This is a genomic window from Aeromonas fluvialis (genome assembly GCF_000819885.1).
Taxonomy (GTDB): Bacteria; Pseudomonadota; Gammaproteobacteria; order Enterobacterales; family Aeromonadaceae; genus Aeromonas; species Aeromonas fluvialis.
This window is the reverse complement of the sequence record NZ_CDBO01000016.1, coordinates 1-48,738: the sequence shown is the minus strand read 5'-3', so window position 1 is coordinate 48,738 and position 48,738 is coordinate 1. Positions and strand designations below refer to the sequence as shown.

Here is a 48,738-nt window from a genome sequence, read left to right as displayed (position 1 = left end):
GGTCATGGGTAATCAGGAAGTGTTTTATGGTGCAATGCAGCGGCTTGGTCAGTGCGTTGTTCACCACTTAATTGGGCGTTAGTTTTTTTGCATAGGAGTTTAATTTGCCCCCCGTTTTTGCAGAGACAGCTTTATTTATAAAGCTTGGCGATAAAGGCCGTTGGGAAAAGCGATGTGTCGAAGACGGAACCTTGAGACTTGGTTATCATGATCTTGATCATAATGCATGCTTAGATTCTAACTTAGAAATAATGAGGAAGGCATATCCTGATGATTATGATCAAGGTGCTGCTACACGTCATATTGATCAAGTCCTTAAGTTTTATCATGAGCCTGTAACCACTTTGTGGATCACATTTCATTCTGATAGGCTTTGGTGGTGTTTTGCTCAGTGCGGTATAGAACAGCTAGATGATAGATCAAAAATTAGAACTACCATTTCAGGATGGTCTGATAAAGATTTAAAAGGGAGTCCGCTACATAAAAATAGGTTAAGTGGTAAATTATTATCAGTTCAAGGTTTTCAGGGTACTATTTGTAGTGTTAAAGAGAAGAACTACTTGTTACATAACATTAATGGTACAAATGAACCTCATGTTTTAGAAGCAGAAAACGCCGTATCTCATTTAGAAAGTGCTTTAATCCCAATCATTAGAAACTTGCACCCTAAAGATCTTGAAACACTAACAGACTTAATTTTCCGCCAATCAGGATGGCAAAGGTCAGGTGTTGCTGGTGAAGTAGAGAAAGACATTGATCTAGACTTAATTTCTCCAATTACTCAAGAAAGAGTCGCTGTTCAAGTAAAATCTAAAGCGAATTTGGCTACTTATAATAGCTATCGTACAAAGTTTTCAGATATGAGTGGCTTCAGGAAGTTTTATTTCGTCACCCATTCTCCGAATGCCAGTTTAAAATCGGCCATTGATAATTCAACAGATGCTGAGTTTATATTTTGGGGGGCAGAGGAGTTATCTAGGCAAGCTGTTAGAAATGGTTTGGTTGGTTGGTTAATTGATCGTGCGTCATAAAAAACTAACAAACGCTTCAACACAGGACGCAAAAATCTTGGCTTACGTCACTTCGTTCCTAATTTTAGCCAAGCTTTTTCGCGCCTGTTAAGCGGGCGTTACACGTACAGGGAGCATCGAGGTACACATCATGATCAAAACAACACATGTATCAATCCAATGTCCAGAATGTGGCCATACTGAATTTGAGCAACCAGATAATGTACAAGATGATGACTTCGTAAAGTGTCATGGTTGCGGGTACCAGATCATGCTGGCCGACTTAAAAGAAGTCGGTGTTGAGCAAGCAAAAGAAATTGTGATACCTGAAGCAAAGAAAGAAATTGAAAAAATGCTTAAAAAAGCATTCAAAGGCCGTTTGAAATGAGCAAGTACGAAATCCTAAGCCTATTGATCTCGATTTTAGCTGTCGTTGTTTCTGCTGTTTCTCTTGTCAGAACCAGAAAAATAGCCAAAGAACAGCTTGAACTTGAAAAGGTTACAGCTGAATTATCTCGCTTACAAATTGATTCTCTCAACGAAGAAAAGTCCAATAAAGACAAGCCGAGCTTCAATGTCACGCTGACTAAGCTAGGAAAATCATATAACTTCTATATTTCAAATACAGGTCAAGGTAGTGCGTATAACGTAAACTTCGAGTTAGTTGATTGCGAAGATAGCCCTCTTTGTGGTGACGTTACGGACAAGTTTCCACATCCTGAAATGAAGCCAAATTCACGAGTTAAACTCATTGCTGCAATACACATGGGTAGTCCTCTGAAATATCAGGCAAGGCTTTCTTGGCAAAATAAAGAAGGTGAAAACTTCAATGAAATCCATTGGGTAACCATGTAATGTACGTGTAACAAGTCATTCTAGGTGACGCCTACGGTGCACCTGAATGAGGCGTTAAGTTTCTAAGGAGAGGAGCCAAAATAGGACTCCCACCTTTCCAGCTATCACCATTACATTCACGCCAGTTGCAACCCTCTTACCGGCCACAGGGTGCTTGTCATATACTCTTGTGCTCTTATGACACGCCGGGGAGGCGTTGATATGCAATCACAGACTCGCACCTTTATCGTCAATGACAGCCCGCTGCCCTGCCTGCAGGTCGGTTCGGGCGAGCCGCTGTTGCTGATCCATGGCGCGCTGGCCAACCACACCCTCTGGCTCGAACATATCGAGCAGCTCTCACGTCACTACACCGTCTATGCTCCCACCCTGCGCCACTTTGGCGAGGCGGGCAAAAACGGTCCATTTGGTCTGGAGACTCACGCCAGCGATCTGCTTGCCCTGCTGGAACAAATGCCGTGCGGGCCAGTGCATCTGGCGGGCTGGTCATACGGGGCGGATGTTGCCCTGACCACTGCCCTGCTGGCTCCGGAGCAATTCATAAGCCTCTATCTGGTGGAGCCAGGCTGCCCGGGTGCCCTCGACGAACAGGGGATCGCTGCCTTTATGACCGATGCCGGAGCCATGTTTGGCCCCGTGTTTGGCCAGGTTGGGGAAGGCTTGCTGCAAGAGGCCGTGGCGACCCTGATCGATGGTTCGGGTGGTCATGCAGGCTATTTTGCTGCACAACCGCTCAAGTGGCAGCAGGCGCAGTTGGCAGAAGCCGATAGCCTGCCCAAACAATTGAGCCAGAGCGATCGGCCAGATTGGTCACCGGAGCGCCTTGCCATGCTCAACATACCCACCTGCATCGTGCAGGGCGCAGATACCAGAGCGCTGTTTGCGCTGGTCTGCGAGGCTATTGGCAACGCCATTCCCGTCTGCGAGCGCTTGCAGGTGCCAAACGCCGGACACCTCTACCCCATCGAGCAGCCCGCGCTGTTTGTGCAGCATCTGCAACGCTGGCTCGAACAGCAGGCATAAAAAAACCGGAACCCAAGGGTTCCGGTTTTTCTCACACCAGCCGAGGCTGGCGAGTCAGCTAATTACTGACCTTTAACTTCTTTCAGACCGCGGAACGGAGCTTTGGCACCCAGCGCTTCTTCGATACGGATCAGCTGGTTGTACTTGGCAACACGGTCAGAACGGCTCATGGAACCGGTCTTGATCTGGCCAGCAGCGGTACCAACAGCCAGGTCGGCGATGGTCGCGTCTTCGGTCTCACCGGAGCGGTGGGAGATGACAGCAGTGTAGCCAGCGTCTTTGGCCATCTTGATAGCAGCCAGAGTTTCGGTCAGGGAACCGATCTGGTTGAACTTGATCAGGATGGAGTTGGCGATGCCGTTGTCGATACCGCGCTTCAGGATCTTGGTGTTGGTTACGAACAGGTCGTCACCCACGATCTGGATTTTCTTGCCCAGTTCAGCAGTCTGGTAAGCAAAACCGTCCCAGTCAGATTCGTCCAGGCCATCTTCGATGGAGACGATCGGGAACTTGGTGGTCAGGTCAGCCAGGTAGTCAGAGAACTCGTTGGAGGTGAAGATACGACCTTCGCCTTTCAGGTTGTACTCTTTCTTCTCTGCGTCGTAGAACTCGGAAGCAGCGCAGTCCATAGCCAGGGTCACGTCGGTGCCCAGCTTGTAACCGGCAGCAGCAACGGCTTCAGCGATCACTTCCAGCGCTTCGGCGTTGGATTTCAGGTTCGGAGCGAAACCACCTTCGTCACCTACTGCAGTGTTGTAGCCCTTGGACTTAAGCACTTTAGCCAGGTTGTGGAACACTTCTGCGCCCATGCGAACGGCTTCTTTCAGGGTCTTGGCGCCAACTGGCTGGATCATGAACTCCTGGATGTCGACGTTGTTGTCGGCGTGCTCACCACCGTTGATGATGTTCATCATCGGCAGCGGCATGGAGTAGACACCCGGTGTGCCGTTCAGCTCGGCGATGTGGGCGTACAGCGGCATGCCTTTGGCAGCAGCGGCAGCTTTGGCGTTAGCCAGGGAAACAGCCAGGATGGCGTTAGCGCCAAACTTGGATTTGTTCTCGGTGCCGTCGAGGTCGATCATGATCTGGTCGATAGCGGCCTGGTCCTTGGCATCTTTACCCAGCAGAGCTTGAGCGATCGGGCCGTTTACGGCTTCGAGGGCTTTCAGCACGCCTTTACCCAGGAAACGGCTCTTGTCGCCGTCACGCAGTTCCAGCGCTTCGCGGGAACCGGTGGACGCGCCAGACGGAGCGGCTGCCATACCAACAAAACCACCTTCCAGGTGAACTTCGGCCTCAACAGTCGGGTTACCACGGGAGTCGATGATTTCACGACCGATCACTTTAACGATCTTGGACATGTGTATTTCCTCAGGTTTCGTAAAAAAACAACAAAAATATGCCAAAAAAAGCGGCTGTGGCACAGTGCCCCAACCGCATTTATTTTCAATTACTTCAAATTACGCTTCTGATACTCGCCTGCCGCCTTCACAAAACCGGCGAACAGAGCGTGGCCATCACGAGGAGTTGAGGTGAACTCCGGGTGGAACTGCGCGGCCACGAACCAGGGGTGATCCGGGATCTCGATGATTTCCACCAGCTTCTTGTCGGCAGAGAGACCGGTCACTTTCAGACCTGCCGCTTCAATCTGCGGCAGCAGCTTGTTGTTCACTTCGTAACGGTGACGGTGACGCTCGTAAATGGTCGGGCTGCCGTACATCTGACGCACCTTGGAATCTTCGACCAGGTGGCAGAGCTGGGAACCCAGACGCATGGTACCGCCCAGATCAGACTTCTCGGTACGGGTCTCGACGTTGCCCTCTTCATCCACCCACTCGGTGATGAGGCCGACGACCGGGTACGCGCAATCTTTCTTGAATTCGGAGGAGTGAGCCCCTTCCATACCCGCCACGTTGCGAGCGAATTCGATCATGGCAACCTGCATACCGAGGCAGATACCCAGGTAGGGGATCTTGTTCTCGCGGGCATACTGGGCAGCCAGAATTTTGCCTTCCACACCGCGCTCACCGAAACCACCCGGCACCAGGATCGCATCCAGACCTTCCAGCAGCTCGGCGCCACGGGTCTCGATGTCTTGGGAGTCGATGTACTTGATGGTGACGGAGAGACGGGTCTTCAGACCACCGTGCTTGAGCGCCTCGTTGACGGACTTGTAAGCATCCGGCAGGGAGACGTACTTGCCGACCATACCGATGGTCACTTCTGCAGTCGGGTTGGCCTCTTCGAAGACAACCTGCTCCCACTCGGACAAATCAGCTTCTTTGCACTCCAGACCGAAACGCTCGGTGAAGTAGGAGTCCAGGTTCTGGGATTTCAGCAGTGCCGGGATCTTGTAGATGGAGTCGACGTCTTTCATGGAGATGACGGCGCGCTCCGGCACGTTGCAGAACAGGGCGATCTTGGCGCGCTCGTTGGCCGGAATGGCACGGTCGGAGCGGCAGATCAGCACATCCGGCTGGATACCGATGGAGAGCAGCTCTTTGACGGAGTGCTGGGTCGGCTTGGTCTTCACTTCACCGGCAGCAGCCAGGTAAGGAACCAGCGTCAGGTGCATGAACATGGCGTTGTTGCGGCCCACTTCGGCGGCCAGTTGACGAATGGCTTCGAGGAACGGCAGGGACTCGATGTCACCCACGGTACCGCCCACTTCGACGATGGCAACCTGATGACCTTCGGCACCGGCAATCACCCGCTCTTTGATGGCGTTGGTGATGTGCGGGATAACCTGAATGGTTGCGCCCAGATAGTCACCACGACGCTCTTTACGCAGTACGTCGGCGTAGATACGGCCGGTGGTAAAGTTGTTGCGACGGGTCATCTTGGTACGGATGAAACGCTCGTAGTGGCCCAAATCCAGATCGGTTTCGGCCCCGTCCTCGGTTACGAACACTTCACCATGCTGGGTCGGGCTCATGGTGCCCGGATCCACATTGATATAGGGGTCCAGTTTCATGATGGTCACATCCAGACCACGGGCTTCCAGAATGGCTGCCAGAGAAGCTGCGGCAATGCCTTTGCCGAGGGATGAAACAACGCCACCAGTAACAAAAATATATTTGGTCGTCATGCTGAACCTGAAAGAAGTTTAGGGAATTTTAAGGGGTGCTTCGGGGATGAAGCAGGACGGGGAAACAGTATATCAAAAACCCCTCTCCCAAACAATGAACAAAAATCTATCAGGCTCATCGCCCCCCCGTCTTGCGCCAAATCAACTTTGTTCGGTTTCCTTCGCCTTATCCCAAGCAGCATCGAGCTTTTCGAGGGTGCAATCGGTCATTTTCAAGCCTTCTGCGGCGATAAACTGCTCAACCTGACGAAAGCGACGTTCAAACTTGGCATTGGCGCCCCGCAGTACCTGCTCAGGATCCTTGCCAAGATGACGCACCAGATTGACGGTGGCGAACAGCAGGTCGCCGAGCTCGTCGCTCACCCGCGCCTCGTCCACATCGGCCATCAGCGCCTCTTCCATCACCTCGTCAATCTCTTCGTGGATCTTGTCCACCACCGGCCCCAGCGTCTTCCAGTCAAAACCGACGGTGGCGCAGCGTTTCTGAATTTTGGCGGCACGGGTCAGGGCCGGCAGCGCCTGCGGGATATCGTCCAGCACGCTCTCTTTATCGAGTGCTGCGCGCTCTTTGGCTTTTTCCGCCTCCCAGTTCGCTTTTACTGCCTGCTCGTTGGCAAGGTCAGCATCGGAAAAAACATGGGGGTGACGTCGGATCAGCTTCTCGCTCACCGTATCGACGATATCGGCAAAGTCGAACAAGCCCCGCTCTTTACCCAGCTGGGCGTAGAACACCACCTGAAACAGCAGGTCACCCAGCTCCCCTTTCAGCCCCTGCCAATCTTCGGTCTCGATGGCATCGGCCACCTCGTAGGCCTCTTCCAGTGTGTGCGGCACTATAGTCTGGAAGTTCTGTTTCAGATCCCAGGGACAGCCATTGTGCGGGTCGCGCAGGCGGGACATGATATCGAGCAGTTGAGGCAGGTCGTAACGTTGAGACATGGGTTATTCGCTTGTTGATTCGTACCACAGGGGCAAAACAGTGACCGACCTGGCGGTCGGTCACAAGTTGGTTCTTGATGAAAATCAAAGCCGCTTGGCGCTGATCACGTCGTTGAGCTGACTGAGCTTGGCTAACGCCCGGTTGAAGGCGTTGATGTTGTAAATCTCCAGCTCCATGTCGATCTCGGCGGTCTGCTCGCGCACGTTGGATCGTGAGCGCACCCCCATTACGTTGATCTTCTCGTTGGCCAACACAGTCGTGATGTCGCGCAGCAGGCCGGATCTGTCGTTGGAAAGGATCCGGATGGTGAGACCGTAGCCGCCGGAGTAGTTTTCACCCCACACCGCATCGATCAACCGCTCAGGGTTGCGCCGTGACAGCTCCTTGAGCTGCTCACAATCCTCACGGTGGATAGAGATGCCACGGCCCATGGTGATGAAGCCCTGGACGACATCTCCGGGGATCGGCTGGCAACAGCGGGCGATATGGGTCATCAAGTTACCGACGCCTTCCACCACGATGTGATCCCTGGGCTTTTGTCGGAACGGCACATTGGCCTTTTGCTCCAGCTTCTCCAGCAGGCGGCGATCTTCCTCTTCCGCCGTCGGCTTGTTGTAGCAGGTGTCCAGGTAATTGATCACCTGATTGATGCGGATGTCGCCACTACCGATGCCAGCCAGCAGATCGTCGGTGCTCTCAAGGTTAAAGCGACGCAGCATGTTGCCCTTGTCGATCTTGGCGATGCTGAGGTTGTGGCGGTCCAGCTCCTTCTCGATCAGCTCGCGGCCTGCCACGATATTTTTGTCGCGATCCAGCTTTCTGAACCAGGTCGCCACCTTGGCCCGCGCCCGGCTTGAGCGCAGGAAGCCGGCGTTGGGGTTCATCCAGTCGCGGCTCGGATTCGGCTCCTTCTGGGTGATCACTTCCACCTGATCGCCAGTCTGCAGCGCATAGGTGAACGGTACGATGCGGCCGTCGATCTTGGCGCCGATGCAGCGGTGGCCGATCATGCTGTGGACGTGATAGGCAAAGTCGAGCGGGGTGGCGCCCGCCGGCAGGTCGATGACATCCCCTTTCGGAGTGAAAACATAGACCCTGTCCTCGAACACCTGACTGCGCAGGTCTTCCAGCAGGGAGCCGCTCTCGGAGAGATCCTCCTGCCAGGCGAGCAGCTTGCGCAGCCACTCAATCTTGTCCTCGAAGGTGTTGGCCTTGCCGCCAGCCTGTGGACCCTCCTTGTAGCGCCAGTGGGCAGCAACGCCAAGCTCGGCATCCTGGTGCATCTGGTCAGTACGGATCTGGATCTCGACGGTCTTGCCCTCCGGCCCCACCACGACGGTGTGGATCGACTGATAGCCGTTGGGTTTGGGGTTGGCGACATAGTCGTCAAACTCGCGGGGAATATGGTGGAAGTGGGTGTGGACGATGCCGAGCGCCGCATAGCAATCCTGCAGCCGCTTGGTCACTACCCGCACTGCGCGCACGTCGAACAACTCGTTGAATTCGAGGTGCTTCTTCTGCATCTTGCGCCAGATACTGTAGATGTGTTTTGGTCGACCGTAGACCTCGGCTTCCACTCCCGCCTCTTTCAGGGCATCGCGCAGGGACTGCACGAATTCGCGGATGTAGCGCTCGCGGTCGAGCCGCTTTTCGTCGAGCTGTTTGGCGATCTGCTTGTAGGTTTCCGGGTGCAGGTAACGGAAGGCGAGATCTTCCAGCTCCCACTTGAGCTGACCGATACCGAGCCGGTTGGCGAGCGGCGCATAGATGTTGGTGATCTCCTGGGCCATCAGCACCCGGGTCTCTTCATCCGCTTTCTTGGCCTCGCGCAGGCAGGCGATCCGCTCCGCCAGCTTGATCACCACGGCGCGTACATCCTCAACCATGGCGAGCAACATGCGACGCACGTTGTCGACCTGCTCCGGCGAGGTTTCACTGCGATGGAGGGTCTGCAGGGAGCGGATGGCCTCCATCTCCAGCACCCCTTCCACCAGCTTGGCGATCTTGGGGCCGAAGTCCTCGTCCATCCGCTCCTGGCTGATGAGACCGGCTTCGACGAAGGGGTAGATGATGGCCGCTTTGAGGGTGCCGAGATCCATGCTGAGCATCAGCAGGATGCCCACCATTTCGATGCCGCGCACCAGCAGCTTGCTGGTCAGCGCCTCGTCACCGAGCGTCAGACAATACTGGTAGACGGTTCGCAACTGATCCTTGTCACTGTCACTCAAGGAGAGCGAGCTGACCCACTCCTCCAGAGTGAAGTTGTCTTTCAAATGAATATCGCGAACCGCAACCATGGTATCAATCCTTTAAATTATCGGGCCGAAAGCTATCACTGTCTCCCAGCATTTGATTGTCTCAAATGGGGATTTTGAGCGCACTTTTCAAGGCATATTGTCAAGAAAGACAATAGAGCGCGCCCACAGGCCCTGCCGAACAACGAGGGTCTAGATTACCCCAATCATTTCTGCTCAAACAGCCGTGATGATGAGCAGGACTACCTCATTTACTCCCGCTCAAACAGCGCCATGGACTCCAGATGACCGGTGTGCGGGAACATGTCGAGCATGCCGAGGCGCACCAGACGGTAACCCCCTTTCACCAGTACCTGACTGTCCCGCGCCAGGGTGACCGGGTTACAGGAGACGTAGACCACCCGCTTGGGCGAAAGTTTCACGACATGTCCCATCACTTCCAGCGCACCGGGACGCGCCGGATCCAGCAGCACCAGATCAAACCCTTCCCGCGCCCAGGACATGCCGACGATGTCATCGCTCAGGTCGGCCTTGTAGAAACGGGCATTGCTGATACCGTTGCGACGGGCGTTCTCCTCGGCCCGCAGCACCATGGCCAGCTCACCCTCAACCCCCACCACTTCGCGGGCCTGGCGAGCCAGCGGCAGGGTGAAGTTGCCGATGCCGCAGAAGAGGTCGAGCACCTTGTCCTCTTTGCTCGCTCCGAGCCATGTCAGCGCCTGCTCAACCATGCTCTGGTTGATGGGGCCATTGACCTGAATGAAGTCGCCGGGAGCGAAAGCAAGAGACAGGCCATCCAGCGAGTAGGATGGAGAAAATTGTTGCTGCAGCGCGTCGATGCGCTCATCGGCAGCCTGCAGATAGAGGTCGATCCCCTGCGCTTTGGCAAACGCCACCAGCAGGGCGCGATCCGCCTCATTGGGGCGACCAGTGTGGCGCAGCAACATCATGATCCCCTGCTCGGCCTGGATAAGCTCGGCATGGCCCAGCTCGCGCTGGCTCTTGAGGCGGTTGAGGCATTCGCGCAGCGGGGCAATCAGCGCGGAGAGTGGCTCGGCCAGCACAGGGCAACCATCGATCTCCACCAAATCGTTGCTGTTGCGACGGCGGAAACCGACTCGGGTGCAGCGACCATTTTTGTCAAATTTGATGGCCAGGCGGCAGACCCGACGGTAGGCACGATCGTCACCGGTCAGTACCGGCGCCAGTGTTGGCGCCTTGATGCTGCCGAGGCGCTCGAACAGGCTGACCAGTCCGGCCGCCTTGGCGGCTTGCTGATCGGCGACCGACATGTGCTGGGCACTGCAACCGCCGCACTCGCGGTAGTGGCTGCAGAAGGGGGCGATGCGGTTGGCTGCCGGGGTCACCACCTGTTGCAAGGCGGCATGACCATACTGCTTCTTATCTTCGGTGATGCGCGCCTTGACGATCTCGCCGGGCAGTGCCCCTCCGATAAAGATCGCCTTGCCCTGATGACGACCGATGCCGACGCAGTGGTGATCGAGGGTGTCTACCGTAAATTCAATGCGTTGGAGCTGAGTGGACTTCTTTTGGGGCTTGAAAAACTGGGCCATAAAACTTGGTGCCTATAGGTGGCTATGTCATGATTGTGGAATCTGCAGCAGGCTATTGTCCCACAAGAATAATAGTATGACCAAACACGGTCTGCGGGCCCGCGCCGCCTTGCCCTTTACTCTATTGCCAACCCTGCACATCGGGGGATCAACCGCATGACCAAATACGGCCTTCGGGCGCGTGTACTCGCCTTTACCATCCTGCCGACCCTGATCATCGGTAGCCTGATGGCCGGTTACTTCACCTTCCATCGCTACCAGCAGTTGGAAAATAACTTGATCGACCAGGGGATCAACATCATAGAGCCGCTGGCGATCGCCAGTGAATATGGCATGACCCAGCACAGCCGCGAATCCCTCAAGCGGCTGATTGGCCTGACCCATCGTAAAAACTCTCCCTTCATCAAGTCCATCGCGGTTTTCACCCAAGACAACCAGCTGTTCGTCACCTCGAACTACCACCGGGATTTCACCCGACTCAGGCTGCCCGATGGCGAGCCTATTCCGGATTTGACCAGCGTGACGTTTCAGGGGGACGACATTATTTTGCGCACCCCGATCCAGGCCGAAACGAGTCTTGATGGCTTCCCGCTGCCCAGCGATGTAGAGCCACCGATGATCGGTTACATCTCGATGCAGATGGCGACCGATCGGGCCATGCTGCTGCAGTACCGCGACACCTTCTTTGCGGTGATCATGGTGCTCATCGGGGTCGCCTTCAGTACCCTGTTTGGCTTCCGTCTGGTCAAGAGCGTGACCCAGCCCATCACCAACATGGTGCAGGCGGTGCACAAGATCAGGGAAGGGCGGCTCGATACCCGGGTCAGCGGTCAGCTCACCGGCGAGCTGGATATGCTGAAAAACGGCATCAACGCCATGGCCAAGGCGCTCTCTGAATATCACGAAGAGATGCAGCAGAATATCGATCAGGCCACCTCTGACTTGCGCGAAACCCTGGAGCAGATCGAGATCCAGAACGTCGAACTCGACATGGCCAAGAAGCGGGCGCAAGAGGCGGCAAGGGTCAAATCCGAGTTTCTGGCCAACATGTCCCACGAGCTGCGCACCCCGCTCAACGGCGTCATCGGTTTTACCCGTCAACTGCTGAAAACCAGCCTGACCCCGAGCCAGACCGACTACATGCAGACCATCGAGAAGTCGGCGCGTAACCTGCTTGGCATCATCAACGACATCCTCGACTTCTCCAAGCTGGAAGCGGGTAAGCTACAGTTGGAGCATATCCCGTTCAGCCTGCGCGACACCCTCAACGAGACCATGCACCTGCTCGGTCCCAGCGCCCACGATAAGCAGCTGGAGCTCTCCCTGCGGGTCGATGCCGACGTACCGGACACCCTCACCGGCGACCCCATGCGTCTACAACAGGTGCTGACCAACCTCATCGGCAATGCCATCAAGTTCACCGAGCAGGGCAACGTGGATGTCCATATCGAACAGATCGGCAGCGGCAACCACAAGGTGAGGCTCAACGTCCAGATCCTCGATACCGGCATCGGCATCTCGGAGGAGCAGCAACGCCAGCTGTTTCAAGCCTTCAATCAGGCCGACTCCTCCATCTCCCGCCGTTATGGCGGCACGGGCCTGGGCCTGGTCATCACCCAGAAGCTGGTGCAGCAGATGGGCGGCCAGATCCGCTTTGAATCGGAACTCGGCAAGGGCTCGCTCTTCTCGTTCAGTCTGGATGTGGAGGTCTCGCCCCTGCCCCAGACCGATCAACTGCCGCTGGATCGGATCCGTGGCAAGCGGCTCTGGCTACTGGAGCCGGATCCCTTCGCCCAAGCCTCTCTGCTCGCCCTGCTGACAGAGTGGCAGCTCGACGTGCAGCCCCTGACCAGCGATACCCCCTGGCCCGAGATGAGCGAGCAGGAGATGGTGATCATCGGCAGCAGCACCCTGCATACGCCGCAGCAGGTGCTCGGCCGTCTCGACAGACTGAACGGCCAGCAGCAGAACACCATAGTGCTGCTCAGCAGCCACGAGCCGGCGCTCTATGAAGCGATGCTGGCCCATGGCGCCCAGCACTGTCTCTCCAAACCGGTCAACCACCGCAAGCTGCTGCACGCCCTGCTATCGCCGGAATCGAGCCGCCAGAAGCTGCCCGCCCAGCCTGCGCCGCGCCAGTTGCAGCCGATCAAGGTGCTGGCGGTGGACGACAACGCCGCCAACCTCAAGCTGATCGCCGCCATGCTCAAGGAGATGGTGAGTCAGGTGGTGGTGTGCAAAAACGGCAAGGAGGCGGTCAAGCAGGCACAGAGCCAGCCGTTCGACATCATCTTCATGGATATCCAGATGCCGATCATGGATGGTATCAGCGCCACCCAGGCGATCCGCAACCAGTCCCTCAACACCACCACCCCGATCGTGGCGGTGACCGCCCACGCCATTCCCGGCGAACGGGAGCGGCTGATCCGGCAGGGGATGGACGACTATCTGGCCAAGCCCATCGACGAAAGCATGCTGGCCCAGCTCATCACCGACTTTGCCCAACGCCGCCACCAGAATAACGGCGCCCAGCAGATCGACTGGGCCCTGGCGGTGCGTCAGGCGGCGGGCAAAGAGGATCTCGCCAAAGAGATGCTGACCATGCTGCTGGCCAGTTTCGACGAAGTGGAACCTGTGCTGGATAGCGCGCTGGCTGGCGAAATTGAAGATAGCGAAGTGCTGGCCCAGCTCCATCGCCTCAACGGTGGCTGTGCCTATTCCGGGGTGCCGGGACTGCAACGGCTGCTCTCCCAGCTGGAGCAACAGCTGCGTGACGGCGTGCCGGTGAGCGAGCTGGAACCCGAACTGCTGGAGCTGCAAGATGCGCTGGAACTGGTGCGCCAGGAGTCGCCCCGCTATCTCGGCAAGGCTTGATGAGCTTGGCCTGAACTGTACCGGCCCCCGCTTTTTCTGACGCGAGGGCCGCCAGATGGTAAAGTTGCGCCGTTTACACAGGAGTCAGCATGACCAACAACGATATTCTGCGCCGTCTGCGCTACGCCCTCACCATCAGCAACGATCAGATGGTCGAGATGTTTGCCAAGGGCAACCTGACGGTCACTCACGCCCAGCTGCACAGCTGGTTGATGAAAGAGGCGGCGGAAGGGGAAGAGCAAGAGGCAGGCTATGTGGCCTGTCCCGACTCGGCCCTGAGCCAGTTCCTCGACGGCTTCATCATCGCCCGCCGTGGCGTGCGCGAAGATGCTCCGGCCCAGGTGATCCCGAACCGGATCAACAACAACATGATCCTGCGCAAGCTGCGCATCGGCCTCAACTACAAGGAAGAGGATATGCTCGGCACCCTCAAGCTCGCCGACTTCAACCTCTCCAAGTCCGAGCTCAGTGCCCTGTTCCGTTCCAAGGATCACAAGCACTATCAGGATTGCGGGGATCAGATCCTGCGCAACTTCCTGATCGGCCTCACTGCCAAGTACCGCGACTGACCGAGCAGAGCCTTCGACATGTGCCAGCGACTCACTCCTTCCACGCTCAGCAGACTGGCTGTCGCAGGGGGATGGCGCTGGCGCTGTTTGCCTCCCCTCTTCGCCCTGCTGCTGGGCGGCTGCACCCCGGCCGAATACCAGCTCTCGACCCGCTATCACAGCGCCAGCCAGAACGAGCGGATCGCCTTTCTGATCCTCCACTACACAGATGAAGATGACGCCAACTCCCTGCGCCTGCTGACCGAGCCGGAGCACAAGGTGAGCGCCCACTACCTGCTCCCCCGCGATAGCCACGAGACACCGCTCACCGTCTATCAGCTGGTGCCGGACAGCGCGCGCGCCTGGCACGCGGGACGCAGCCGCTGGCACCAATATGCCGGGCTCAATGCCAGCTCGCTGGGCATCGAGATCGTCAACCTCGGCTATCCAGCGGAAGATGAGCCGCTGGCCCCCGATGCCCGCCGTTGGCAACCCTATACCCCGCAGCAGATTGCCGCCGTCGGCGCCCTCAGCCGGGAGCTGGTCGCCCGCTACCAGATTCCACCGACCCAGGTACTGGGCCACAGCGATGTCGCCCCCGAGCGCAAGCAGGATCCCGGCCCCCACTTCCCCTGGCGCCAACTCTATCTGACGTACGGGGTTGGCGCCTGGCCAGATGAAGATCGGGTAGCCGAGCTACTGGCCAGCCCCTTGCCAGACTGGGCTGCAGCCATCTGGCAGCAACAGCTGGCCCGCTATGGTTACGGTCTGCCCCAAACCGGCCAGTGGGATGAGCAGAGCCGCGCCGTGATGCGCGCCTTTCAGCTCCACTTTCGTGCCAGCAAGGTCGATGGCGAACCGGACCGCGAGTGTCAGGCCATCCTGATGGCGCTGCTCGAAAAATACTTCCCCTAATCCTCATCCATTGCCCCCGTTGCTTCGTACTGTTTGATGGCGCTTAGCTATCAAACAGTTAGGTACAAGCAATTGTCCCTGCATTTTGCAAAGCGTTACTCTGGCTGCGTTCCGAAAGAGAATTTCAAACCGATTTCCAAATCTGGAGGTGAATGATGAAAAGCCCGATTGGTCTTGATACTGCTCAATCACAAGCCCTGGCAGCCGAGTTGAACACATTGCTGGCCAGCTACCAGATCCTCTACATGAACGTGCGCGGCTTCCACTGGAATATCCGTGGCAATCAGTTCTTCGAACTGCACCTGAAATTTGAAGAGATTTACAACGACCTGCTGCTGAAAGTCGATGCGCTGGCCGAGCGGATCCTGACCCTGGACGGGGTGCCGATGCACAGCTTCAGCGACTACCTGAAAGTCTCTGCCATCCCCGAGCAGAAAGGTCTGCACGATGGCCGCACCTGTATCGAATCCCTGCTGGAGAGCTTCCGCGAACTGCTGGTCGCCCAGCGCCGCATTCTGGGCCAGGCCGCCGAAGCCGGTGATGAAGGCACCGCCTCCATCCTCTCCGATTATGTGCAGCAGCAGGAAAAACTGGTCTGGATGCTGCGCGCCTATCTGGCCTGACCCTCTGTAGACGCGAGTTTTGTGGCAAGCCCTTGTTTTGACACTTTGTAGTAACCCTTTGTAGTCAACCCTTGTTGTAAACCCAAGTTGTCTCTCCTTACTATCCCCCTCTTGCCGCCCTGTTTGGGCGGCTTTTTTGTTTTTGATCTACATCAAGAAAAACATAATTGGCAAATTGAATGTCTATTAAGTTTTTCGCGAGGGGAATAGAATCGCCACAAAACAGACAACTGAAATGTCCAATTGGGAGAGGCATGATGTTTTGTGTGCAATGTGAACAGACAATTCGTACCCCCGCAGGCAATGGCTGCGCCTATGCGCAAGGTATGTGCGGCAAGACGGCGGAAACCTCGGATCTGCAGGATGTGCTGATCTACACCCTGCAGGGGCTCAGCGCCTGGGCGCTGGCCGCCCGCGAGCAAGGCATCACCGACCGCGAGATCGATGCCTTCGTGCCCAAGGCCTTCTTCGCCACCCTCACCAACGTCAACTTCGACTCCGCCCGCATCGTGGCCTACGTCAACCAGGCCCTTGCCTATCGCCAGCAACTGGCCGACCGTCTGGCGGCCATGGCGGTACAGGTGAACGATTTGCCAGCATCCGCCAGCTTCGCGCCCGGTTCCGAGCTGCTGGAGCAGCTTGCCCATGCCACCCCGACCGCTCCCAATCGGGGCAAGAGTGAGGTGAACGAAGACATCATGGGGCTGCGCCTGCTCTGCCTCTATGGCCTCAAGGGTGCCGCCGCCTATATGGAGCACGCTCGGGTGCTGGATCAGCAGAGTGACGAGGTGGCCGCCGAATTCCACCGCATCATGAGCTGGCTCAGCACAGACCCGAGCGAAACGGATCGGCTGTTCAACTGCGCCATGGAGATCGGTCAGCTCAACTTCAAAATCATGGAGATGCTGGATCTGGGTGAAACCAGCGCCTTCGGCCATCCGGAACCGACCCAGGTGCGCGTCACCCCGATCCCGGGCAAGTGCATTCTGGTCTCCGGCCACGACATGGTGGATCTCAAGCTCATTCTGGAGCAGACCAAGGGGACAGGCATCAACGTCTACACCCATGGCGAGATGTTGCCCGCGTTGGCCTACCCCTTCTTCAAGCAGTACCCCCATCTGGTGGGCAACTATGGTTCTGCCTGGCAGAACCAGCAGAAGGAGTTTGCCAACTTCCCGGGCGCCGTAGTGATGACCTCCAACTGCATCATCGACCCCAATGTGGGCAACTACAGCGACCGCATCTTCACCCGCTCCATCGTCGGCTGGCCGGGCGTCACTCATCTGGAGGGGGATGATTTCTCCGCCGTGATCGCCAAGGCGCTGGCTCTCGATGGCTTCAAGCACACCGAGCTAGAACACTTCATCACCATCGGCTTTGCCCGCAACGCGCTGATGCAGGCGGCCCCGGCCGTGATTGAGAAGGTCAAAGCAGGGGAGATCAACCACTTCTTCCTGGTCGGCGGCTGTGATGGCGACAGGGCCGAACGCGCCTACTTCACCGAGTTCGCCAAAGCTGCCCCACAAGACAGCCTGCTGCTCACCCTGGGCTGCGGCAAGTACAAGTTTAACAAGCTCGACTTTGGCGACATCGGCGGCATTCCGCGCCTGCTGGACGTGGGTCAGTGCAACGATGCCTACTCCGCCATCCAGCTGGCACTGGCGCTCTCCGAGGCGTTCGAGTGCGGGGTCAACGATCTGCCGCTGACACTGGTACTCTCCTGGTTCGAGCAAAAAGCCATCGTCATTCTGCTCACCCTGCTCTCCCTCGGGGTGAAGGACATTCGTACCGGCCCGACCGCCCCCGCCTTCCTCACCCCGGCCTTGCTCAAGGTGCTGGAGGAGCAGTTTGGCCTGAAAGGGACCACCACGGCCGAGGCAGATCTGGCCGAGATCCTGGCGGCCTGATCGGCACTTCATGTTGTAAGCGTTTGGCGAGCCGCCCGGCTCGCCTTTTTTCTGGATCCGGCTTTTTCACCAGACGTTTTTCGAACCGTTTCAAACCTAAGGAGCCTTGTGATGACCTCTCTCACGCTCACCTGCATTGGCCGCCAACAGAACACCCAAGACGTAGTAAGCTGGCAGCTGGAGCCAGTTGCAGGCAGCCTCCCCCCCGTGCTGGCCGGCCAGTGCATCACCCTGCATACCGAGATCGACGGCCAGCCGGCGTGCCGCGCCTATACCCTCTCCTCCAGCCCGCAAGATGCGTGCTGGCAAGTCACCATCAAGGATGTCGGACTGGTCTCCCACCATCTGCACCAGACCTTGCAGGTGGGGGACGACATTCGGGCCGATGGCCCGTTCGGCGATTTCAATCTGACCGCCCTGCCCTGCCAGCGACCGTTATTGCTGAGCGCCGGATCCGGCATCACCCCCATGTGGGCAATGCTGCGGGACGAGCTCGCCAAGCGGCCAGATGCCGATATTCGCTTTATCCATAGCGCCCGATCGCCACAGGATCTGATCTTCGCAGACGAGCTGACGCAACTGGCCAAGAGCCATCCCGGCGTGCGTCATGCATTCGTCATGGAGCAAGGGCCTGCCACCCATCCCTGGCTGGGCCGCCTCAGCACCGCCATGCTGGCCGAACTGGCCCCAGATCTGCGCGAACGCCATGTCTATCTCTGCGGCCCCGCGCCCTATATGGCGGCGGTCAGCGCCATGCTGATGGATCTGGGCCTGCCCGTCAGTCAGCTCCATCAGGAGTCCTTTGGGCTGCCTGCGGGCGAACCTGAACCCACCAGTGGCGATCACTTCTGGCTGACCCTGAAAAAGAGCAGCAAAAAGGTGAAAATCCTGCCGGGTCAGACCCTGCTGGCGGCGTTGGAAGGGGCGGGTGAAACCATGATGGCCGCCTGCCGCGCCGGCGTGTGTGGTGCTTGTCGCTGCACCACAACGGGTGAGATCGAACGCCAGAGCGTCATGACCTTGAGTGCACAGGAGCTGGAGAACGGCGTGGCCCTGGCCTGCTCCTGCACCGCCAGGGGAGATATCAGTCTCGATTATTGAGGCATAGAAAAGGTTTCATTGGCATCTCAACCTTTTCCAGAGCGTGCAGGACGGGTAGACTCTGCCCCCAGTTTCACCAGAACACGGGATAGACAATGACAATACTGGTCACAGGGGGCGCCGGCTATATCGGCTCCCACACCCTGGTCGAGCTGCTTAGCGCCGGGCAGCAGGTCGTGGTGCTCGACAACCTCTCCAACGCCTCACCGGAGTCCCTCAAGCGGGTCGAGCAGATCACCGGCCAGCCGGTCACCTTCATCGAAGGGGATGTGTTGGACAGAGCCTGCCTGCAGCAGCTGTTTGCCAACCACCAGATCGAATCGGTCATTCACTTCGCCGGGCTCAAGGCGGTCGGGGAGTCGAGCCAGATCCCGCTCACCTACTACCAGAACAATATCAGCGGCACTCTGGTGCTGTGCGAAGAGATGGCCAAGGCCGGGGTCTTCCGCCTGGTATTCAGCTCCTCGGCCACCGTCTATGGCGATCCCGCTTCGGTGCCGCTGCGGGAAGATTTCCCCACCAGCGCCACCAACCCCTACGGCCGCTCCAAGCTGATGGTGGAGGAGATCCTCCGTGATCTCGCCAAATCCGATCCCCGCTGGGCCATCGTACTGCTGCGCTACTTCAACCCGGTCGGCGCCCACGAGAGCGGCCTGATTGGTGAAGATCCCAACGGCATCCCCAACAACCTGCTGCCCTATATCAGCCAGGTGGGTGTCGGCAAGCTCAAGGAGCTGGGGGTATTTGGCAACGACTACCCGACCCCGGATGGCACCGGCGTGCGCGACTACATCCATGTGGTGGATCTGGCCATCGGCCACCTGAAAGCACTGGCGCGTATCAAGAGCGACACCGGCATCTTCACCTACAACCTGGGCACAGGTCAGGGCTACTCGGTACTGGAGATGGTCAAGGCGTTTGAAGCGGCCAGCGGCCGACCCATTCCCTACCAGATCAAACCCCGTCGCCCGGGCGACATCGCCGAGTGCTGGGCAGAGCCGACGCTGGCCCGTGCCGAGCTGGGCTGGCAGGCAGAGCGCGGTCTGGAGCAGATGATGGTCGATACCTGGCGCTGGCAAAGCAACAACCCGAACGGCTATCAAGGCTGATGATCTAGCGGGTTGATAACAAAACGCCCCGACATTTTCATGTCGGGGCGTTTTATTTTGCGACGTTCAATCAGTGGGTCTGACTGCGCAGCAGCGGCACACGGGCCAATCGGGGGACGATGCGGTCTATCAGCCGATTCGCCAGCGGGGTCAGCAGCAACCATGGCAGACAGAGGGTCGCCAGCCCCAGCGCGCCGACATAGACATCGGTAAACCAGTGGGCACCAGCCAGAATGCGCGGCGCTGAAAAGATCGGCACCATCAGCAAGGCAGTGACACCCGCCCAGCGCGGCAGATAGCGCAGGGCAAAACCGGCGAAGATCATCAGGAACAGAGCGTGATCGCCGGGGAAGCTGTCACCGGAAGAGTCCTTGGTCGAAATACCGCTGATCTGGGTCACCCGCAGCGCATCAGCCACCATCAGGGTCGGGCTGGGTCGCGCCACCGGCAATCGGTGACCCAGCTGGTTGATCACCAGTGCACTTAGCAGCATCACTATGCCCATCGCCAAATAAAGCCCGCAAATCCATTCCAATCTCGCATACCCCAACAGCGCCAAGATTTCTGCTTCCGGTGCCGCATCTGTGAGCCTCTTGCCATGAGTGCGGCTTGTGCCACCACCACAACACCCCCTAGAATGCGCACTTCCCTTTACTGCGAAAGGAAGCGGTATGCATATTCACATCCTCGGGATCTGCGGCACCTTTATGGGTGGTCTGGCGGTGTTGGCAAAACAGCTCGGTTATCGCGTCACAGGCTCCGATGCCAATGTCTATCCCCCCATGAGTTCCCAGCTCGAGCAACAGGGCATCGAACTGATCGAAGGCTATGACCCCTCCCAACTCGATCCGGCGCCGGATCTGGTGGTGATCGGCAACGCCATGAGCCGCGGCAACCCCTGTGTTGAATATGTGCTGGACCGCAATCTGCCCTATATCTCCGGCCCCCAGTGGCTGCTGGAGCATGTGTTGCAGGATCGCTGGGTACTGGCCGTTGCTGGCACCCATGGCAAGACCACCACCGCCAGCATGCTTGCCTGGGTGCTGGAGTACGCCAAGCTGGAGCCCGGTTTCCTGATCGGCGGCGTGCCGGGCAACTTCCCGGTCTCGGCCCGCTTGGGCTCTGCCCCCTTCTTCGTCATCGAGGCGGACGAGTATGACTGCGCCTTCTTCGACAAACGCTCCAAGTTCGTTCACTACCATCCGCGCACCCTGGTGATGAACAACCTGGAGTTTGACCACGCGGATATCTTCCCCGATCTCGCCGCCATCCAACGCCAGTTCCACCACCTGATGCGCACCGTGCCGAGCAACGGGCGGGTGCTGTTCCCGCAGGCCGATGACAACCTCACCGCCGTGCGCAAGATGGGTTGCTGGAGCGAAGTGGAGCTGGTGGGTCAGGACGACGCCAAATGGAAGGCCGTCAAGCTGGCCGATGACGGCTCCGCCTTCGAGGTGTGGCTGGATGGCGAAAAACAGGGCGAGGTGCACTGGGAGTGCATCGGCGAGCACAACGTCAACAACGGCCTGATGGCCATCGCGGCCGCCCGCCATGCCGGTGTCATGGTGGAGCATGGCATCGCCGCCCTCTGCCAATTCAAATCCCCCAAGCGGCGGATGGAGCTCAAGGGCGAGGTGGCTGGCATCAGCGTCTATGACGACTTTGCCCACCACCCCACCGCCATCGAGACCACCCTCGGCGGCCTGCGCGCCAAGGTCGGCGGGTCACGCATCCTGGCGGTGCTGGAGCCCCGATCCAATACCATGAAGCTGGGGGTACACAAGGAGGAGCTGGCCGGCTGCTTCGATGGCGCCGACGAGGTGTTCTTCTTCCAACCCCCCAACATCGGCTGGGATCTCGGCGAGGTGACGGCCCATATGACCCGACCCGCCAAGGTGTTCAATGATCTGGAGACCCTGATCAACCGGCTGGTGGCCGAGAGTCGCGATGACGACCATATTCTGATCATGAGCAACGGCGGCTTCGGCGGCATTCATGACAAGCTGATCGCCCGCCTCAAGGATTATCACGGCGAACTATGAACAAAGCGATCACTTTGGCGCTGACCGGCGCCTCCGGCGCCCCCTATGCCCTGCGCCTGCTGGAATGCTTGGTGCAGGCGGACTATCGGGTCTACTTGCTCGCCTCCTCGGCAGCACGAGTGGTGCTCAAGACCGAGCAGCAGCAGGATTGGCCGGGCTCGCCAAAAGAGCTCTCTGCCTACCTCTGTCGCCAATATGGCGCCAAGGAGGGGCAGATCGTCGCCTGCGGCAAGGAGGAGTGGTTCTCCCCGGTGGCTTCGGGCTCGGCCGCGCCCAAACAGATGGTGGTCTGCCCCTGCTCCATGGGCACCGTCTCAGCCATTGCCAACGGCACCTCCGACAACCTGCTGGAGCGGGCGGCGGATGTGGTGATCAAGGAGCGTGGCCAGCTGATTCTGGTGCCCCGCGAAACCCCCTTCTCGGCGATCCATCTGGAAAACATGCTGAAACTGGCGCGGCTCGGGGTAACCATCATGCCTGCCGCCCCCGGTTTCTATCATGAGCCGAACAGCATCGCGGATCTGGTGGACTTTATGGTGGCCCGCATCCTCGATCATCTCGGTGTCGAACATGAACTGACCAGCCGCTGGGGCTATGGCCACGGCTGAGCTGACCACCATATCCGTCCATAAAAAAACGGCGCCACTCAATGAGTGACGCCGTTTTTCGTTAAGCCGTGTTAGCGAGCCTGAATTGGCGCCGTCACGTACTTGAACAGGAAATCAGTCACCTCTTCGCGCGCCGGGCGCTGGGGTTGATTGATCATCTGCATCATCACATAGCCAAAACCGGTCAAAGAGCGGGCCAGATCCTGTGCTGACAGCACGCTGCTGATCTCCCCTGCATCCATGGCGGTTTGCAGCTCGCTGGCGATCAGCTCAAGAGACTGATCGAGCAGCCGGGTATAGCGGGGCCATACCTCTTCCCGAACCGATGAACTCCACTCCAGCCAGATACCGGCATAATCCGGTTGATCGTAGGCGGCATCGACCGAGAGGCGTACATGACGCTGGATCTTGTCGAAAATGGAGCCCTGGTCACCGTATGCCTGCGACAGCATCTGGTTCACAACGCGTTCGATCTCGGCCAGTACCTCATCAACCAACTCCTCGCGGGTGTTGAAATAGTTGAAGACGGTAGCCACAGAGACCTTGGCCTGTTCGGCTATCTCGGCGTGACCGGCACGGCCAATGCCGCGGCGAGAGAACACCTCGATGGCACATTCCATCAATTGGGAGCGACGAGCTTCCGGCGACAGCCGGGTACGACGTCTTATTTCTGCGCGTGGTTCCATAGTTTTTATCAACTAATAGTTATTGATTATGGTGTTTATAGTATTTTAACTAATCATGCCTGAGTGCCTGCTAACTCTATCAATTAAAATAAGCCGATAAAAGCACCACGTATCTCTAGCACCCTTCGACATGAGTGGTAGAATCATCGGTTTTGATATTCATGAACGGCCAAATCCCCTTTGGCCTTATGGGAGTAAGTGATGAAACACACCGTCGAGGTGATGATCTCCGAGGCTGAAGTCGCCACCCGGATCGCCAAATTGGGTGAAGAGATCACCGCCCGCTATCAGGGTTCTGACGAAGTCGTGATGATTGCGCTGTTGCGCGGGTCCTGCATCTTCCTGGCCGACCTCTGCCGCCAGTGCCAGCTGCCCATCACCCTGGACTTCATGACCGCCTCCAGCTACGGCTCCGGCATGCACAGCACCCGTGACGTGCGCATCCTCAAAGACCTGGACGACGACATCAAGGGCAAGGATGTGGTGATCGTCGAAGACATCATCGACACCGGTTACACCCTCAACAAGGTGCGCGAGATCCTCTCCCTGCGCGAGCCGAAATCCCTGGCCATCTGCACCCTGCTGGACAAACCCTCCCGCCGCGAAGTGCAGGTGCCGGTTGACTGGATTGGCTTCGCCATCCCGGACGAATTCGTGGTCGGCTGTGGCATCGACTACGCCCAGAAGTACCGCAACCTGCCGTTTATCGGCAAAGTGGTACCCCAGGAGTAAGCCCGGTTCAGAAATACCACGGATGAAGTGGCCTGGTGCCCTTTACTCTGTGCAGGCGGCCTTGGCCGCCTTTTCTGTATCGAGCCGGATTCAACCACCACAGAGGTTGCAATGAACGCACTGGAAATCAGCGGCCTGAAAAAGACCTATCAGGGGGGCGTTGAAGCCCTTAAAGGCATCGATCTTACCGTCAGGCAGGGCGATTTCTTCGCCCTGCTCGGCCCGAACGGAGCCGGCAAATCCACTACCATCGGTGTCATCAGCTCGCTGGTGAACAAAAGCGCCGGCAAGGTGAAGGTGTTTGGCTACGACATCGACAGCGATCTGGAACAGGCCAAGGCCCAGCTCGGGCTGGTGCCGCAGGAGTTCAACTTCAGCCAGTTCGAGAAGGTGATCCAGATTGTCACCCATCAGGCCGGTTTCTACGGCGTGCCCAAGGCGGAAGCGAAAATCCGCGCCGAGAAGTACCTGCGCCAGCTCGATCTGTGGGAGAAGCGCGACATGCCTGCCCGCACCCTCTCCGGCGGCATGAAGCGCCGCCTGATGATCGCCCGCGCCCTGATGCACGAGCCCAAACTGCTGATCCTCGATGAACCGACCGCCGGGGTCGATATCGAGATCCGTCGCTCCATGTGGACCTTCCTCAAGGATCTCAACGAGCAGGGTGTCACCATTATTCTCACCACCCACTATCTGGAAGAGGCCGAGATGCTCTGCCGCAACATCGGCATCATCGATAAGGGTCGTCTGATCGAGAACACCAGCATGAAGAATCTGCTGGGCAAGCTGGGTCGCGAGACCTTCCTGCTCGACCTTGCGCCAGGTTCTGCCGTACCTGAGGTGCCAGAGTTCAACGGCCGCATGCAGGATGAACGTACCCTCGAGGTGGATCTCGACAAGAGTCAGTCACTCAACAGCCTGTTCGAACAGCTGTCGAACCAGCAGGTGCAGGTGCTAAGTATGCGCAACAAGGCCAACCGGCTGGAAGAGCTGTTCGTCAATCTGGTCGAAGAGGGGAGAAAAGCATGAATCTGGCCATCTATTACATTGCCTTCAAGAGCATTTTGGCCAAGGAGGTGAGCCGCTTCACCCGGATCTGGATCCAGACCCTGGTGCCACCGGCCATCACCATGAGCCTCTACTTCGTCATCTTCGGCAACCTGATCGGTTCGCGCATCGGTGACATGGGCGGCTTCACCTACATGGAGTTCATCGTGCCCGGCCTCATCATGATGTCGGTGATCACCAACTCCTACTCCAACGTCGCCTCCTCCTTCTTCAGCGCCAAGTTCCAGCGCAATATCGAGGAGATGCTGGTTGCGCCGGTGCCCAACTACGTCATCATCGCCGGTTACGTGGGCGGTGGCGTGGCGCGCGGCCTCTGTGTCGGCCTTATCGTCACCCTGGTGTCGCTGTTCTTCGTGCCGCTGCAGATCCACCATCTGTTCAGCGTCTGCTTCACCGTACTGCTCACCGCGATCCTCTTCTCGCTGGGGGGCCTCATCAACGCGGTGTTTGCCAAGACCTTCGACGACATCAGCATCATCCCCACCTTCGTGCTGACGCCGCTCACCTATCTGGGCGGGGTCTTCTACTCCATCAGCCTGCTACCTCCCGTCTGGCAGGCGGCCTCTCAGGTGAATCCCATCATCTATATGGTGAACGCGTTCCGTTACGGCTTCCTCGGCATCTCCGACGTGCCGCTCGGCACCGCCTACCTCATCATCATCGGCTTTATCCTGGCACTCTACGGTGTCGCCTGGTGGCTCATCTCTCGCGGCACCGGGCTGCGCCACTGAGCCATGCCATCCAGCCAAGGGCGCCATTCAGGGCGCCTTTTTTATGGCCATGAGGTTTTGCAAATACGGAAAAGAGTGGCCCGGTGCCAGTCAAACAGATTGCGGCCCAATCGGGAATTGCTCGTCGAGGGAAGCGCTACGCCGGAGCAGTCCCTGAGACTGCCGGGTGAGGAGACGTCCGTCCCCTGGTGTTCTACTGCGGCTTCGCCAAGTATGGGCTCAACCACTACACCGCCAAAAAGGCTGCACCGCAGATAAGAGAGAAGCCCGCTACTGCGGGCTTCTCTCTTATGGTCAGTGCCATTCAGATCAGAGCTTGGGGGCGTCGTACTCCGCCGGCTCATCACTGTAGACGCAGACATTCCACTTGGCGGCCAGACCATCATCGGCCAGGCAGTAACGCTCGAAGAAGGCTTTGATTTCCGCGCGCTGGCAATGTGCTTCGAAGCTGGCCATGTCACGCCAGATCTCGTTGAAAACGATGGGGAAGCTCTCCCCTTCGGCAAACGGGCTGGGGATGTGGCGGGTGACTATGTATTGCTGGCAGCCATCTTCGCGCAGGGTATTGGGCTCAAGGGCCTGCAACACCTGAAACAGGGCTTGCTCCTGGCCCGGCTTGGGCTGGAACTGGGCAATGCAATATACCTTCTTGGACATGAAATACTCCTTGTTGTGGCTGATTCAGGCTGGCTGAAGCGACACGACGCAGTTGTCGATCAAACGGGCCTTGCCGAGATAAGCCGCCATCAGGATCACCAGCTGCACGCTCTCGTCAGTGGCAGATTCGAGGGAGGCAGCATCGACGATGTCGATGGCATCAGTACGAAAACCGGCGTTGCCGAGACGCTGACTGGCCTGCGCCACCAAGGATGGCAGGTGGTGGTCACCCGCTTCAATCTGCTCGGCGATCCAGTTCATGGTGCGCGCCAGCTCGGGGGCAATGGCCCGCTCGGCGGCAGTCAGGTAGCCGTTGCGTGAAGAGAGCGCCAACCCGTCTTCGGCCCGCACGGTAGGCACGCCGACGATCTCGATGGGCATCGCCATGTCGGCCACCATCTTGCGAATAAGCGCAAGCTGCTGGTAATCCTTCTGGCCAAAGCAGGCCACATCCGGCTGAACCAGATTGAACAACTTGGTGACCACGGTGCTGACCCCACGGAAGTGTCCGGGTCGCAGTGCCCCTTCCAGCAGACCGGAGAGGCCCGGCACCTCGACGAAGGTCTGGCTCGCCAGCCCGTTGGGATACATGATCTCCGGGGTCGGGGTGAACACCATGTCGACGCCGGCCGCTTCCAGCGCAGCGCAATCCTGCTCCAGAGTGCGCGGGTAGTTGGCAAGATCCTCGGCCTTGTCGAACTGCATCGGGTTGACGAAGATGCTGACCACCACTTTCTCGGCGTGGCTGTGCGCCTCTTTCACCAGGGACAGATGGCCCTGATGCAGGTTGCCCATGGTGGGCACGAATGCGATGGCACGCCCTTCACGGCGCCATTGGCTGATCTGCTCACGCAGAGCGACGGGATTATTTACAACCAACATCAGCAGTTCACCTTCCGATAAATCAAAAAGAGAGACGGGTTAAATATGCGAGGCTGACAAGGAGAGACGGGGGCCGCAGCCCCCGTCGTATGGCAGTCTAGATCAGTTGAAGCTGTGCTCGGGGCCGGGGAAGCTTCCCTCGCTCACCTGCTGGACATAGAGGCGGATGGCGGCACGCACATCGCCGGTCTCGGCCAGGAAGTTCTTGGTGAACTTGGGTACATAGCCCGAGGTGACACCAAAGGCGTCGTGCATCACCAGGATCTGGCCATCGGTCGCGGGGCCGGCACCGATACCGATCACCGGAATGCGTAGCGCCTTGGTGATGCGCTCGGCCAGCGCAGTGGGCACACACTCGAGCACCAGCAGCTGGATACCGGCCGCTTGCAGTTCGAGGGCCTGACGGTAGATCTCCTGGGCCTGAAACTCGTCGCGCCCCTGCACCTTGAAGCCACCAAAGACATGGACAGATTGCGGGGTGAGGCCGAGGTGACCACACACCGGCACCCCGTTGCGGGTGAGGTGGCGGATGGAGTCACACAGCCAGTCGCCCCCTTCCATCTTCACCATGCGGGCACCGGCGGCCATCAGGCGAGCGGCGTTCTGGTAAGTCTGTTCCGGGGTGGCGTAGCTCATGAAGGGCATGTCGGCGACCACCAGCGCCTTGCTGGCACCGCGCGCCACACAGCGGGTGTGATAGACCATCTCATCCATGTTGACCGCCAGGGTATCCTGACCCCCTTGCAGCACCATACCCAGCGAGTCGCCGATGAGCAGCACGTGGGCCCCCTCGTCGTCGAACAGCTTGGCAAAGGTGGCGTCATAGGCGGTGATGGCGGTGAACTTTTGACCCTCCTGCTTCATCTTCAGCAGGTTGGCGGTGGTGATCTTGCTCATAGAGGCTCCTGTACGTCTGCACGCGGGGCAATGATGGCCAAATCATTGTGCGGGCAGTGGGCAACCAGTAGGGCGAGCGGGGTGCCGCAGGGCAGCACCAGAGCAGGCGCGATTTCGGCGAGGGGCAGCAGTACGAACTCTCGCTCCTTCATGCCGTAGTGGGGTACGATGAGGCGCTCATGGTTGATCACCTGATCCCCATAGAGCAGCAGATCGAGATCAAGCGTTCTCGGCCCCCACCGCTCATCCTTGCGCACACGTCCCTGTTCCAGCTCGATTTTTTGTAATTTATCCAGCAGCGCAAGGGGCGCGAGCCGGGTATTGAGCCGGACCACGGCATTGACGTAGTCCGGTTGGTCTGCAGGGCCCATGGGGCGGCTGCTGTAAAAGGACGAGGCCTGCATCAACACGGATTCCGGCAACATTGCCAGCGCGGCAACGGCGCGACCAGCCTGACCCAAGGGGTCAGACAGGTTGGAACCAATGGCGACGAAGACCTCGGTCATCACGGCGAGCGTTACTCGGCGGTTTTCGGCTTGCGACGGCGGGGGCGACGACGGTTGCGGCTGTTGCTGCTGCGCTTCTCGCTATCGTTGCTACGGGCCTCACCGGCCGGGGCTCGCTCACCACTTGCCGGGCGGCGAGTCGCTTCACGCTGCAGTTGCGGGCGCACATCCGGGTTGGAGGCGACATAGCGCTCCCACCAGCTCGCCAGCTCGCCAAGGCCACGTTCGACCCGGTTGCGCAGCAACAGGAAATCGAATGCCGCGCGGAACTTGGGATGTTCCATGGCGCGCTCGGGGTGACGACCCTGACGACGGGTCAGGCGCTGTTGCAGTGCCCAGATGTCGCGGACATCGGTGGTGAAACGGCGGGGAACGGCGATGATCCGCACCTGATTGTCCAGCACCTCGTTGATCGCCAGCATGAAGGCGTCATACCAGGGCAGGCCGCTCTCGTTCTCCAGCACCCGACCACGGGCCTCGACGCAGCCCCACAGCAGGGTGGCATAGAGGAAGGCGGGAGTGACGCGCTTATCTTCGCGGACGCGGGTGTCGGTATCGATCAGTGCCTGCTCGATAAACTGCTCGTAGGGCGAGTTGCCGTGCGGGGTAAACAGCGCCGCCACTTGCGGGAACAGCTGCTGGAACAGACCATACTCGCGCAGCAGCTTGTAGGTCGCCAGACCGTCGCCAGCCAGGAACAGCTTGAGGGTCTCCTCAAACAGGCGGGCCGCCGGAATATCCTGCAGCAGCGGCGCCAGCTCCTGAATGGGCGCGGCGGTACGCGGGCTGATGGTCATCTCCAGCTTGGCGGCAAAGCGCACGGCGCGCAGCATCCGCACCGGGTCTTCGCGGTAGCGGGTCTCGGGATCGCCGATCAGCTCCAGCTTGCGCTCGGCCAGATCTTCCAGACCCCCTTCGAAATCGTGCAGGGTGAAATCTTTGGCGCTGTAGTAGAGGGCGTTGACGGTGAAGTCGCGGCGCTCGGCATCCTCTTCGATGGTGCCGTAGACGTTGTCGCGCAGCAGCATGCCTTCATCAGACTGGGCCGACACATGTTTGCTGGTATTGACCTGATGGTGGTGACCCCGGAAGGTGGCCACTTCGATCACGTCACGACCAAAGACAATGTGGGCCAGGCGGAAGCGGCGGCCGATCAGGCGGCAGTTGCTGAACAGTGACTTGATCTGCTCCGGCGTCGCATCGGTGGCGATGTCGAAATCCTTGGGCCTCTTCCCGAGCAGCAGATCCCGGACTCCGCCGCCGACCAGGTAGGCCTCATAGCCCCCTTTGTTCAGGCGATAGAGCACCTTGAGTGCATTCTCGCTGATCTCTTTGCGCGAAATAGGGTGCTGATCACGGCTTAAGGTACGACGTTGCCCGGCGACACGGGCCGGAGTGGGGGACTCCACCGACTGCTCGCCGTCTTCCTTGCCGAGCACTTTGCGGCAAAAGTTTGCGATCTGGGAAAAAATGGTACACCTCGTTATGACTTCAAATTGACGGGAGGCCAAAAAAATAGCGGCCTATCATAGCTCACGCCTGACCAAATGAAAAACCATGTGACTACTTCAGCTCATTTGAATCAAACCGAGCCAAAAAATAGCGGGCTACCTGCGCATAGCTTACGCCTGACCAAATGAAAAACCATGTGACTACTTCAGCTCATTTGAATCAAATCGAGCCAAAAAATAGCGGTCTACCTGCGCATAGCTTACGCCTGACCAAATGAAAAACCATGTGACTACTTCAGCTCATTTGAATCAAACCGAGCCAAAAAATAGCGGGCTATCTGCACCAGCTCACCCCTTATTACACGAAAACCAGCCCTCTTTACTCAAGGTCCAGCGGGATCTTCTGGCAGGCTGGCACCCGTTCAAGCTGCCAGTGGGCGATGCCCCAGCCAATCATCTCGTCGATCCTGCTTTCCATCAGCTCGGGGGGCGGGCACTGACCGAGGAAGTGCAGCGCCTGCCACAGGGCGGGGCGCACCTCATCCTGCGCCAATGCCGGCGCATGGTTCTGCTTGGATAGCTTGTTGCCATCGGCCAGCACCGCCAGAGGCAGATGCATCCAGTCGGGCACCGGTGCCCCCAGGGTCTGGTAGAGGGCAATCTGGCGCACCGTGGGCTCCAGCAGATCGGCCCCGCGCACTATCTCGGTAATGCCGCAGTCCATGTCATCCACCACCACCGCCAGGTTATAGGCGTAGAGCCCGTCGCGGCGGCGGATAATAAAATCCTCCTCGGCGAGCGCCGCCGGCACCGCGATATGGCCCTGCAAGCGATCATCGAAGTGGTAGACCGGGTGGTGCTGGCGCAAGCGGGCGGCAGATCCCTCTGCCGTCAGCCCCAAGGTGCGGCAGTGGCCGTTGTAAAAGCCACCGCTCGCCATGATTTCGCGCCGGGTACAGCGGCACCAGTAGAGATCGCCGGCCCGATAGAGCTGGTCGATGATTTCGTCATAGCGGCCGTGGCGCACGCTCTGGAACATCACCTCCCCATCCCACACCAGACCATAGGCCTCAAGGGTTTTGAGGATCAGGTCGGCCGCCCCCGCCATCTCCCGCGGCGGATCGATATCTTCGATGCGAACCAGCCAGCGTCCCTGTTGCGCTCTGGCCTGCAAAAAACTGCCAAGGGCGGCGATCAGCGAACCGAAGTGGAGCGGGCCTGAGGGTGAGGGGGCAAAGCGGCCGACATAGGGACGTGCAAGGGGTGAAGACAGGGGATTCACTGGCATGGCTGTTCGGGTAAGCGATTCATTGAGGCTGCATTCTGGGGCGCGACCGCCAAAAGCTCAATAAAAAAGGGAGCCCGCGAGCTCCCTTTTTCATATACCAGAGGGTCGGGATCAACCGGCCATCTGTTTTTCCTTGATCTCGGCCAGTGTCTTGCAATCGACACAGAGATCGGCGGTCGGACGGGCTTCCAGACGGCGGATACCGATCTCGATACCGCAGTGCTCGCAGTAACCGAAGTCGTCATCTTCCAGCAGCTGCAAGGTCTTCTCGATCTTCTTGATCAGCTTGCGTTCACGGTCGCGGGTACGCAGTTCAAGAGCGAACTCTTCTTCTTGCGCGGCACGATCCACGAGATCCGGGAAGTTGGCAGCCTCGTCTTTCATATGGTCGACGGTACGATCAACTTCCTGCATCAGTTGGTTGCGCCAGGCACCCAGGATCTTGCGAAAATGCGCCTTCTGTTGGTCATTCATGTACTCCTCACCCGGCTTTTCCTGGTAAGGCGCGACACCCGCAATGGCCAGGGGGCCCAGAGATTTCCTGTTTTCGCCTGTTGGCATGCCCTGTCTCCTAATTCAGCACGCTACCCGTGCCATCCATAAATTGAGGGCGACATCTATAGCAGAAGGGTAACGGGTAAGCAAACGAGCCGTACCAATAATGTTACCCACTCCAATATTTATGCACTCCCCTCGGGTAACAGGTGACCAGAGTCAAACGGAATAAACCCTTGGGTCACCATGCCTTGCACCCCAACATGGGGGCGGTAGCATAAAATTTCAACCCCCGCCGCGATTGCCTGCTCAATTAGCAGACTATAGTGCGGATCTATATGGGTTGCAGGGCGCATCCGACTTATTCCTGAGTGCAACACCATAAAGAGCAGCACAGCCCTGTGGCCCGCAGCTTTCATCGCCATCAACTCGCGCAAATGCTTGGCACCACGGGCGGTGACCGCATCGGGGAAGTAGCCCATACCAGCCTCCTCCCGCTCGTCGAGCAGGGTGACTGATTTTACCTCGATGTAACAATTGCCCTTCTCGTCATCTTCCAGCAACAGATCGATGCGACTGTTCTCTTCGCCATACTTCACCTCGGTGCGCAACCGGCTGTAACCCGCCAGCGGAGCGATGGCCTCCTGCTCGATCAGCTCGCGGGCGATCTGGTTGGCGCGGGCCGTGTTGACGCAGATAAAGTGGCCCGCCGGGCTCTCGGCGATCTCCCAGCTGTTGGGCAGCTTGCGCTTGGGGTTATCGGAGGTGGAGTACCAGACCCGGGTGCCCGGATCGGCGCAGCCGGTCATGGCACCAGTGTTGGCGCAGTGGATGGTGATCACCTCGCCATTGGCCAACTCAACATCGGTCAGAAAGCGCTTGTAGCGGGCGATGAGCTGCCCGGATTGCAGCGGTGGATCGAATATCAAGGGTTGGCCCTCCACGCTTGATCATTATCCCACTCATCCCGAGCGCCCTCATCCTTGACTCTGGCCCGCAGCGGCCAGCAGGCGAGCGGCTCGTAGCGTACCCCGTCCGGGGTCGAGATGGATTGATAGAGGCAGAACTCATCGGCCTGCAGCAGAAAATTTGGGGCAGGCAGGATGGCAGGCGCCTCACCCGCCTTGCGCGACAGGGTAACGTGAGGGTGATAGCCCTGCTCGCCATTGCCAAGGCGCAGCTTCTCGCCGTGGCGGCGCAGCGCCCGGGCCAGCACGTTCAGATCGTTGGGCCATGCTTTCGGGCCGATCCAAGCGGCCTTGGCCCGGCTGAACCAGCCGGTCTCATCCAGCCTGATGGAGAGCGGTGGACAGTGCTGGCGCTCCACGGCGGCCATCAAGCGGCGGGTGGTCAGCTCGTCCGCTTCACCGAGGAAGGCCAGGGTCAGGTGAAGGTTGGCTTGCGGCACCGACTGACCGGGCCAGGGGCGCTTGTCGCGCCAGGCGATGAGCTCGGGAGCGAGCGCCTTGACGGGCAGGGCAAAGAAGAGTTTGGCCATGTGGTGATAATGCCTTGTTCATGCGCATTGGATGGGCCCATTCTATGGCAGCCATCCGGCCATGTCTCGCCGTCTGCCAGCACGATTGGCCTGCGCGTCACATCCACTCACGGTGGCGCGGGTGGCTGTGGCAGAATAGGCGCCGTTTTACCGGTTGCTACAGAAGGTGCTCATCGCTTTGTCCCAGCTCCCCATCGTTTCGGTATTACCCGAACTCTTTGCCGCCCTCGACCGTCACACCAGCGTTATCCTGCAGGCGCCCCCCGGCGCGGGCAAATCGACCCTGTTGCCGCTGGAGCTGGTGCGCCAGCACCGGCTATCCGGCCGCATCATCATGCTGGAGCCAAGGCGGCTGGCGGCGCGCAATATCGCCACTTTTCTGGCGCGTCAGCTGGGGGAGAAGGTGGGCGAGCGCATCGGCCTGCGGGTACGCGGCGAGAGCCGCACCAGCTCCGCGACCCGGCTCGAGATCGTCACCGAAGGGGTGCTGACCCGGATGCTGCAGCAGGATCCCGAGCTCACCGGTGTCTCACTGGTCATCTTCGATGAGTTCCACGAACGCAGCCTGCACGCCGATACGGCGCTGGCCTTCGCCATCGAGAGCCAGCAGGGATTGCGTGATGACCTCAAGCTCTTGGTGATGTCCGCTACCCTGGATGGCATGGCGCTGGAACGCCTGTTGCCGGATGCCCCTGTGGTTCGCTCCGAGGGGCGCGGTTTCCCCATCGACTACCACTACCGCCCCGCCAACCGCCAGCAGTGGCTGGAGCCGCAGGTCGGTGCCGTGGTACTCGAAGCGCTGGCCGATCAAGATGGCAGCCTGCTGGTCTTTCTGCCGGGACAGGGGGAGATCGAGCGGCTGACGCAATGGTTGGCAGACAAACTGCCGAAAGATGTGCGCCTCGCCCCCCTCTACGGTCGTCTCGATATGGCGGCGCAACAGGCGGCCATCGAACCGGCGCCTGCGGGCCGCCGTAAGCTGGTGCTCACCACCAATGTGGCGGAGACCTCCCTCACCATCGAGGGGATTTCGGTGGTGATCGATAGCGGGCTGGAACGACGGGCTTCCTTTGATCTGAAAAGCGGTATCACCCGGCTGGAGACTCGCCAGATAGCCAAATCCTCCGCCACCCAGCGGGCGGGTCGCGCCGGGCGTCTGGGCCCCGGTGTCTGCTACCGACTCTGGAGCGGCGAGGTGCAGGAGCGGCTCGCCGAACAGAGCCCGCCAGATATCCTGACCCAGGAGCTGACCGGCCTGCTGCTGGATGCCGCCCAGTGGGGTGCAAAGGTGGAAGATCTGCCGCTGCTCGACATCCCCCCCGCCGCCGCGGTGGCCAGTGCCCGGCAGCTGCTGGTGGCCCTTGGCGCCATGAAGCCGGAGGGTGAGCAACAACTCACTCCCGCTGGCCGCGCCATGGCCGCCTTCGGTACCCACCCTCGCCTCGCCCGCATGCTGCTGCGCGCCCGCGAGCTGGAAGCCGAGGGTCTGACAGGGATTGTCGCCGATGCCGCATATCTGGTGGCGCTACAGGAAGAAGATCTGCGAGGATCGGAGCGCCTCTCGGTGCTGTTCCACCGTCGCCTGGGGGCCCTGCGTCAGAGTGCAGCCCGCTGGTTTGAGCGGCTTGGCGTGCGCCCTGCCAATGCGCAGGGTCAGTGGCTGGGGCTGCTCTGCGCCCTCGCCTGGCCGGATCGCATCGGCAAGCTGCGCAGCGGCAGCCGCTATCAACTCAGTGGTGGGGTGAGCTGCGATCTGGTAGAAGGTCATCCCTGTCAGGGACAAGCCGCCCTCATCGCCATCGAGATGGGGCAGAACGATCGCGGCAGCCGCATCTTTATCGCCGAACCGGTCGATCTGGACGAGCTGGTACGCCTGCTGCCGGAACTGGTAAGCGAACGGCAGTGGTTCGACTGGGATGAACGGGAAGAGCGGGTGCGCGCCGAACGCCAGCAGGTGATCGGCGAGCTGGTGCTGAGCCAGCGACCGCTGACCGAACTCTCTGACGAGCAGAAAGGGTGCTGCCTGCTGCAAGGCATTCGCCGCAAGGGGCTGCATGTGCTGCCGTGGGACGAGAGCAGCGAAGGGTTGCTGGCCCGACTGCGCTGCGCCCGCGACTGGCTGCCCGATGAGGGGTGGCCCGCGATGGATGACGAGAGCCTGCTGGCCACGCTGGAACAGTGGCTGCTGCCAGCGGTGAGCGGCATGACCCGGCTGGAGCAGCTGAAGAAGCTCGATATGAGCAACATCCTGCGCCAATCCCTGCCCTGGCCACTGCCCAAGCGGCTGGATGAGGCGCTGCCGAGCCACTTTGCGGCACCCACCGGCAGCCGGGTGCGGATCCGCTATCAGCCGGGGCAGACACCGGTGATCCCGGTACGCATTCAGGAGATGTTCGGGCAAGGTTCGACCCCCTGCTTGGCCGATGGCCGGGTGCCGCTGGTAGTGGAGCTGCTCTCCCCCGCCCAGCGACCGCTGCAGATCACCGCCGATCTGGCCGCCTTTTGGGCTGGCTCTTACGAGCAGGTGAAGAAAGAGATGAAGGGGCGCTATCCCCGCCACTACTGGCCGGATAATCCGCTGGAAGCGATGCCGACCAAAGTCACCAAAAAGAAGATGGGCATCTAGGTTCGGCGGGTTAATCCCGCTCGAACGTTCGCGAATGCGACATAACAAGTAGAAAGGAAAGCAAAGAGGATTTATGGCAACCCAACGACGCAAGCGTGCCCCCAAGAAGGCCGCGCCCAAACGCACCATCTGGCGCAAGCTGTTCTGGCTTGGCTTCAAGCTCTCCCTGGTGGTGGCAGCCTTTATGGTGGTGTTTGGCATCTACCTGGATACCAAGGTGCGCGAGCGCTTCGATGGCGAGAAGTGGCAGCTGCCGGTGATGGTCTACAGCCGTCCGCTGGAGCTCTACCCCAGCCAGCGCCTGTCGCGGGACCAGATGCTGCGCGAGCTCAATATGCTGAGCTACAAGCAGGTGCGCCAGCCTCACACGCCGGGTGAATACACCATCAACGGCAACCGCATCGAGCTTATTCGCCGTCCGTTCGAGTTCTATGACGGCGCCGATGGGGCCCGTGGCCTGCGCCTCACCTTCAACGGCCCGCGCCTTGAGGGGATCCAATCGCTGGAGAACCAGCGCCAGCTCGGTTACGCCCAGATGGACCCGGTGCTGCTCGATCGCCTCAATACCGAGGATCGGGAAGATCGCCTGCTGGTGCGCCTCAGCGAGGTACCCGACAGCCTGCTGGTGACCCTGCTCACCACCGAAGATCGCGACTTCTACCAGCATGGCGGCGTCTCGCCAGTGGCCATCATGCGCGCCATGTTCGCCAACCTGATCGCGGGTCGCACCGTGCAGGGGGGCAGTACCCTGACCCAGCAGCTGGCCAAGAACTTCTTCCTGACCCGTGAGCGTAGCCTGTGGCGAAAACTGCAGGAAGCCTATATGGCGGTGCTGATCGACTATCGCTACAGCAAGGACGAGATCCTGGAGTCCTACCTCAACGAGGTCTATCTGGGGCAGAACTTCTCGCAAGGGGTCTATGGTTTCGGCCTCGCCTCCTACTTCTACTTCGGCATTCCGGTCAACGAGCTGGATATCGATCAGGTCGCCCTGCTGGTCGGTCTGGTGAAAGGCCCCTCCTATTACGATCCCTGGCGCTTCCCTGAGCGGGCCAAGACCCGCCGTGATCTGGTGCTGAAGCTGCTGATGGATCATGGCAGCCTGACTCAGGCCGAATATGAGCTGGCCAGCCGTCAGCCCCTCGGCATCATCGCTCGCGGCCAGATGAGTTATGGCCGCACCCCAGCCTTTATGGGGCTGCTCAAGCGGGAGATCCAGAGCCGTTTCGGCGCCGATCTGCTCAAGCAATCCGGCCTCAAGATCTTCACCAGCCTCGACCCCATCGCCCAGCATGCGGCCGAGCGGGCGGTCGAATCGGGCCTCGCCGACATCGAAAAGCTGCGCGGCAAGAAGAAGCTGGAGGCGGCCATGGTGGTCTCCGACTGGCACAAGGGCGAAGTGGTGGCGCTGGTGGGTGGCCGCGATCCCCGCTACGCCGGGTTCAACCGGGCGCTGGATGCCCGCCGCCAGATCGGCTCGCTGGTGAAACCGGCGGTCTACCTCACCGGCCTCTCCAACGGTCTGACCCTGGCGACCCCGCTCAAAGATCAGCCGATCCGCATTCGCGGTCAGGATGGTCAGGTCTGGACACCGCAAAACTACGATCGCAAGTTCCGCCAGAGCGTGCCGCTGATGGATGCGTTGGCCAGCTCCCTCAACGTGCCGACCGTCAATCTGGGTCTGCAGGTGGGGCTGGAGAAGGTAGTCGACACCCTGCACAAACTGGGAGTCCAGCAGGAGATCCAGCCCTACCCGTCGCTGGTGCTGGGGGCGGTGGCCCTCTCCCCGCTGGAGGTGAACCAGATGTATCTGCCCATCGCCAATCAGGGGTTAACCCAGCCGCTGTCGGCCATGCGCGCCGTGGTCAAGGGGGATGGCACCCTGCTCTATCAGCATGATCAGACCGCCAAGCGGGTCACCGACAGCCAGGCAAGCTGGCTGACCCTGTTCGCCATGACCAAGACCGTGAGTCAGGGCACGGCCCGCGCGCTCAGTGCCAAGTTCCCCGGCGCCACCATGGCGGCCAAGACCGGCACCACCAACGGGCTGCGCGACTCCTGGTTTACCGGGATGGACAACAACGAGCTGGTCAGTATCTGGGTCGGTCGCGACGACAACACCCCGGCGGGCTTGACCGGTGCCAGCGGGGCGCTGCAACTCTTTAGTGGTTACATGAGCCAGCGCGGCGTCAACAGTCTGGGATTGAAGATGCCGGAAGGGGTCACCTGGGCCAACTTCTCCCGCGCCAGCGGCACCCGCGTCACCAGCGACTGCCCGGGCAGCCTGCAGGTGCCGGCCAAGGCATCCACCATGGGCTCCCCGGCCGGTTGTGCCAGCAGTGCATCGCCGCGCAGTGCGCTGGATGACTGGTTCGGCGGTTTCTTCAACTAGATCAACGACACGGGCAGCGCAGGCTGCCCGTTCACTATGCTGCTGACAAGGAAACACCATGACCTTTCCGCTGTTTGACGCCATCCACCATGTGGCCATCATCGCCAGCGATTACCCACGCTCGCGCCACTTCTACCACGAGGTGCTGGGGCTGCCGATCATCGCCGAGACCCTGCGCGAAGCGCGCCAGTCGTGGAAACTGGATCTGGCCCTGCCGGACGGCAGCCAGCTGGAGCTGTTCAGCTTCCCCTCGCCTCCCGAGCGCCCCTCCCGCCCCGAGGCGTGCGGTCTGCGCCATCTCGCCTTTCGGGTCAGCGATCTTGACCGGGTCATCGCCCACCTGCTGGCCCATCGGGTCGAGGTAGAGCCGGTGCGGGTGGACGCGCTGACCGGCAAGCGCTTTACCTTCTTCGCCGACCCTGACGGCCTGCCGCTGGAGCTCTACGAAGCGCCGCGCTGAACCTGCGTTGATCAGAGTGTCGGCCAAAGCAAAAGCCGCCCTGCAAAACTGGGCGGCTTTGTTATTTATAACGCGTTGTCAGGCGGTGATCAGCAGTGGCGCAACTATGGTGTCTTTCTGGCAGAAAATGCCTATCACGGTAAGGTATTGGCCTGGTTGAAGAAATCGATCCAGGGATATCTGGAACCTTTCGAGTAACGCTGAAAGAGGCCGTGCCAGCTCACGATATCTGCTTATCCCGAGATCCTGGCAGATGTGATCGTGCATACTGTTCACATACTCATTGAGCGCCGGAGGCGTAACCGATATGAGCAGTGCCCAAGACAAGGACAATATCTGGCTGGATGGCGACATCATCGAACTCGATGAGGAAGAGGTCGTGGTCCCCAAGGCACTCACTCCCTGGCAAGTGCTGATCGTGGATGATGAGCCCGACATTCACCAAGCAACTCGTTTGGCCCTCTCCAATATTCACTACAAGTCGCGCCCGCTGGAACTACTCAATGCCTATAGCGGCGCCGAGGCTGGCCGCCTGCTGGAGGCCAATCCCAGAATTGCGCTGATCCTGCTCGATGTGGTGATGGAGCACGACGATGCCGGTTTGCGGCTGGTCCACCGGATCCGCAACGAGATGTGCAACTCGCTGGTGCGGATCGTGCTGCGTACCGGCCAACCCGGTCAGGCGCCGGAACAAAGGGTGATCCTCGATTACGACATCAACGACTACAAGACCAAGACCGAGCTGACGGTACAAGCACTCTTCACCACCGTCATCGCCTCCCTGCGCGCCTACGAAACCCTCAGCGCCATCGACAAGAGTCGACAGGGACTTGGCAAGATTCTGGAGGGTGCGGGGGATCTCTATCACCTTCATTCGCTCCAAGAGTTTGCCTCCGGTGTGCTCAAACAGATCAGCGCGATTCTCGATGTCGGCACCGAAGGGGCTATCTGCGCCGAACGGCGTCCCGATGAGCATGGCCTGGAGATCCTGGCCGCGACCGGTGACTATGAAGGGCTGCTGGAAGAGCAGGTCCTTGAGGATTTTCCGTCACTGCACGAGTCGGTGATAAAGGCGTTAAACGATCGCTGCAACCGCTTTGAACACCCGCAGGACTCCCTCTATATCGCCGCCCAGAATGGCCGGGAGTTTGTGTTGAGCTTCACACCGACCCAGCCTCTGGATCCCCTCGAGTGCGATCTGCTGGATGTCTTCTGCCAGCGCATCTCGGCAGCCTATGACAACCTCTATCTCTACGACCAACTGCTGCGCGCTCAGGAGGCCACCGTCGTGGCACTGGCTGCGCTGGCGGAGTACCGTGACTCAGATACTGGCGAGCATGTCTTGCGCGTACAGAAGCTCTCGGATGCCATCGTGGCCGAATTGAAGCAGATGGCGGCCTATCCCGAACAGTTGACTCAGGAGTTTGTCGAGATGATCGGTATGGCCTCTATCCTGCACGACGTGGGCAAGGTGGGCACCCCCGACCATATCTTGCACAAGCCGGGCCGGTTCGCCCCCGACGAGAGGGTCATCATGGAACAACATGCGGGTATCGGCGCCAATATCTTGCACAAGGCGGGCGAGATGGTGGAGGGAACCAGCTACCTCTCGCTGGGGGCAGAGATCGCCCGAGGCCACCATGAACACTTCGATGGCAAGGGTTATCCGCAGCAGCTGGCAGGCCAGCAAATCCCCCTGTCGGCGCGGATCGTGGCGGTGGTCGATGTGTTCGATGCCCTGCTGAGCAAACGCCCCTACAAGGAGCCCTGGACGCTGACGCAAACCATGGCGTATATCCAGTCCCGCTCCGGCACCCAGTTTGATCCTCATGTGGTGACTGCGCTGTCGCGGCTGGTCAACGAATCAAGACTTCCCTACGCCCTCTGAGCTCATCTCAGCTTGCGCAAACCAACCCGCCCTGTCAGTAATCACTGCCACCGACAGGGCGCACTCACCCCCTTTGGTGCATATCGCGCACATCAAACCCCCTGGATGCAGAAAGGGGGCCCTTCTTTAGCTGCCATATCCGCTGAAATATGGTCATTTAACATCACATCGCTATAATATCGGCCTGCAAACCCGATACTAACAATGAAGGAAATCTCATGAGCCTGAACCTGGTACCGGCTGGCAAGAGCCTGCCCGACGATATCTATGTCATCATCGAAATCCCGCAGAATGCCGACCCGATCAAATACGAAGTCGACAAGGACAGCGGCGCAATTTTCGTCGATCGCTTCATGTCTACCCCGATGTTCTATCCGTGCAACTACGGCTACGTGAACGCGACTCTCTCTCTGGATGGTGACCCCGTCGACGTACTGGTTCCGACCCCCTACCCGCTGCTGGCCGGCTCCGTCATTCGCTGCCGCCCGGTTGGCGTGCTGAAGATGACCGACGAGTCTGGCGAAGATGCCAAGATCGTTGCCGTACCGCACTCCAAGCTGACCAAGCAGTACGATCACATCCAGGATGTGAACGATCTGCCGGAACTGCTGCGCGCCCAGATCCAGCACTTCTTCGAGCGCTACAAAGAGCTGGAAGCGGGCAAATGGGTCAAGGTGGAAGGCTGGGGCGACAAGGCCGCTGCCGAAGCCGAGATCAAGACCTCTGCCGAGCGTTACGCTGCCAAGTAAGCGTTATCCGGCATGTAAAAAGGCGCCTTATGGCGCCTTTTTTGTCGGTGTTTGCGGCAGCTGACCGGCTGCATCTCCGGCAGGATTGCCCTGAATGTATATTTCACGGCCATCTTTCTGGTAGGGGCGGTAGTAATCACCGCCACAGCGATAGCCGCCGCCCGGCTGGCTCATCAGCTCGCAGTTGACCGGCAATACCTCCAGCCACTTGATGGCCTGCTGGAAGCGCAGCCACTCCTGCCATTCGTGTTCGCGCGCCAGCTGATCGCGCAGGGCAAAGGTATCCGCAACGGACATTCCCTTGTTGACGATTACCTGACCCGCCATGGCTGGCAGGCTGAGCAGCCCAAACAGCACTATGATCCAAGGCTTCATAACCCCTCCAGAGTGACTTAATTTCACAATTAAATTAAAAGTCACATCAATCTGTTATCCAGATCACAAAACGAAACATCACCAAAGTGGTGCCGGCTCACCTAGTTGTTAATTATCGTCCACGGCAGGAAGCACCACCATGAAGCCGATCCCCGCGCTGTTGCTCAGCCTCACTCTCTGCACCACCCTTGGCGCCACAAGCAACGCCAGCGAGATCAACATGAGCTGGCAGTGGCAATCCAGCGACGGCCAGCGCAAGTACTTCCAGCTGACCACCGACGATCAGGTGATGGCAGCCAGCCGCCATGAGATGAGCCTGCTGGAGGCTTCTCTCACCAATCCGCTGGAGACCCTTTACGCCTACATCAGCCCGCGTCTCTACAACAGCATTAATCTGATCAACCAGTACAGTCCCGAGACCGCCACCAAGTTTCGCAATCTGGAACAGGCCTTCACCCTGCGGGACAACAGCATGGAGTCGATGCTGTTCTGGCAAGCCTATCTGCAGTATCAAGAAGATGCTTTTTACCAGATGAGGGTGGTGCCCTGCGTCCATCCGGCCAATCGCAAGCTGCCTTGTGTGCGTCCCGATTACTCCCAGCTCTTCTACCACTTCAAGGGGCATCTCAAGCCGCTGGCGCAGCAGTTTGCCGCCAAGGATCTCGCCACCAGCGTCAGTCTGCTACAGGAGTGGCTGAACGCCATCCCCACCCAGCCGGAGCAGCAGGATCACTTCGCGCCACCGCTGCAGGCGCTGCAGGATAACAAGGCCGACAGCGACGAGAAGGCGCTGTTGATGGCCAGCCTGCTGGCGGAGCTGGCCCCGCAATATGTGCTCAGCATCATCTATCCGGATATCAGCATCGGCAGCGTCTCCCCTGCCTGGCTGGCCATTACGGCAGACAGTGGCGTACCCGGTGATGTGGTGGTGATCAACAACCAGCGCCATGTGCTGCTGACTGGATCGTCCCTGCTGGCCCAGCAGATGACCATGGCCAAGATCCCCCTTATCAGCGAATCACTCTACTGACGCAGACAGCTCAGACCAGCTGCCAATTCATTGATTTTTATCGATGTCATGCCATCCTAGCCGCCCTTGCCAGCCAACCTCCTGACTGGCGGGGCGCAGACGCTTCTGAATTGCGATTTTATTTAACACTTCTTAAACAGATCCGATCAGTTTAGGATGAGCTTCGCCCATTCCCTCAATCCGAAACTCGTTATAACATAACAAATGGAGTGTCATCAGGATGAAACATCTGGTACTTACTTTGGCGCTGCTGCCATCTCTGGTCTTTGCTCACAACGTCAAGGATGGCAACCCGGTGCCGCTGGTCAATATTAGCGACAAGGGCGAGCTGGTTCTGAATGGCAAGGATATCGGCTACCAGCCGTGGCAGAGCCAGTCGCTGACCGGCAAAGTGTTCCTGATCCAGCATATTGCCGGTCGCTCCAGTGCCAAGGAGCTGAACGCCCCGATGATCGAGGCGATCAAGGCCGCCAAACTGCCGCAAGACAAGTACCAGACCGTCACCATCATCAACAGCAATGACGCCATCTGGGGCACCTCCGGCTTCGTGAAGAGCAGTGCCGAGGACAGCAAGAAAGAGTTCCCCTGGTCCGCCATGGTGCTGGATGCCAAGGGTATGGCGCGCAACGCCTGGGATCTGACGCCGGAAAGCTCGGCCATCATCCTGCTGGATAAAGAGGGCAAGGTGCTGTTTGCCAAAGATGGCCAGCTCGATGCCAATAACATTGCAACCGTGATGGGGCTCATCAAGTCCCATCTCTGAGTCAGAGAGAAAGGGCGCTGATGGCGCCCCTTCCATAAGGGTCTATGGGTCGTATCAAGCTGAAAATCTGGATCCTGCTGCTGGGCTGGTTATGGCTGCAGCCTGCCCTTGCCCGGCACCAGTTTGAATCCGCCCTGCCCGGCCACGACGACCATCACTGCCTTATCTGCGCCCTCCATCTGGATGGCAAGCAAGCCATCACCGCCACCCCCTATTGTTTCCCCAGTGCCCCCTCTGTTCTGCCCGCTGTTGCAACCACGCAACCCTCAGCCGATACCGCCACGCTTCACAGCTATGCCATCCGTGCGCCGCCAGTCTCTTTTTTTCTCTATCCATTTGTTTAATTTCGCTATTTGTTTTGAAAAAGGATTAAAGATGAAAGCAGTTACTCTGTTGCTGGCCGCAGCGGCCTTTAGCGCACACGCAAATCACGACGAACACGAGAGCCACAGCCACGGCGCCCACGAGCATGGCCACGGCCACCTCAATCTGGTGGTCGATGGCGACCAGTTGATGATCGAACTGCAGGCACCCGCAGCCGATCTGGTGGGCTTCGAGCACGCCGCCAAGAGCGATGAAGAGAAGGCGCAATATGCCAAAGCGGTCGCCCGCCTCCAGCAGCCTGACGCCCTGTTCCGCTTCGACCCAGCCGCTGGCTGCAAACTGACCCAGCAAGAGCTGCAGGCCGCCAAAGAAGATCACGACCATGACCATGATAAGGCTGCCGGTGATCACGATGAACACCACGATGAGGCGGGTCATGCCGATATGGGCGCCATGTACACCTACACCTGCACCATGCCAGCCAAACTGACCGGCCTTGAGGCGACCCTGTTCAGCGTCTATCCGAGCCTTGAGAAGCTGAGCGTGCAGGGGATCCTGCCCACCGGCCAGACCGCGGGCGAGCTGACCCCGTCCGCCAACAAGCTGAGCTGGTAACGCCATGAAAAAAGCCGTGGTTGAGATCCGCGATCTGGCCTTTGCCTGGCCAGGTGGCGACGCTGTACTCGATCTGCCCGCCCTCACCATCCGCGAGGGTGAGCGGGTCTTTATCAAGGGCCCGTCGGGCTCCGGCAAATCGACCCTGCTCGGGTTGCTGGCCGGGATCCAGAGCGCCAACCACGGCACCCTGGAGGTGCTGGGCCAACCATTGGCCCGGCTCTCTGGCCGTGCCCGTGACCACTTCCGGGCGGCCAATCTGGGTTATATCTTCCAGCAGTTCAATCTGCTGCCCTTTCTCTCGGTGCAGGACAACGTGACCGCGGCCCTCACCTTCTCGCCCGCCAAACGGGCTCGCCTGCAAGGGAGTCCGGAGCAGGAGGCGCGTCGTCTGCTGGCGGAGCTGCAACTGCCGGACGAGGCGCTACATCGCCCCGTGCATGCCCTCAGCATCGGCCAGCAGCAGCGGGTTGCCGCCGCACGGGCGCTGATCGGCTCGCCGCCACTGGTGATCGCCGACGAGCCCACCTCGGCACTCGACACCGACAACCGGGCGGCCTTTATCAAGCTGTTGTTCGAGGAGTGCGACAAGCAGGGCTCGACCCTGATCTTCGTCAGTCACGACCCTTATCTCGAACCCCTGTTCCCGCGGGTCGAAAACCTGCAACAGCTCAACCGGAGGGCTACGTGCTAAAACTCGCCCTGCAAAGTCTCTGGGCCCGCCGCCTTACCGCCGGTCTCACCCTGCTGGCCGTCGCCATCAGCGTCACCCTGCTGCTCGGGGTGGAGCGGGTGCGCACCCAGGCCCGCGAAAGCTTCTCCAACACCGTCTCGGGAACCGATCTCATCGTCGGCGCCCGCTCCGGTCAGGTGAATCTGCTGCTTTACTCGGTGTTTCGCATCGGCAACCCCACCAACAACGTGGGGTGGGACGCCTATCAGGCCATCAAGCAGAAACCCGGCGTCGCCTGGACCATCCCCCTGTCGCTCGGTGACTCCCATAAAGGGTTTCGGGTACTCGGCACCAATGGTGACTACTTCACCCATCTGAAATACGGCCAGCAGCAGTCGCTGCAACTGCAGGAAGGGCGGCCATTCGACACGCCGTTTGAAGCGGTACTCGGCGTTCAGGTGGCAGAAAAACTGGGCTACAGGCTGGATCAAACCATCGTCATCGCCCACGGCGCCGGTAACACCTCCTTCAGCCAGCACGACAACCTGCCATTCAAGGTGGTGGGGATCCTGGCGCCGACCGGTACGCCCATCGATCGCACCATCCATGTGCCGCTGGCGGGGATAGAGGCGATCCATCTCGGTTGGGACACCGGCCGCCACAGCAAGAACGTGACGCCGGAGCAGGCGCTGGCGCAGGATCTCACCCCGAAAACCATCACCGCCTTTATGGTGGGGCTGAGCAACCGGATCCTGGCGTTCCAGCTGCAACGCAGCGTAAACACCTATCCCAAAGAGCCGCTGATGGCGATCCTGCCGGGGGCCGCCCTGCAGGAGCTGTGGAGCCTGATGAGCGTGGCGGAAACGGCCCTGTCGGTCATCGCCGGTTTCGTGGTGGTGGCGGGCCTGATCAGCATGCTGACTACCCTGCTGGCAGGGCTTAACGAGCGGCGCCGGGAGCTCGCTATTTTGCGATCCCTCGGTGCGGGCCCTGCCCATCTGTTCCTGCTGTTGGCGCTGGAAGCGATGGCGCTGACCACGGTCGGCATCGCCCTCGGGGTCACCGTGCTCTATCTGGGGCAGGGGCTTGCCTCGCCCTGGCTGCTCAGCCACTATGGCCTGCAACTGAGTCTGGGGCTGCCGAGCACCTACGAATGGCAGTTGCTGGGGGTAGTGTGGCTGGCAGGCATGATGATTGGCCTGCTCCCTGCCGCCCGCGCTTACCGCTACAGCCTGAGCGATGGCATGAGCATTCGCGTCTAGCGAGACGCCCAAAATAGAAACAGAAGGACAGATGATGAAGTGGAAAATTGTGGCGCTGCTCGCCAGCCTGCTGGTGCTGCCCGCCCTGGCCGCCGATTACAAGACCATCGACTGGGATGTGCTCATCCCGGAAGGGGAAAAACTGCTACCACCGCCCCAGGTCAATCACGAAGATCCCATGTCGGTGCCGCAACCGGTGGGCGGAGTAAACAAGAAGCTGGACAACCAGGATGTGCGCATTCCGGGCTTCGTGGTGCCGCTGGAAGGGGATGCCAAGAAGATCACCGCCTTCCTGCTGGTGCCCTACTTCGGCGCCTGCATCCATGTGCCGCCGCCCCCCACCAATCAGGTGATCTATGTGAGCTACCCCAAGGGTGCGCCGGTCGATGATCTGTGGGATGCCATCTGGGTGAAGGGCAGGATGCGCACGGTCAGCTCCAGCCACGAGATGGCTACCGCCTCCTATTCGATGGAAGCGGTCGAGGTGAGCGTCTACGAGGAGTAATCCTCCCGTTGCAAAAAAAGCGGCCTCCACGGAGGCCGCTTTGTTATCTTGGCATCCCGGTTGGAGTAACATTCAGCTCCAGAACCTGTGCGAATGGAGTCAGCATGGCAGACCTCCCCCCCCCAAAAAAAGAGAGTTCGATCCTGAGCAGCCAGGAGCAGACCCTGCGTCTGGCCCGCAGTCGCGGTATCGACGGCATGCTCACCCGCAACAGCGACAGCACCTTCGAACAGCGCGCCACCTTTCGCCATCTGGCGGATCAGGCCGCTCGCCAGCGCAATCTGGAAGCCATCATGGTGATGGCCTCCCGCCACTGCGAAGAGACGGCGGCCGGCGGCGAGATGGACAGCGACTGGCTGACCCGCTTCCTGCAACTGGCGGAAGATATCAGCATGGTGCCGATGCAGCAGCTGTGGGGGCGGATCTTCGCCATCGAGGTCGCCACTCCGGGCCGCTTCTCCATCCGGGCGCTCGCCACCCTCAAAGAGATGACCCAGCGCGAGGCCCAGCTGTTTCAGCGCATCTGTTCACTGACCTGCCACTACACCGGCAGCGACGAGCAGCGTCTGCTGCTGGGGCTGCACAAGGGAGCCAGTTTGCTAAGCCGCGCCAAGGCGACGCGCCTCGGCCTTGGCAAATACCGCCTCCCCTATAATGCCTTGCTGCAACTTTTCGAGCTGGGCCTGTTGCACCGCGGCGAGCTGGAATCCGGCCCACTACCCGCCGATGGGGTCGAGCTGGAATTCGGCAACCAGCGCTGGCGGCTGCAGTGCAAGCAGAACAACATCACCCTGCTCTACTATCGCCTCACCCCGGTGGGCAACGAGCTGGCCCAGTTGCTGCAAGAGTCGCCGCTGGAGGAGTACCTGCAGGATCTGAAAACCGTGCTGGTGCAGGGGATGCTGATAGAAGTGCAACTGACCGCCACCGAGCCAGCCGCAACGGTGGTGGAACCGGCTCCCTGACCCCCTGCAAGATGGGCCACAGGCCCATCTTCGTCCCCCCCCCTGATGACCACAACCCCCCTCCCTTTCACGATCGTCGATTCATAGTTGATTCATATTTGGACTGATTCATATTTGGACAGCCACCTTTTTGCTTGCAGTCATCTTCCTGATTGGCCTGCCGTGCCATGCTTTCATTGAGCAATCGCACAAACCAGCTGATGGAGTGCAGCCGCTCTCGCCATTGTGTGATGAACCCTCGTACCACTGCGAGCTCGGGCTCAATCAGGGATTCATGCTGATACCAACGCCGCACCAGCAGTGGCCACTGGAACATCGCTGCCCAACGCTCCGCCACATCTCGCTCGCTCCACCCGGCCGCAGTGTCGGCATCAATTTTGAGCACCAGATGATAGTGATTGCTCATCACCGCATAGGCGCAAACCCCGATGGCAAATTGACGCGACAGTTGACCCAGTTTGTCGACGACCCACTGACGTCGATGCTCGTAGCTATGACCGGAGTGCGCATCTTGCCCACACAAGAAAGTCCGCCGCACACAACGGCTGACAACATGGTAATAGGGGGTATCTTGCAGGCTGATCTGGCGTGAACGAGCGATGGTCATGGCACACTCCTCAACGGGCTACCCGTCAAGCCAAGCAGCATGATACGCCGCTGTCAAATTGGTGGGTGTCCTAAATTCCAACAATGGGCTCTGCTACCAAAGAAACTATGAAATCATAAGATTTCCTGATTACCCATTACC

General features: G+C 59.4%; 45 protein-coding genes and 3 pseudogenes. 30 read left to right on the top strand and 18 right to left on the bottom strand.

The features are described 5' to 3' along the window. Positions 1-104: 104 nt before the first annotated feature. The 4 genes from BN1125_RS18940 (at position 105) to BN1125_RS04755 (ending at position 2,888) form a co-directional block, all read left to right on the top strand. Positions 105-1,031, top strand: a complete 927-nt coding sequence (locus tag BN1125_RS18940) for a hypothetical protein (RefSeq protein ID WP_156993095.1) — start codon at positions 105-107, stop codon at positions 1,029-1,031. A 130-nt stretch (positions 1,032-1,161) separates the two neighbouring features. Continuing rightward, positions 1,162-1,398: an ECs_2282 family putative zinc-binding protein gene (locus tag BN1125_RS04765; RefSeq protein WP_042010982.1), complete on the top strand. Its 237-nt coding sequence runs from the start codon at positions 1,162-1,164 to the stop codon at positions 1,396-1,398. Continuing rightward, entirely contained in the window at positions 1,395-1,865 is a 471-nt protein-coding gene (locus BN1125_RS04760; RefSeq protein WP_042010981.1) for a hypothetical protein, read from the top strand. Before BN1125_RS04765 ends, BN1125_RS04760 begins: the two co-directional genes overlap by 4 nt. A gap of 201 nt (positions 1,866-2,066) precedes the next feature. Beyond that, complete coding sequence (locus BN1125_RS04755; RefSeq protein ID WP_042010979.1) at positions 2,067-2,888, top strand: alpha/beta fold hydrolase; 822 nt, start codon at positions 2,067-2,069, stop codon at positions 2,886-2,888. Positions 2,889-2,950: 62 nt separating this feature from the next. Here BN1125_RS04755 and eno read toward each other — a convergent pair whose 3' ends face one another. The 5 genes from eno to rlmD form a co-directional block, all read right to left on the bottom strand. Continuing rightward, entirely contained in the window at positions 2,951-4,249 is a 1,299-nt protein-coding gene (eno, locus tag BN1125_RS04750; protein ID WP_042010978.1) for a phosphopyruvate hydratase, read from the bottom strand. An 89-nt stretch (positions 4,250-4,338) separates the two neighbouring features. Then, complete coding sequence (gene pyrG, locus BN1125_RS04745; RefSeq protein WP_042010977.1) at positions 4,339-5,976, bottom strand: glutamine hydrolyzing CTP synthase; 1,638 nt, start codon at positions 5,974-5,976, stop codon at positions 4,339-4,341. A gap of 141 nt (positions 5,977-6,117) precedes the next feature. Continuing rightward, positions 6,118-6,915 (bottom strand): nucleoside triphosphate pyrophosphohydrolase, encoded by a 798-nt coding sequence (mazG, locus tag BN1125_RS04740; RefSeq protein WP_042010976.1) that lies wholly within the window; start codon positions 6,913-6,915, stop codon positions 6,118-6,120. An 84-nt stretch (positions 6,916-6,999) separates the two neighbouring features. Then, on the bottom strand, positions 7,000-9,213 hold the full coding sequence (relA, locus tag BN1125_RS04735; RefSeq protein ID WP_042010975.1) for a GTP diphosphokinase: 2,214 nt from the start codon (positions 9,211-9,213) through the stop codon (positions 7,000-7,002). Positions 9,214-9,422: 209 nt separating this feature from the next. Continuing rightward, complete coding sequence (gene rlmD, locus BN1125_RS04730; RefSeq protein ID WP_042010974.1) at positions 9,423-10,745, bottom strand: 23S rRNA (uracil(1939)-C(5))-methyltransferase RlmD; 1,323 nt, start codon at positions 10,743-10,745, stop codon at positions 9,423-9,425. A gap of 156 nt (positions 10,746-10,901) precedes the next feature. On the opposite strand from rlmD, the gene barA reads away from it, so the two are divergent. The 7 genes from barA (at position 10,902) to galE (ending at position 19,822) form a co-directional block, all read left to right on the top strand. Further along, entirely contained in the window at positions 10,902-13,619 is a 2,718-nt protein-coding gene (gene barA / locus BN1125_RS04725) for a two-component sensor histidine kinase BarA (protein ID WP_042010973.1), read from the top strand. An 89-nt stretch (positions 13,620-13,708) separates the two neighbouring features. Further along, entirely contained in the window at positions 13,709-14,188 is a 480-nt protein-coding gene (locus BN1125_RS04720; RefSeq protein ID WP_042010972.1) for a YehS family protein, read from the top strand. Positions 14,189-14,206: 18 nt separating this feature from the next. Beyond that, positions 14,207-15,082, top strand: a complete 876-nt coding sequence (locus tag BN1125_RS04715; RefSeq protein ID WP_042010971.1) for an N-acetylmuramoyl-L-alanine amidase — start codon at positions 14,207-14,209, stop codon at positions 15,080-15,082. A gap of 155 nt (positions 15,083-15,237) precedes the next feature. After that, positions 15,238-15,705, top strand: a complete 468-nt coding sequence (locus tag BN1125_RS04710) for a Dps family protein (RefSeq protein ID WP_042010970.1) — start codon at positions 15,238-15,240, stop codon at positions 15,703-15,705. Positions 15,706-15,962: 257 nt separating this feature from the next. After that, positions 15,963-17,612, top strand: coding sequence for a hydroxylamine reductase (gene hcp, locus BN1125_RS04705; protein ID WP_042010969.1), 1,650 nt, complete (start codon positions 15,963-15,965; stop codon positions 17,610-17,612). 111 nt (positions 17,613-17,723) lie between these two features. Beyond that, the gene (locus tag BN1125_RS04700) at positions 17,724-18,713 is read left to right on the top strand and encodes an FAD-binding oxidoreductase (RefSeq protein WP_042010968.1); all 990 of its coding nucleotides are present in this window, start codon (positions 17,724-17,726) and stop codon (positions 18,711-18,713) included. Between the two features lie 95 nt (positions 18,714-18,808). Further along, positions 18,809-19,822, top strand: a complete 1,014-nt coding sequence (gene galE / locus BN1125_RS04695) for a UDP-glucose 4-epimerase GalE (RefSeq protein WP_042010967.1) — start codon at positions 18,809-18,811, stop codon at positions 19,820-19,822. A gap of 70 nt (positions 19,823-19,892) precedes the next feature. Here galE and BN1125_RS04690 read toward each other — a convergent pair. Then, positions 19,893-20,333, bottom strand: a pseudogene (locus tag BN1125_RS04690) (phosphatase PAP2 family protein); the annotation flags it as partial. Between the two features lie 160 nt (positions 20,334-20,493). On the opposite strand from BN1125_RS04690, the gene mpl reads away from it, so the two are divergent. Beyond that, on the top strand, positions 20,494-21,864 hold the full coding sequence (gene mpl / locus BN1125_RS04685; RefSeq protein WP_042010965.1) for a UDP-N-acetylmuramate:L-alanyl-gamma-D-glutamyl-meso-diaminopimelate ligase: 1,371 nt from the start codon (positions 20,494-20,496) through the stop codon (positions 21,862-21,864). Further along, the gene (locus BN1125_RS04680) at positions 21,861-22,472 is read left to right on the top strand and encodes a flavin prenyltransferase UbiX (RefSeq protein WP_042010964.1); all 612 of its coding nucleotides are present in this window, start codon (positions 21,861-21,863) and stop codon (positions 22,470-22,472) included. Before mpl ends, BN1125_RS04680 begins: the two co-directional genes overlap by 4 nt. 71 nt (positions 22,473-22,543) lie before the next feature. Here the strand turns inward: BN1125_RS04680 and BN1125_RS04675 are convergent, their stop codons facing one another. Then, complete coding sequence (locus tag BN1125_RS04675) at positions 22,544-23,158, bottom strand: TetR/AcrR family transcriptional regulator (RefSeq protein WP_042010963.1); 615 nt, start codon at positions 23,156-23,158, stop codon at positions 22,544-22,546. A 201-nt stretch (positions 23,159-23,359) separates the two neighbouring features. Here BN1125_RS04675 and hpt point away from each other — a divergent pair, with 201 nt between their 5' ends. From hpt to BN1125_RS04660, 3 genes are all read left to right on the top strand, one after another. Further along, a complete protein-coding gene (hpt, locus tag BN1125_RS04670) occupies positions 23,360-23,890 on the top strand; it encodes a hypoxanthine phosphoribosyltransferase (RefSeq protein WP_042010962.1) in 531 nt (176 codons plus the stop codon). Positions 23,891-24,001: 111 nt separating this feature from the next. Continuing rightward, positions 24,002-24,919, top strand: coding sequence for an ABC transporter ATP-binding protein (locus BN1125_RS04665; protein WP_042010961.1), 918 nt, complete (start codon positions 24,002-24,004; stop codon positions 24,917-24,919). After that, positions 24,916-25,689, top strand: coding sequence for an ABC transporter permease (locus tag BN1125_RS04660; protein WP_042010960.1), 774 nt, complete (start codon positions 24,916-24,918; stop codon positions 25,687-25,689). Before BN1125_RS04665 ends, BN1125_RS04660 begins: the two co-directional genes overlap by 4 nt. A gap of 309 nt (positions 25,690-25,998) precedes the next feature. Here BN1125_RS04660 and BN1125_RS04655 read toward each other — a convergent pair whose 3' ends face one another. The 9 genes from BN1125_RS04655 to thpR form a co-directional block, all read right to left on the bottom strand. Further along, positions 25,999-26,346: a putative quinol monooxygenase gene (locus BN1125_RS04655; RefSeq protein WP_042010959.1), complete on the bottom strand. Its 348-nt coding sequence runs from the start codon at positions 26,344-26,346 to the stop codon at positions 25,999-26,001. Between the two features lie 24 nt (positions 26,347-26,370). Further along, positions 26,371-27,228 carry a pantoate--beta-alanine ligase gene (panC, locus tag BN1125_RS04650; protein ID WP_042010958.1) on the bottom strand — a complete coding sequence of 286 codons (858 nt, stop codon included), beginning with the start codon at positions 27,226-27,228 and terminating at the stop codon, positions 26,371-26,373. 102 nt (positions 27,229-27,330) lie between these two features. Next, complete coding sequence (gene panB, locus BN1125_RS04645; RefSeq protein ID WP_042010957.1) at positions 27,331-28,125, bottom strand: 3-methyl-2-oxobutanoate hydroxymethyltransferase; 795 nt, start codon at positions 28,123-28,125, stop codon at positions 27,331-27,333. Next, positions 28,122-28,631, bottom strand: a complete 510-nt coding sequence (gene folK / locus BN1125_RS04640; RefSeq protein ID WP_042010956.1) for a 2-amino-4-hydroxy-6-hydroxymethyldihydropteridine diphosphokinase — start codon at positions 28,629-28,631, stop codon at positions 28,122-28,124. The genes panB and folK overlap by 4 nt, the downstream gene beginning before the upstream one ends. A gap of 11 nt (positions 28,632-28,642) precedes the next feature. Beyond that, positions 28,643-30,142: a polynucleotide adenylyltransferase PcnB gene (gene pcnB, locus BN1125_RS04635; RefSeq protein ID WP_042010955.1), complete on the bottom strand. Its 1,500-nt coding sequence runs from the start codon at positions 30,140-30,142 to the stop codon at positions 28,643-28,645. A gap of 319 nt (positions 30,143-30,461) precedes the next feature. Further along, a complete protein-coding gene (gene gluQRS / locus BN1125_RS04630; protein WP_042010954.1) occupies positions 30,462-31,370 on the bottom strand; it encodes a tRNA glutamyl-Q(34) synthetase GluQRS in 909 nt (302 codons plus the stop codon). Between the two features lie 111 nt (positions 31,371-31,481). After that, positions 31,482-31,931: an RNA polymerase-binding protein DksA gene (gene dksA, locus BN1125_RS04625; protein WP_042010953.1), complete on the bottom strand. Its 450-nt coding sequence runs from the start codon at positions 31,929-31,931 to the stop codon at positions 31,482-31,484. Positions 31,932-32,050: 119 nt separating this feature from the next. Beyond that, positions 32,051-32,794, bottom strand: a complete 744-nt coding sequence (sfsA, locus tag BN1125_RS04620; RefSeq protein ID WP_042010984.1) for a DNA/RNA nuclease SfsA — start codon at positions 32,792-32,794, stop codon at positions 32,051-32,053. Beyond that, positions 32,791-33,363 (bottom strand): RNA 2',3'-cyclic phosphodiesterase, encoded by a 573-nt coding sequence (thpR, locus tag BN1125_RS04615; protein WP_042010952.1) that lies wholly within the window; start codon positions 33,361-33,363, stop codon positions 32,791-32,793. Before thpR ends, sfsA begins: the two co-directional genes overlap by 4 nt. 178 nt (positions 33,364-33,541) lie before the next feature. On the opposite strand from thpR, the gene hrpB reads away from it, so the two are divergent. The 6 genes and pseudogenes from hrpB (at position 33,542) to ppa (ending at position 41,478) form a co-directional block, all read left to right on the top strand. Next, positions 33,542-35,989 carry an ATP-dependent helicase HrpB gene (hrpB, locus tag BN1125_RS04610; protein ID WP_042010951.1) on the top strand — a complete coding sequence of 816 codons (2,448 nt, stop codon included), beginning with the start codon at positions 33,542-33,544 and terminating at the stop codon, positions 35,987-35,989. Between the two features lie 73 nt (positions 35,990-36,062). Further along, positions 36,063-38,381 (top strand): penicillin-binding protein 1B, encoded by a 2,319-nt coding sequence (mrcB, locus tag BN1125_RS04605; protein WP_042010950.1) that lies wholly within the window; start codon positions 36,063-36,065, stop codon positions 38,379-38,381. A gap of 58 nt (positions 38,382-38,439) precedes the next feature. Continuing rightward, a complete protein-coding gene (gene gloA2, locus BN1125_RS04600; RefSeq protein ID WP_042010949.1) occupies positions 38,440-38,841 on the top strand; it encodes an SMU1112c/YaeR family gloxylase I-like metalloprotein in 402 nt (133 codons plus the stop codon). 93 nt (positions 38,842-38,934) lie between these two features. Continuing rightward, positions 38,935-39,039: pseudogene (locus tag BN1125_RS18935) on the top strand (LysR family transcriptional regulator); the annotation flags it as partial. Between the two features lie 109 nt (positions 39,040-39,148). Next, positions 39,149-40,729, top strand: coding sequence for a response regulator (locus tag BN1125_RS04590; RefSeq protein ID WP_042010947.1), 1,581 nt, complete (start codon positions 39,149-39,151; stop codon positions 40,727-40,729). A gap of 218 nt (positions 40,730-40,947) precedes the next feature. Continuing rightward, positions 40,948-41,478 (top strand): inorganic diphosphatase, encoded by a 531-nt coding sequence (gene ppa, locus BN1125_RS04585; RefSeq protein ID WP_033137821.1) that lies wholly within the window; start codon positions 40,948-40,950, stop codon positions 41,476-41,478. A gap of 27 nt (positions 41,479-41,505) precedes the next feature. Here the strand turns inward: ppa and BN1125_RS04580 are convergent, their stop codons facing one another. Then, complete coding sequence (locus BN1125_RS04580; RefSeq protein WP_042010946.1) at positions 41,506-41,853, bottom strand: hypothetical protein; 348 nt, start codon at positions 41,851-41,853, stop codon at positions 41,506-41,508. Between the two features lie 139 nt (positions 41,854-41,992). On the opposite strand from BN1125_RS04580, the gene BN1125_RS04575 reads away from it, so the two are divergent. The 8 genes from BN1125_RS04575 to BN1125_RS04540 all read left to right on the top strand — a co-directional run bounded on the left by BN1125_RS04575 (position 41,993) and on the right by BN1125_RS04540 (position 47,990). Beyond that, positions 41,993-42,883 carry a hypothetical protein gene (locus BN1125_RS04575; RefSeq protein WP_042010945.1) on the top strand — a complete coding sequence of 297 codons (891 nt, stop codon included), beginning with the start codon at positions 41,993-41,995 and terminating at the stop codon, positions 42,881-42,883. Positions 42,884-43,103: 220 nt separating this feature from the next. Continuing rightward, positions 43,104-43,646 carry a YtfJ family protein gene (locus tag BN1125_RS04570; RefSeq protein WP_042010944.1) on the top strand — a complete coding sequence of 181 codons (543 nt, stop codon included), beginning with the start codon at positions 43,104-43,106 and terminating at the stop codon, positions 43,644-43,646. 44 nt (positions 43,647-43,690) lie between these two features. After that, positions 43,691-43,990 carry a DUF2607 family protein gene (locus tag BN1125_RS04565; RefSeq protein WP_042010943.1) on the top strand — a complete coding sequence of 100 codons (300 nt, stop codon included), beginning with the start codon at positions 43,691-43,693 and terminating at the stop codon, positions 43,988-43,990. 31 nt (positions 43,991-44,021) lie between these two features. Further along, complete coding sequence (locus tag BN1125_RS04560; RefSeq protein WP_042010942.1) at positions 44,022-44,585, top strand: DUF2796 domain-containing protein; 564 nt, start codon at positions 44,022-44,024, stop codon at positions 44,583-44,585. 4 nt (positions 44,586-44,589) lie between these two features. Then, positions 44,590-45,279: an ABC transporter ATP-binding protein gene (locus tag BN1125_RS04555; protein WP_042010941.1), complete on the top strand. Its 690-nt coding sequence runs from the start codon at positions 44,590-44,592 to the stop codon at positions 45,277-45,279. After that, entirely contained in the window at positions 45,273-46,520 is a 1,248-nt protein-coding gene (locus BN1125_RS04550) for an ABC transporter permease (protein WP_042010940.1), read from the top strand. Before BN1125_RS04555 ends, BN1125_RS04550 begins: the two co-directional genes overlap by 7 nt. Before the next feature lie 31 nt (positions 46,521-46,551). Next, the gene (locus BN1125_RS04545; protein ID WP_042010939.1) at positions 46,552-47,025 is read left to right on the top strand and encodes a DUF3299 domain-containing protein; all 474 of its coding nucleotides are present in this window, start codon (positions 46,552-46,554) and stop codon (positions 47,023-47,025) included. Between the two features lie 104 nt (positions 47,026-47,129). Beyond that, positions 47,130-47,990 carry a TIGR03899 family protein gene (locus BN1125_RS04540; protein WP_042010938.1) on the top strand — a complete coding sequence of 287 codons (861 nt, stop codon included), beginning with the start codon at positions 47,130-47,132 and terminating at the stop codon, positions 47,988-47,990. A gap of 133 nt (positions 47,991-48,123) precedes the next feature. Here the strand turns inward: BN1125_RS04540 and BN1125_RS04535 are convergent. Further along, positions 48,124-48,597 (bottom strand): annotated as a pseudogene (locus BN1125_RS04535) (transposase); the annotation flags it as partial. Positions 48,598-48,738: the final 141 nt, after the last annotated feature.

Coding starts and splice junctions, on each gene's coding strand:
- BN1125_RS04765 (WP_042010982.1), top strand. CDS start 1,162: ATGATCAAAACAACACATGTATCAATCCAATGTCCAGAATGTGGCCAT.
- BN1125_RS04760 (WP_042010981.1), top strand. CDS start 1,395: ATGAGCAAGTACGAAATCCTAAGCCTATTGATCTCGATTTTAGCTGTC.
- BN1125_RS04755 (WP_042010979.1), top strand. CDS start 2,067: ATGCAATCACAGACTCGCACCTTTATCGTCAATGACAGCCCGCTGCCC.
- eno (WP_042010978.1), bottom strand. CDS start 4,249: ATGTCCAAGATCGTTAAAGTGATCGGTCGTGAAATCATCGACTCCCGT.
- pyrG (WP_042010977.1), bottom strand. CDS start 5,976: ATGACGACCAAATATATTTTTGTTACTGGTGGCGTTGTTTCATCCCTC.
- mazG (WP_042010976.1), bottom strand. CDS start 6,915: ATGTCTCAACGTTACGACCTGCCTCAACTGCTCGATATCATGTCCCGC.
- relA (WP_042010975.1), bottom strand. CDS start 9,213: ATGGTTGCGGTTCGCGATATTCATTTGAAAGACAACTTCACTCTGGAG.
- rlmD (WP_042010974.1), bottom strand. CDS start 10,745: ATGGCCCAGTTTTTCAAGCCCCAAAAGAAGTCCACTCAGCTCCAACGC.
- barA (WP_042010973.1), top strand. CDS start 10,902: ATGACCAAATACGGCCTTCGGGCGCGTGTACTCGCCTTTACCATCCTG.
- BN1125_RS04720 (WP_042010972.1), top strand. CDS start 13,709: ATGACCAACAACGATATTCTGCGCCGTCTGCGCTACGCCCTCACCATC.
- BN1125_RS04715 (WP_042010971.1), top strand. CDS start 14,207: ATGTGCCAGCGACTCACTCCTTCCACGCTCAGCAGACTGGCTGTCGCA.
- BN1125_RS04710 (WP_042010970.1), top strand. CDS start 15,238: ATGAAAAGCCCGATTGGTCTTGATACTGCTCAATCACAAGCCCTGGCA.
- hcp (WP_042010969.1), top strand. CDS start 15,963: ATGTTTTGTGTGCAATGTGAACAGACAATTCGTACCCCCGCAGGCAAT.
- BN1125_RS04700 (WP_042010968.1), top strand. CDS start 17,724: ATGACCTCTCTCACGCTCACCTGCATTGGCCGCCAACAGAACACCCAA.
- galE (WP_042010967.1), top strand. CDS start 18,809: ATGACAATACTGGTCACAGGGGGCGCCGGCTATATCGGCTCCCACACC.
- mpl (WP_042010965.1), top strand. CDS start 20,494: ATGCATATTCACATCCTCGGGATCTGCGGCACCTTTATGGGTGGTCTG.
- BN1125_RS04680 (WP_042010964.1), top strand. CDS start 21,861: ATGAACAAAGCGATCACTTTGGCGCTGACCGGCGCCTCCGGCGCCCCC.
- BN1125_RS04675 (WP_042010963.1), bottom strand. CDS start 23,158: ATGGAACCACGCGCAGAAATAAGACGTCGTACCCGGCTGTCGCCGGAA.
- hpt (WP_042010962.1), top strand. CDS start 23,360: ATGAAACACACCGTCGAGGTGATGATCTCCGAGGCTGAAGTCGCCACC.
- BN1125_RS04665 (WP_042010961.1), top strand. CDS start 24,002: ATGAACGCACTGGAAATCAGCGGCCTGAAAAAGACCTATCAGGGGGGC.
- BN1125_RS04660 (WP_042010960.1), top strand. CDS start 24,916: ATGAATCTGGCCATCTATTACATTGCCTTCAAGAGCATTTTGGCCAAG.
- BN1125_RS04655 (WP_042010959.1), bottom strand. CDS start 26,346: ATGTCCAAGAAGGTATATTGCATTGCCCAGTTCCAGCCCAAGCCGGGC.
- panC (WP_042010958.1), bottom strand. CDS start 27,228: ATGTTGGTTGTAAATAATCCCGTCGCTCTGCGTGAGCAGATCAGCCAA.
- panB (WP_042010957.1), bottom strand. CDS start 28,125: ATGAGCAAGATCACCACCGCCAACCTGCTGAAGATGAAGCAGGAGGGT.
- folK (WP_042010956.1), bottom strand. CDS start 28,631: ATGACCGAGGTCTTCGTCGCCATTGGTTCCAACCTGTCTGACCCCTTG.
- gluQRS (WP_042010954.1), bottom strand. CDS start 31,370: ATGCCAGTGAATCCCCTGTCTTCACCCCTTGCACGTCCCTATGTCGGC.
- dksA (WP_042010953.1), bottom strand. CDS start 31,931: ATGCCAACAGGCGAAAACAGGAAATCTCTGGGCCCCCTGGCCATTGCG.
- thpR (WP_042010952.1), bottom strand. CDS start 33,363: ATGGCCAAACTCTTCTTTGCCCTGCCCGTCAAGGCGCTCGCTCCCGAG.
- mrcB (WP_042010950.1), top strand. CDS start 36,063: ATGGCAACCCAACGACGCAAGCGTGCCCCCAAGAAGGCCGCGCCCAAA.
- gloA2 (WP_042010949.1), top strand. CDS start 38,440: ATGACCTTTCCGCTGTTTGACGCCATCCACCATGTGGCCATCATCGCC.
- BN1125_RS04590 (WP_042010947.1), top strand. CDS start 39,149: ATGAGCAGTGCCCAAGACAAGGACAATATCTGGCTGGATGGCGACATC.
- ppa (WP_033137821.1), top strand. CDS start 40,948: ATGAGCCTGAACCTGGTACCGGCTGGCAAGAGCCTGCCCGACGATATC.
- BN1125_RS04580 (WP_042010946.1), bottom strand. CDS start 41,853: ATGAAGCCTTGGATCATAGTGCTGTTTGGGCTGCTCAGCCTGCCAGCC.
- BN1125_RS04575 (WP_042010945.1), top strand. CDS start 41,993: ATGAAGCCGATCCCCGCGCTGTTGCTCAGCCTCACTCTCTGCACCACC.
- BN1125_RS04570 (WP_042010944.1), top strand. CDS start 43,104: ATGAAACATCTGGTACTTACTTTGGCGCTGCTGCCATCTCTGGTCTTT.
- BN1125_RS04565 (WP_042010943.1), top strand. CDS start 43,691: ATGGGTCGTATCAAGCTGAAAATCTGGATCCTGCTGCTGGGCTGGTTA.
- BN1125_RS04560 (WP_042010942.1), top strand. CDS start 44,022: ATGAAAGCAGTTACTCTGTTGCTGGCCGCAGCGGCCTTTAGCGCACAC.
- BN1125_RS04555 (WP_042010941.1), top strand. CDS start 44,590: ATGAAAAAAGCCGTGGTTGAGATCCGCGATCTGGCCTTTGCCTGGCCA.
- BN1125_RS04545 (WP_042010939.1), top strand. CDS start 46,552: ATGATGAAGTGGAAAATTGTGGCGCTGCTCGCCAGCCTGCTGGTGCTG.
- BN1125_RS04540 (WP_042010938.1), top strand. CDS start 47,130: ATGGCAGACCTCCCCCCCCCAAAAAAAGAGAGTTCGATCCTGAGCAGC.